Source organism: Pseudomonas iranensis, from assembly GCF_014268585.2.
Taxonomy (GTDB): Bacteria; Pseudomonadota; Gammaproteobacteria; order Pseudomonadales; family Pseudomonadaceae; genus Aquipseudomonas; species Aquipseudomonas iranensis.
Genome location: NZ_CP077092.1, coordinates 286119 through 341124 on the forward strand (window position 1 = coordinate 286119; position 55006 = coordinate 341124).

Annotated in this window: 57 protein-coding genes (2 of these 57 only partly in view); 21 read left to right on the plus strand and 36 right to left on the minus strand. The window is 60.4% G+C overall.

Annotation, left to right across the window (positions count from 1 at the left end; genetic code table 11):
* The 3 genes in view from znuC to HU724_RS01310 are tightly spaced (at most 37 nt apart) and all read left to right on the plus strand, a layout consistent with a single transcriptional unit that may run on beyond the window.
* Positions 1-25: the 3' portion of a zinc ABC transporter ATP-binding protein ZnuC gene (gene znuC, locus HU724_RS01300; RefSeq protein WP_024014991.1), read on the plus strand. The gene continues 761 nt to the left of window position 1, outside the view; the window shows 25 of its 786 coding nt (coding positions 762-786); its start codon lies off the left edge, out of view; it ends in the stop codon at positions 23-25.
* On the plus strand, positions 18-806 hold the full coding sequence (gene znuB, locus HU724_RS01305; protein ID WP_016772340.1) for a zinc ABC transporter permease subunit ZnuB: 789 nt from the start codon (positions 18-20) through the stop codon (positions 804-806). The genes znuC and znuB overlap by 8 nt, the downstream gene beginning before the upstream one ends.
* A gap of 37 nt (positions 807-843) precedes the next feature.
* Positions 844-1557, plus strand: coding sequence for a PA5502 family lipoprotein (locus HU724_RS01310; protein WP_016772339.1), 714 nt, complete (start codon positions 844-846; stop codon positions 1555-1557).
* Between the two features lie 278 nt (positions 1558-1835).
* Here HU724_RS01310 and HU724_RS01315 read toward each other — a convergent pair whose 3' ends face one another.
* Both HU724_RS01315 and katE read right to left on the minus strand, forming a co-directional pair.
* Complete coding sequence (locus tag HU724_RS01315) at positions 1836-2936, minus strand: IS110 family RNA-guided transposase (RefSeq protein ID WP_189691555.1); 1101 nt, start codon at positions 2934-2936, stop codon at positions 1836-1838.
* 137 nt (positions 2937-3073) lie between these two features.
* Positions 3074-5215, minus strand: a complete 2142-nt coding sequence (gene katE / locus HU724_RS01320) for a catalase HPII (RefSeq protein ID WP_024014993.1) — start codon at positions 5213-5215, stop codon at positions 3074-3076.
* A gap of 262 nt (positions 5216-5477) precedes the next feature.
* On the opposite strand from katE, the gene HU724_RS01325 reads away from it, so the two are divergent.
* The 3 genes from HU724_RS01325 (at position 5478) to HU724_RS01335 (ending at position 7994) form a co-directional block, all read left to right on the plus strand.
* Positions 5478-6485 carry a methionine ABC transporter ATP-binding protein gene (locus tag HU724_RS01325; RefSeq protein WP_016772338.1) on the plus strand — a complete coding sequence of 336 codons (1008 nt, stop codon included), beginning with the start codon at positions 5478-5480 and terminating at the stop codon, positions 6483-6485.
* The gene (locus HU724_RS01330; RefSeq protein WP_016772337.1) at positions 6485-7159 is read left to right on the plus strand and encodes a methionine ABC transporter permease; all 675 of its coding nucleotides are present in this window, start codon (positions 6485-6487) and stop codon (positions 7157-7159) included. The genes HU724_RS01325 and HU724_RS01330 overlap by 1 nt, the downstream gene beginning before the upstream one ends.
* Positions 7160-7223: 64 nt before the next feature.
* Positions 7224-7994: a MetQ/NlpA family ABC transporter substrate-binding protein gene (locus tag HU724_RS01335; RefSeq protein WP_016772336.1), complete on the plus strand. Its 771-nt coding sequence runs from the start codon at positions 7224-7226 to the stop codon at positions 7992-7994.
* A 253-nt stretch (positions 7995-8247) separates the two neighbouring features.
* Here the strand turns inward: HU724_RS01335 and HU724_RS01340 are convergent, their stop codons facing one another.
* The 5 genes from HU724_RS01340 to HU724_RS01360 are packed head-to-tail and all read right to left on the minus strand — an operon-like array spanning position 8248 to position 12156.
* Entirely contained in the window at positions 8248-8883 is a 636-nt protein-coding gene (locus tag HU724_RS01340) for an SCO family protein (protein WP_016772335.1), read from the minus strand.
* Positions 8880-9779, minus strand: a complete 900-nt coding sequence (gene cyoE, locus HU724_RS01345; protein ID WP_133335412.1) for a heme o synthase — start codon at positions 9777-9779, stop codon at positions 8880-8882. Before cyoE ends, HU724_RS01340 begins: the two co-directional genes overlap by 4 nt.
* Positions 9767-10846 (minus strand): COX15/CtaA family protein, encoded by a 1080-nt coding sequence (locus tag HU724_RS01350; protein ID WP_186569780.1) that lies wholly within the window; start codon positions 10844-10846, stop codon positions 9767-9769. Before HU724_RS01350 ends, cyoE begins: the two co-directional genes overlap by 13 nt.
* 10 nt (positions 10847-10856) lie before the next feature.
* Positions 10857-11450, minus strand: a complete 594-nt coding sequence (locus HU724_RS01355; RefSeq protein ID WP_056791251.1) for a PA_0111/PP_0108 family redox-active disulfide protein — start codon at positions 11448-11450, stop codon at positions 10857-10859.
* Complete coding sequence (locus tag HU724_RS01360) at positions 11416-12156, minus strand: SURF1 family protein (protein WP_186569781.1); 741 nt, start codon at positions 12154-12156, stop codon at positions 11416-11418. Before HU724_RS01360 ends, HU724_RS01355 begins: the two co-directional genes overlap by 35 nt.
* 70 nt (positions 12157-12226) lie before the next feature.
* Here HU724_RS01360 and HU724_RS01365 point away from each other — a divergent pair, with 70 nt between their 5' ends.
* Positions 12227-12430 carry a twin transmembrane helix small protein gene (locus HU724_RS01365; protein ID WP_024015001.1) on the plus strand — a complete coding sequence of 68 codons (204 nt, stop codon included), beginning with the start codon at positions 12227-12229 and terminating at the stop codon, positions 12428-12430.
* Between the two features lie 83 nt (positions 12431-12513).
* Here HU724_RS01365 and HU724_RS01370 read toward each other — a convergent pair whose 3' ends face one another.
* The 4 genes from HU724_RS01370 to coxB form a co-directional block, all read right to left on the minus strand.
* Complete coding sequence (locus tag HU724_RS01370; protein ID WP_016772329.1) at positions 12514-13401, minus strand: cytochrome c oxidase subunit 3; 888 nt, start codon at positions 13399-13401, stop codon at positions 12514-12516.
* A 25-nt stretch (positions 13402-13426) separates the two neighbouring features.
* Positions 13427-13978 carry a cytochrome c oxidase assembly protein gene (locus tag HU724_RS01375; protein WP_133335402.1) on the minus strand — a complete coding sequence of 184 codons (552 nt, stop codon included), beginning with the start codon at positions 13976-13978 and terminating at the stop codon, positions 13427-13429.
* 126 nt (positions 13979-14104) lie between these two features.
* Positions 14105-15691, minus strand: a complete 1587-nt coding sequence (ctaD, locus tag HU724_RS01380) for a cytochrome c oxidase subunit I (RefSeq protein ID WP_016772327.1) — start codon at positions 15689-15691, stop codon at positions 14105-14107.
* An 82-nt stretch (positions 15692-15773) separates the two neighbouring features.
* Complete coding sequence (gene coxB, locus HU724_RS01385; protein ID WP_133335400.1) at positions 15774-16901, minus strand: cytochrome c oxidase subunit II; 1128 nt, start codon at positions 16899-16901, stop codon at positions 15774-15776.
* A gap of 370 nt (positions 16902-17271) precedes the next feature.
* On the opposite strand from coxB, the gene HU724_RS01390 reads away from it, so the two are divergent.
* Positions 17272-17922, plus strand: a complete 651-nt coding sequence (locus HU724_RS01390) for a hypothetical protein (RefSeq protein WP_133335398.1) — start codon at positions 17272-17274, stop codon at positions 17920-17922.
* Positions 17923-18058: 136 nt separating this feature from the next.
* On the opposite strand, the gene HU724_RS01395 is transcribed toward HU724_RS01390, so the two are convergent.
* From HU724_RS01395 to HU724_RS01405, 3 genes are all read right to left on the minus strand, one after another.
* The gene (locus tag HU724_RS01395; protein WP_071173969.1) at positions 18059-19585 is read right to left on the minus strand and encodes a SulP family inorganic anion transporter; all 1527 of its coding nucleotides are present in this window, start codon (positions 19583-19585) and stop codon (positions 18059-18061) included.
* A 90-nt stretch (positions 19586-19675) separates the two neighbouring features.
* Positions 19676-20404, minus strand: a complete 729-nt coding sequence (locus HU724_RS01400) for a carbonic anhydrase (RefSeq protein WP_016772323.1) — start codon at positions 20402-20404, stop codon at positions 19676-19678.
* Between the two features lie 237 nt (positions 20405-20641).
* Complete coding sequence (locus HU724_RS01405; RefSeq protein WP_186569782.1) at positions 20642-21700, minus strand: PA0069 family radical SAM protein; 1059 nt, start codon at positions 21698-21700, stop codon at positions 20642-20644.
* 235 nt (positions 21701-21935) lie between these two features.
* On the opposite strand from HU724_RS01405, the gene HU724_RS01410 reads away from it, so the two are divergent.
* Entirely contained in the window at positions 21936-22238 is a 303-nt protein-coding gene (locus HU724_RS01410; RefSeq protein WP_133335394.1) for a hypothetical protein, read from the plus strand.
* Between the two features lie 68 nt (positions 22239-22306).
* On the opposite strand, the gene HU724_RS01415 is transcribed toward HU724_RS01410, so the two are convergent.
* Genes HU724_RS01415 through HU724_RS01425 form a run of 3 tightly spaced genes read right to left on the minus strand, consistent with a single transcriptional unit; the run spans position 22307 to position 26154 of the window.
* Positions 22307-23608, minus strand: a complete 1302-nt coding sequence (locus HU724_RS01415; RefSeq protein ID WP_186569783.1) for a c-type cytochrome — start codon at positions 23606-23608, stop codon at positions 22307-22309.
* Between the two features lie 12 nt (positions 23609-23620).
* Positions 23621-25405, minus strand: a complete 1785-nt coding sequence (locus HU724_RS01420; RefSeq protein ID WP_186569784.1) for a GMC family oxidoreductase — start codon at positions 25403-25405, stop codon at positions 23621-23623.
* Between the two features lie 2 nt (positions 25406-25407).
* Complete coding sequence (locus HU724_RS01425; protein ID WP_024015018.1) at positions 25408-26154, minus strand: gluconate 2-dehydrogenase subunit 3 family protein; 747 nt, start codon at positions 26152-26154, stop codon at positions 25408-25410.
* Positions 26155-26434: 280 nt separating this feature from the next.
* On the opposite strand from HU724_RS01425, the gene HU724_RS01430 reads away from it, so the two are divergent.
* Positions 26435-27082 (plus strand): phosphatase domain-containing protein, encoded by a 648-nt coding sequence (locus tag HU724_RS01430; RefSeq protein WP_186569785.1) that lies wholly within the window; start codon positions 26435-26437, stop codon positions 27080-27082.
* Positions 27083-27087: 5 nt separating this feature from the next.
* Here HU724_RS01430 and HU724_RS01435 read toward each other — a convergent pair whose 3' ends face one another.
* The 3 genes from HU724_RS01435 to prlC form a co-directional block, all read right to left on the minus strand.
* Positions 27088-29112, minus strand: coding sequence for a M3 family metallopeptidase (locus HU724_RS01435; protein WP_186569786.1), 2025 nt, complete (start codon positions 29110-29112; stop codon positions 27088-27090).
* A 112-nt stretch (positions 29113-29224) separates the two neighbouring features.
* Positions 29225-29515 carry a YheV family putative zinc ribbon protein gene (locus HU724_RS01440; RefSeq protein ID WP_016772316.1) on the minus strand — a complete coding sequence of 97 codons (291 nt, stop codon included), beginning with the start codon at positions 29513-29515 and terminating at the stop codon, positions 29225-29227.
* Positions 29512-31563, minus strand: a complete 2052-nt coding sequence (prlC, locus tag HU724_RS01445; protein ID WP_225927654.1) for an oligopeptidase A — start codon at positions 31561-31563, stop codon at positions 29512-29514. Before prlC ends, HU724_RS01440 begins: the two co-directional genes overlap by 4 nt.
* Before the next feature lie 89 nt (positions 31564-31652).
* Here prlC and HU724_RS01450 point away from each other — a divergent pair, with 89 nt between their 5' ends.
* Both HU724_RS01450 and HU724_RS01455 read left to right on the plus strand, forming a co-directional pair.
* On the plus strand, positions 31653-32198 hold the full coding sequence (locus tag HU724_RS01450) for a gamma carbonic anhydrase family protein (RefSeq protein ID WP_076564866.1): 546 nt from the start codon (positions 31653-31655) through the stop codon (positions 32196-32198).
* Between the two features lie 28 nt (positions 32199-32226).
* Positions 32227-32877 (plus strand): HAD family hydrolase, encoded by a 651-nt coding sequence (locus tag HU724_RS01455; protein ID WP_024015022.1) that lies wholly within the window; start codon positions 32227-32229, stop codon positions 32875-32877.
* A gap of 99 nt (positions 32878-32976) precedes the next feature.
* Here HU724_RS01455 and HU724_RS01460 read toward each other — a convergent pair whose 3' ends face one another.
* Positions 32977-34053, minus strand: a complete 1077-nt coding sequence (locus tag HU724_RS01460) for an aminopeptidase (RefSeq protein WP_186569788.1) — start codon at positions 34051-34053, stop codon at positions 32977-32979.
* Between the two features lie 58 nt (positions 34054-34111).
* Here HU724_RS01460 and HU724_RS01465 point away from each other — a divergent pair, with 58 nt between their 5' ends.
* Together HU724_RS01465 and HU724_RS01470 are read left to right on the plus strand one after the other, a co-directional pair.
* Positions 34112-34534 (plus strand): PA0061/PA0062 family lipoprotein, encoded by a 423-nt coding sequence (locus tag HU724_RS01465; RefSeq protein ID WP_186569789.1) that lies wholly within the window; start codon positions 34112-34114, stop codon positions 34532-34534.
* 39 nt (positions 34535-34573) lie between these two features.
* Positions 34574-34993, plus strand: coding sequence for a PA0061/PA0062 family lipoprotein (locus HU724_RS01470; RefSeq protein ID WP_186569790.1), 420 nt, complete (start codon positions 34574-34576; stop codon positions 34991-34993).
* 7 nt (positions 34994-35000) lie between these two features.
* Here the strand turns inward: HU724_RS01470 and HU724_RS01475 are convergent, their stop codons facing one another.
* Positions 35001-35240: a DUF1161 domain-containing protein gene (locus HU724_RS01475; RefSeq protein ID WP_133335376.1), complete on the minus strand. Its 240-nt coding sequence runs from the start codon at positions 35238-35240 to the stop codon at positions 35001-35003.
* A gap of 238 nt (positions 35241-35478) precedes the next feature.
* Positions 35479-35910, minus strand: a complete 432-nt coding sequence (locus HU724_RS01480) for an OsmC family protein (protein WP_016772308.1) — start codon at positions 35908-35910, stop codon at positions 35479-35481.
* Between the two features lie 240 nt (positions 35911-36150).
* Between HU724_RS01480 and HU724_RS01485 the strand changes: the two genes are divergently transcribed.
* Positions 36151-37152: an LLM class flavin-dependent oxidoreductase gene (locus HU724_RS01485; protein WP_186569791.1), complete on the plus strand. Its 1002-nt coding sequence runs from the start codon at positions 36151-36153 to the stop codon at positions 37150-37152.
* Between the two features lie 96 nt (positions 37153-37248).
* On the plus strand, positions 37249-38349 hold the full coding sequence (locus HU724_RS01490; RefSeq protein WP_437180367.1) for an IS110 family RNA-guided transposase: 1101 nt from the start codon (positions 37249-37251) through the stop codon (positions 38347-38349).
* A gap of 402 nt (positions 38350-38751) precedes the next feature.
* Here the strand turns inward: HU724_RS01490 and HU724_RS01495 are convergent, their stop codons facing one another.
* Both HU724_RS01495 and HU724_RS01500 read right to left on the minus strand, forming a co-directional pair.
* A complete protein-coding gene (locus HU724_RS01495) occupies positions 38752-38976 on the minus strand; it encodes a DUF1161 domain-containing protein (RefSeq protein ID WP_071173980.1) in 225 nt (74 codons plus the stop codon).
* 129 nt (positions 38977-39105) lie between these two features.
* Positions 39106-39321, minus strand: a complete 216-nt coding sequence (locus HU724_RS01500; RefSeq protein WP_016772305.1) for a dodecin — start codon at positions 39319-39321, stop codon at positions 39106-39108.
* Positions 39322-39487: 166 nt separating this feature from the next.
* Between HU724_RS01500 and HU724_RS01505 the strand changes: the two genes are divergently transcribed.
* Positions 39488-39814, plus strand: a complete 327-nt coding sequence (locus tag HU724_RS01505) for an ElaB/YgaM/YqjD family protein (RefSeq protein WP_039757078.1) — start codon at positions 39488-39490, stop codon at positions 39812-39814.
* On the opposite strand, the gene HU724_RS01510 is transcribed toward HU724_RS01505, so the two are convergent.
* Positions 39787-40704 carry a LysR family transcriptional regulator gene (locus HU724_RS01510; RefSeq protein WP_186569851.1) on the minus strand — a complete coding sequence of 306 codons (918 nt, stop codon included), beginning with the start codon at positions 40702-40704 and terminating at the stop codon, positions 39787-39789. The two genes, HU724_RS01505 and HU724_RS01510, sit on opposite strands and share 28 nt — an antisense overlap.
* Positions 40705-40817: 113 nt before the next feature.
* On the opposite strand from HU724_RS01510, the gene trpB reads away from it, so the two are divergent.
* Complete coding sequence (trpB, locus tag HU724_RS01515) at positions 40818-42050, plus strand: tryptophan synthase subunit beta (protein WP_186569852.1); 1233 nt, start codon at positions 40818-40820, stop codon at positions 42048-42050.
* Positions 42050-42859 (plus strand): tryptophan synthase subunit alpha, encoded by an 810-nt coding sequence (gene trpA, locus HU724_RS01520; protein WP_186569853.1) that lies wholly within the window; start codon positions 42050-42052, stop codon positions 42857-42859. The genes trpB and trpA overlap by 1 nt, the downstream gene beginning before the upstream one ends.
* Positions 42860-42916: 57 nt before the next feature.
* Here trpA and HU724_RS01525 read toward each other — a convergent pair whose 3' ends face one another.
* From HU724_RS01525 to HU724_RS01570, 10 genes are all read right to left on the minus strand, one after another.
* Positions 42917-44878, minus strand: coding sequence for a DUF7844 domain-containing protein (locus tag HU724_RS01525; RefSeq protein ID WP_186569854.1), 1962 nt, complete (start codon positions 44876-44878; stop codon positions 42917-42919).
* Positions 44875-45195: a DUF2388 domain-containing protein gene (locus HU724_RS01530; protein ID WP_041476450.1), complete on the minus strand. Its 321-nt coding sequence runs from the start codon at positions 45193-45195 to the stop codon at positions 44875-44877. The genes HU724_RS01525 and HU724_RS01530 overlap by 4 nt, the downstream gene beginning before the upstream one ends.
* Before the next feature lie 27 nt (positions 45196-45222).
* The gene (locus HU724_RS01535; RefSeq protein WP_095182269.1) at positions 45223-45540 is read right to left on the minus strand and encodes a DUF2388 domain-containing protein; all 318 of its coding nucleotides are present in this window, start codon (positions 45538-45540) and stop codon (positions 45223-45225) included.
* Between the two features lie 108 nt (positions 45541-45648).
* Entirely contained in the window at positions 45649-45966 is a 318-nt protein-coding gene (locus HU724_RS01540) for a DUF2388 domain-containing protein (RefSeq protein ID WP_016772298.1), read from the minus strand.
* Between the two features lie 333 nt (positions 45967-46299).
* Complete coding sequence (locus HU724_RS01545; protein ID WP_007911656.1) at positions 46300-46515, minus strand: DUF1127 domain-containing protein; 216 nt, start codon at positions 46513-46515, stop codon at positions 46300-46302.
* A 323-nt stretch (positions 46516-46838) separates the two neighbouring features.
* Positions 46839-48332 carry a succinyl-CoA:acetate CoA-transferase ScpC gene (gene scpC / locus HU724_RS01550; RefSeq protein WP_186569855.1) on the minus strand — a complete coding sequence of 498 codons (1494 nt, stop codon included), beginning with the start codon at positions 48330-48332 and terminating at the stop codon, positions 46839-46841.
* Positions 48333-48546: 214 nt separating this feature from the next.
* A complete protein-coding gene (locus HU724_RS01555) occupies positions 48547-49980 on the minus strand; it encodes an NAD(P)(+) transhydrogenase (Re/Si-specific) subunit beta (protein WP_122751346.1) in 1434 nt (477 codons plus the stop codon).
* A complete protein-coding gene (locus tag HU724_RS01560; RefSeq protein ID WP_003220416.1) occupies positions 49980-50300 on the minus strand; it encodes an NAD(P) transhydrogenase subunit alpha part 2 in 321 nt (106 codons plus the stop codon). The genes HU724_RS01555 and HU724_RS01560 overlap by 1 nt, the downstream gene beginning before the upstream one ends.
* Before the next feature lie 15 nt (positions 50301-50315).
* Positions 50316-51437, minus strand: a complete 1122-nt coding sequence (locus tag HU724_RS01565; protein WP_186569856.1) for a Re/Si-specific NAD(P)(+) transhydrogenase subunit alpha — start codon at positions 51435-51437, stop codon at positions 50316-50318.
* Positions 51438-51871: 434 nt separating this feature from the next.
* Positions 51872-52771, minus strand: coding sequence for a LysR family transcriptional regulator (locus HU724_RS01570; protein ID WP_133335356.1), 900 nt, complete (start codon positions 52769-52771; stop codon positions 51872-51874).
* Between the two features lie 157 nt (positions 52772-52928).
* Between HU724_RS01570 and HU724_RS01575 the strand changes: the two genes are divergently transcribed.
* Complete coding sequence (locus HU724_RS01575) at positions 52929-54110, plus strand: acyl-CoA dehydrogenase (protein ID WP_186569857.1); 1182 nt, start codon at positions 52929-52931, stop codon at positions 54108-54110.
* Positions 54111-54124: 14 nt separating this feature from the next.
* Positions 54125-55006, plus strand: the 5' portion of a protein-coding gene (locus HU724_RS01580; protein ID WP_133335354.1) for a CaiB/BaiF CoA transferase family protein. Its footprint extends 339 nt past the window's final position; only the first 882 of its 1221 coding nucleotides appear in the window; the start codon lies at positions 54125-54127; its stop codon lies beyond the right edge, outside the window.

Sequence of the window (55006 nt, forward strand, 5' to 3'; positions counted from 1 at the left end):
TGGAGACGGCTGCAAGCATGGCTGATTTTCTTTTGTATGCCCTGCTTGCAGGTCTGGCCCTGGCGCTGGTGGCCGGACCGCTCGGCTCGTTTGTGGTGTGGCGGCGCATGGCCTATTTCGGCGATACGCTGTCCCACGCCGCACTGCTCGGCGTGGCGCTGGGCTTTTTGCTGGATGTCAGCCCGACGGTGGCGGTGACGGTCGGCTGCCTGTTGTTGGCGGTGCTCTTGGTGACGCTGCAACAGCGTCAGCCATTGGCATCCGACACACTGCTGGGAATTCTTGCACCGAGCACGCTCTCTCTCGGCCTGGTGGTACTAAGCTTCATGCATGAAGTGCGGATCGACCTGATGGCCTATCTGTTCGGCGACTTGCTGGCGATCAGTCCGAGCGATCTGGCGTGGATTCTCGGCGGCACCGCGGCGGTGCTGGTGTTACTGGTGACGCTGTGGCGGCCGCTGCTGGCGGTCACCGTGCACGAAGAACTGGCGCGGGTCGAAGGCTTGCCGGTTGCGGGTTTGCGCTTGGCGCTGATGCTGTTGATCGCGGTGGTGATCGCCGTGGCGATGAAAATCGTCGGTGTGCTGCTGATCACTTCGCTGCTGATCATTCCGGCGGCTGCGGCGCAGCGTCACGCCCGTTCGCCGGAACAGATGGCCTTGGGCGCGAGCCTGCTGGGCATGCTCGCGGTGTGCGGCGGGCTGGCGTTGTCGTGGTTCAAGGACACCCCGGCGGGGCCGTCGATCGTGGTGACGGCAGCCGCGCTGTTTCTGTTGAGTTTTGTTCTGCCCCGTCGTGGGGTGTAGACTTGGCCGCTTTTTGCGCAATTAGAGAGTCGCAGGAATGAAGCCGTTCGCCTCCCGTTATCTGCTCCTTGTCGCATTTTCAGTGCTGCTGGGCGCCTGCCAAAGCACGCCGCCGGTGGCTGAAGTCCCGGATGCGCGGGCTACGGCCATCGCACAGCTGGAGCAAAGCCTGGCCAGCAGCGAACTGGCCACCGCCGAAGACCAGTTGGCCGCGTTGCAGGCCGCAACCCCCAATGATCAATCCCTTGAGCAATACCAGCGGCAGCTGGCCGAGGCGTACCTGCGCCGCAGCCAGATCGTCCTGCAAAAAGGCGATGTCAACGCTGCAGCCACTGCATTGAGCCGTGCTCGCGCCCTGATGCCCAAGGCGCCGGCGCTGACCGGCGGCGTCAACGGCGCTATCACCGAAGCGCGCAAGGCCGAGCTGGAAAAGGCTGAGGCGGCACTGCTGGCTGCTGAAGCCAGGCCGAAAGCCAAGGTCATCGACCCGACCGCCGAGAGCACCACAGTTGCGTTGAACATCGGTGATATTCACAAGCTGCAACGACAACTCGATGCGATCGCCGCCGATGTGGTGAATTACGAATGTGCCGTCAGCATTCAGGCGCCACGCACCGCGGATTATCCGTGGCTGGCGACCTTGCTGAGCAAGCGAGTAAAGAAACTCGATCCTGATTTTGATTTGCAGATCGAGAAGCAGATCTTGCGCACAGTGCCGGCGCAGATGGTTTTAAGCCCGCGCAAACCGTAAAAAAGATCGCAGCCTCCGGCAGCTCCTATGTATGGACTCGCCCCACCATTCAACCCGCTTTTGAACACTGCTACCCGGTTGCATCTATGTATAAGGCCTGTTCGAGGAAGCGTTGAGCGGCTTCTGGCCAACATTGGGTTAGCTCGCGGTATGCCGATTACAGTAAGGCCTCAAGGGCCAGTAGGAGCTCAGGCATCAATCCGCGACGGTCTGACCTGGGGTCAATGTTCTTCAGCATGGGTTGGAGCGGTTTACGCCCCGGTGGCAGAACTTTGTTGTCAGTGACTCATCGCAGCCTCCTGGCCATCGCCCGGCCGGCGCCGATAAGTCTGGTCGTTTTGCAGCAGCACCCAGAGGATGCGCAGATTTCGATTGGCTAATCGCACTGCTGCCTGCTTGCGGCCCAGGCGGGAAATCCAGCGCCAAAGACGCCTGTCGTCCGGCTGCTCTGAATCCGGACGTATCTGTCTTAAAACGGCATGAGCGCCCTGAATCGTTAAACTTCGCAGATAAGCGTCACCGTTCTTGCTCATTCCGCCCAATCGGTTTTTCTCGCCAGAGCTGTGCTGGCTGGGCACCAATCCGAAGTAGGCGGCGAACAAACGGGCGTTGGCGAAGCGTTCGGGTTCGGTCTGCTTGGCCAGCAGCGCCGTGGCAATGATCGGACCAACACCGCGCACCGTCATCAGCCGCTTCGCCGTTTCATCCTCATTCGCTGCCGTTTCCAGCCGACCGGTCAGCACGTTGACGCGCTCACCCAGTTGGCCCCACTCACCCAAAAGTTCGGCGATCAGTTCACGCAGCAAATCAGGTAGCGGCTGAGTGGCATCTTCCAGAACTCGAGGCACGAGCTGCCTGATCGCTATCTCACCCTGAGCCATGGCTACCCCATGTTCCAACAGCAAGGCGCGTATCTGATTACCCACCGCAGTGCGGCGCCGCACATAGCCCTGACGAGCCCTGTGCAGGGCCTGCATCGCCAGCGCCGCAGCACTCTTGATCGGTACTGCCGAAATTTTGCAGTCGCGGCCTGCACGCAAGATCGCCAATACATCGTTGCGATCATTTTTTGGGCCGCTACGATGACTGGCAACCAGCTGGGCCGGCAGGATGCGGACGGAATTACCCTGCATCTGGAGCAATCGCGCCCATGCTTGAGCGCCGGGCCCGGTTTCAACTAACACCGTAACGCTCGCGGGAAGCCCACGCAGAAATACCTGAAAGGCTTCTCGCGACTTGATTCGATCTTCGAAAATCACCTGACCGAGGGCATCCTCCCCAGCCACCTGAAAAACCCTCTTGGCAAGATCTATCGCAACTGTGGAGCATGCCGACACGTCGGCTGACAAGGATTGATCAATCGTCGTATGCTTTTTCATGGCCTCGCCCTCGCTGTCGTTGGCTTCTATAAGAATGCCACCGTGGCGCACAGACGCCTCGGCTTGGGCGAGTCCATCCAATTACATGGGATCGAGTACATCCTGTAGGAGCTGCCGAAGGCTGCGATCTTTTGCTTTTACGCTGGAATCGCCTTGGCCTTAGGCTCCCGCGCCCAAACCCGATGCTCGCCAATCGCGGCGAAGAACGGCTTGGTCAAAGCACCCACATCCGCGCCCTGCAACAGCCCCGCATCCGCGTCGAGCTTCAGCAAGTCCTGCAACTGCTTGGCCTCGCCGTGCAGCGCGATCGCCTTCAGGTGCTTGTAGGCCTCCAGCAGATAATGCAGCGCCACGCCGTCGCCGCTCAACGCGGTAATCGACGCCGCGCCACCCGGTACGAACACCGCATCGAACGCAATTGAAGGCATGCCTTCCATCGACGCATCCACCGGCAATGCCTTGCCGTCAGCGGTCTTCACTGGCGCCGAGGTTGGGCCGAGCAGTTTCGCGTGGGCGCCTTCGGCTTCCAGCGCTTTCTTCATCGCATCGATGGCCGCAGCGTCAACACCATTGGCAGCAAGGATTGCCACCTTGCGCGTCTTGATATTGCCGGGTAGCAGGTTGGCCTGGCTCAGCGCTGGCGACTGCTCCAGCGAGGTCTTGCGCACTTCGACCGTGCCTTTGGCTGGCGCCGGCAAGCCGAGGTTTTCCGCCACGCGTTTGGCCAGGGTCAGGTCGATATTGGCAAGGATCTCGTTCACTTCACGGGCACGGATGAACTCACGTTCGACCTTGCCCAGCTCGAAGCTGTAGGCAGCGATGATGTGCTCTTTCTCGTGGTCGCTCATGCTGTTGAAGAACAAGCGGGCCTGAGAGAAGTGATCGCTGAACGACTCGCTGCGTTGACGGATCTTCGCTGCGTCGATGCGCTCCGGGTAGCTCTCGAAACCACCGTCCTGTGCCGCTGGCGGGGTTTCTTTCGGCCAGCCGCCGTCGATCGAGTTTGGCTCGTAAGAAGCGCGGCCCTTGTCGATGGTGGTGCGGTGTTGTGCATCGCGCTGGCCGTTGTGGAACGGCGCCACCGGACGGTTGATCGGCAGCTCATGGAAGTTCGGCCCGCCGAGTCGGCTGATCTGCGTGTCGGTGTAGGAAAACAGCCGACCTTGCAGCAGCGGGTCATTGGAGAAGTCGATGCCTGGCACGATGTGGCCAGGGCAGAAGGCGACCTGCTCGGTTTCGGCGAAGAAGTTGTCCGGGTTGCGGTTCAGGGTCATTTTGCCCAGCGGCGTAATCGGGACGATTTCTTCGGGGATGATCTTGGTCGGGTCGAGAATGTCGAAATCAAAGTCGTGTTCGTTCTCTTCTTCGACGATCTGCACGCCCAGTTCCCACTCCGGGTAGTCGCCCATCTCGATCGCTTCCCACAGGTCGCGACGATGGTAGTCGGTGTCTTTACCGGCGAGCTTCTGCGCCTCGTCCCACACCAGCGAGCAGGTGCCGGCGGTAGGGCGCCAGTGGAATTTGACGAAGCGTGATTTGCCCTCGGCGTTGATCAGGCGGAAGGTGTGCACACCGAAGCCCTGCATGCTGCGCAGGCTTTTCGGGATGGCCCGGTCGGACATCGCCCAGATGACCATGTGCGCCGATTCCGGCACCAGCGAGACGAAGTCCCAGAACGTATCGTGAGCCGAGCCGCCGGTGGGGATTTCGTTGTGCGGCTCGGGCTTCACCGCGTGGACGAAGTCCGGGAACTTGATCGCGTCCTGAATGAAGAACACCGGCATGTTGTTGCCGACCAGATCGAAGTTGCCTTCATCGGTAAAAAATTTCACCGCAAAGCCGCGCACGTCACGCACGGTATCGCCGGAACCCCGTGGCCCCTGCACCGTGGAAAAACGCACGAACACCGGGGTTTTCTTGCCCGGATCCTGCAGGAAACCGGCCTTGGTCAGCGCTGCATGGTTCTCGTAAGTCTGAAAGAAACCGTGCGCGCCGGTACCGCGCGCATGGACGATGCGCTCCGGAATGCGCTCATGGTCAAAGTGCGTGATCTTTTCACGCATGATGAAGTCTTCCAGCAGCGACGGCCCGCGCGGCCCGGCTTTGAGGGTGTTCTGGTTGTCGGCGATCTTTACGCCCTGATTGGTGCGCAGTGCCTGGCCGGTGGCGTCGGAACGGAATTCTTCCAGGCTGTCGAGCTTGGCGTTGGTGTTGGCGCGATCCGGGGTGTCGGTTCCGGCCATCTCGCTTTTATCGGGTGCAGGCTTTTTGATGCTCATCAGACGTAAACTCCTCGTTTGGCCCCGGATGCCTTCCGCAGACCCTTGAGTGATTCCCGGGCACGGCACCCAGGGTTTCAAGTCGCTTACTTAGTGACTGATGAGCGTTTCAGCCGTTCCGTTTATCTGACCTTTGATCGCGTTATTGCCAAATTGAAGGTTAATTGCGAAATAAATGCTAAGAACCTCTATACGGACAGGCTAAAATGCGCGCCCGGCTAACCGCTGATCCTTTTCCAACGCGCCCCACAAGGTTCGCTACGTGATCGAGTTTCAAAACGTCCACAAGACTTACCGCGTCGCCGGTAAGGATATTCCCGCGCTGCACCCGACCAGTCTCGCCATCGAGAACGGCCAGGTGTTCGGCCTGATTGGCCATTCCGGTGCGGGCAAAAGTACCCTGCTGCGGCTGATCAATCGCCTGGAAGATTCCAGTGGCGGCAAGATCATCGTCGACGGCGAAGAAGTCACCGCACTGGACGCCAACGGCCTGCGCCGTTTCCGCCAGCAGGTCGGGATGATCTTCCAGCACTTCAACCTGCTCGCCTCCAAGACTGTCGCCGATAACGTGGCCTTGCCACTGACCCTGGCCGGTGAGCTGTCGAGCAGTGAAATCAACCAACGGGTAGCCGAGTTGCTGGCGCGGGTCGGTTTGTCCGACCACGCGAAAAAGTACCCGGCGCAATTGTCCGGCGGCCAGAAGCAGCGCGTCGGCATCGCCCGTGCGCTGGCGACCAAGCCGAAGATTCTGCTGTGCGACGAGGCCACCAGCGCCCTCGACCCGCAGACCACGGCATCGGTCCTGCAACTGCTGGCAGAAATCAATCGCGAGCTGAAACTGACCATTGTCCTGATCACCCACGAAATGGACGTGATCCGGCGCGTCTGCGATCAGGTCGCGGTGATGGACGCCGGCGTGATCGTCGAGCAGGGTCCGGTGGCCGATGTGTTCCTGCATCCGCAGCACCCGACCACCAAGCGTTTCGTGCAGGAAAGCGAGCAGATCGACGAGAGCGAGCAGCGTGACGACTTCGCCCACGTGCCGGGGCGTATCGTGCGTCTGACCTTCCAGGGCGAGGCGACCTACGCGCCGTTGCTCGGTACCGTCGCCCGGGAAACCGGCGTCGACTACAGCATCCTCGCCGGTCGCATCGACCGCATCAAAGACATTCCGTACGGGCAACTGACCCTCGCTGTCACCGGTGGCGACATGGAGGCGGCGTTCGCCCGCTTCACCGCCGCTGACGTTCACATGGAGGTGTTGCGCTAATGGCTGACCTGATGAGTTTCTTCGCCAATATCGACTGGTACGAAATCTGGCTGGCGACTGGCGACACCATGCTGATGCTTGGCGGTTCGCTGTTGTTCACCGTGCTGCTCGGCCTGCCGCTGGGCGTGCTGCTGTTTCTCTGCAGCCCGCGTCAGTTGCTGGAAAACCGTGGCCTCTACGCCGTGCTGTCGCTGGTGGTGAACATCTTGCGTTCGCTGCCGTTCATTATTCTGCTGATTGTGATGATCCCGTTCACCGTGCTGATCACCGGCACCTCGCTGGGCGTGGCTGGGGCGATCCCGCCGCTGGTGGTGGGCGCCACGCCGTTCTTCGCGCGTCTGGTGGAAACCGCGCTGCGCGAAGTCGATCGCGGCATCATCGAAGCGACCCAGTCGATGGGCGCGACCACGCGGCAGATCATCATGAACGCCTTGCTGCCGGAAGCCCGTCCGGGCATCTTCGCAGCGATTACGGTGACAGCGATTACACTGGTGTCCTACACGGCGATGGCCGGTGTGGTCGGCGCCGGTGGTCTGGGCGACCTGGCGATCCGTTTCGGCTACCAGCGTTTCCAGACCGACGTGATGATCGTCACCGTGGTGCTGCTGTTGATTCTGGTGCAAGTGCTGCAAATGGTTGGCGACCGCCTGGTCGTGCATTTCTCGCGCAAATAAGCGGTTTTTTAATCAAGAGGCGCGGGCCATTCGCTGGCGGGCGCCCTCACAAGGAGTTAGCTGAATGAAAAAACTGATCGCTGCTTTCGCCGCTGTTGCGGCGTTTTCGGCCCACGCCGAGACCCTGACCGTTGCCGCCACCCCGGTGCCGCACGCGGAAATCCTCGAGTTCGTCAAACCGGCCCTGGCCAAGGAAGGCGTGGATCTGAAGGTCAAGGTCTTCACCGACTACATTCAGCCGAACGTCCAGGTCGCGGAAAAGCGCCTCGACGCCAACTTTTTCCAGCACCAGCCGTATCTCGATGAATTCAACAAGGCCAAGGGCACCAGCCTCGTTGCCGTGACCGGCGTGCACCTGGAGCCGCTGGGCGCTTACTCGAGCAAGCTCAAGGATCTGAAAGACCTGCCCGGCGGCGCCAACGTGGTGATCCCGAACGACGCCACCAACGGCGGCCGTGCGCTGTTGCTGCTGGACAAGGCTGGCGTGATCAAGCTCAAGGATTCGAAAAACATCCTGTCGACCGTCAAAGACATCGCCGAGAATCCGAAAGACCTGAAGATCCGTGAACTGGAAGCCGCGACCATCCCGCGCGTGCTGACTCAGGTCGATCTGGCGCTGATCAACACCAACTACGCGCTGGAAGCCAAGCTTGATCCGTCCAAGGATGCGCTGGTGATCGAAGGCAACGACTCGCCGTACGTGAACATCCTCGTGTCCCGCGCGGACAACAAGGACAGCGACGCGATGAAGAAACTGGCGGCTGCGCTGCACAGCCCGGAAGTGAAGCAGTTCATCACCGAGAAGTACAAAGGCGCGGTGTTGCCGGCGTTCTGATTAAGGTTGCTGCAATGAAAAAGGGGACGCCAATGGCGTCCCCTTTTTTGTGTCTGGTGCCTGGCTTGCGACTTGCCTTGAAGCTTCCCCTCACCCCAGCCCTCTCCCGAGGGAGAGGGGGCCGACCTTCAAGCTTTTCGAGCCTGAGATCGACTCATAATTGCAGGTCGGCGCAATTCGAATAAACACCTCGGTCAGTCCCCTCTCCCTCTGGGAGAGGGTTAGGGTGAGGGGCGTTTTAGCTTTTTAACTGTCAATTGCGCTCAAGCATCGCCGGCAACTGCGCCACCAGCTTGGCATTGTTCAACGGCGCGCGAATAAACCCACGCTGTGTGCCGTCCGGCCCGATCACGGCCAGATTGCCGCTGTGATCCACGGTGTAATTCGGCTTGCTGGTATCAGCGGGAATGAACGGAATGCTCACCGCGTTCGCGACCTTCTGCAGCTCCTCGATCGACGTTGGCGTCAGGCCAATGAACTGCGGATCGAAGTAGCCCAGGTACTGCTTCAACTGCTTCGGCGTGTCGCGGTTGGGGTCAACGCTGACCAGTACGATCTGCAACTTGTCCACAGCCTCTTTCGGCAATTCACTCTTGATCTGCCGCAGTTGCGCCAGGGTGGTCGGGCAGATGTCCGGGCAAAAGGTATAGCCGAAGAACAACAGACTCCACTTGCCTTTCAACTCGTCAATCGCCACCGGTTTGCCGTCCTGATCGGTCATGGTCACGTCCGGCAGGTTGCGGCTCTGCGGCAGCAGGATAATGCCGGCGTCGATCAGCGCAGTCGGATCGCCCTGGCCTTTGCCGTTCAGCACTTTATTCACGGTAAGCCCGAGGATCAGCGCGATCACGGCGACGAGGATGAAGACGGTTTTCTGGGTTCGGGTCATAGGTTCAACAGTAAGTAGTGGTCTACGAGCAGGGCGATGAACAACAGGAACAAGTAATAAATAGAGTACTTGAAGGTATTGATCGCCGCGTGCGGCCGAGTGCCACGGTACAGCACCACGGCCCATTGCAGAAACCTCGCGCCGAGGGCGAGGGCGCAGATAAGGTAAAGCATGCCGCTCATGTGAATCACGTACGGCAACAGACTCACCGCCAGCAGCGCGAAGGTGTACAGCAGAATGTGCACTTTGGTGTAGTGCTCCCCGTGCGTCACCGGCAGCATCGGAATGTCGGCCTTGGCGTATTCCTCTTTGCGGTGGATGGCCAGCGCCCAGAAATGCGGCGGCGTCCAGGCGAAGATGATCAGCACCAGCAACAGCGGTTCGGCGCTGACATGGCCGGTGGCGGCGGTCCAGCCCAGCAGCGGTGGCGCGGCACCGGCGAGGCCACCGATGACGATGTTCTGCGGCGTCGCACGCTTGAGAAAGCCGGTGTAGACCACCGCGTAACCGAGCAGCGAGGCGAGAGTCAGCCACGCGGTCAGCTGATTGGTGAAGGTCAGCAGCAGCGTCTGGCCGAGCAATGCCAGCACGAGGGCGAAGGTCAGCGCCGCCGCAGGTGAAACCCGGCCTTCGGCCAGAGGCCTTTTGTGCGTGCGCGCCATCACCGCATCGATGCGCCGGTCGACCACATGATTGACCGCCGCCGCACCGCCGGCGCACAAGGCTATGCCCAGATTGCCAAACACCAGCACCGTCCACGGCACGCCGGCGCGGGTAGCGAGGAACATGCCGACCAGCGAGGTGATCAGCATCAGCACCACGACTTTCGGTTTGGTCAGCTCCAGATAATCGCGCCACAGCGCTTGCGCCGCGCGCTCCCCGATCAGACTCGCCATGGCGTTTCTCCTTTCAATGCGATGGGCGCGACGACAGGTTTGTGCGCACTCAAGCGCCAGCGCACCAGCCCTGGTTGGCTCACCCGCAGCAGGCTGGTGCGCGCGTGATAATTGACCAGCACCAGCGTCAGCAACAACGCCGCGCCGCCAGCGTTATGGGCGACGGCCACTGGTAGCGGTAGATGAAACAGCACGTTGCTGATGCCGAGGGTGATCTGCGCGGCGAGGGCGATCAGCAGCAATCCGGCCAATCGGGTCATGCCTACCGCTTTCAACTGCCAGGCCAGACCGAGCAGTACGACCGTCACCAGCAAAGCGCCGATGCGGTGAGTCAGGTGAATCGCCGTGCGCGCGTCGCTATCGAGTTGTCCGCCGAGATAATTCGGGCCGATGTGCTGGGTCAGGTGGAAACCGTTGGCGAAGTCCGCCGGCGGCAGCCATTGGCCGTGGCAGGTGGGGAAGTCGATGCAGGCCACCGCTGCGTAGTTGGAACTGACCCAGCCGCCCAAGGCGATCTGGCCGATCACCAGCAGCAGGCCCGCCGTCGCCCAGTATTGCAGGCGCTTCGGTACCGTCAGCGCCGGCAGCACGCCGGACAACCTCAGCGTCAGCAGGAACAGCAGACTCAACGTGGCAAAGCCGCCGAGCAAATGCCCGGTGACCACTTGCGGCCAAAGCTTGAGCGTCACCGTCCACATGCCGAACGCTGCCTGAGCGATGACCACCGCCAGCAGAAACAGCGGCAGTTTCACCGGCTGGCCCGGATGGCGCCGGTTGGCCCAGGCGCGCCCCGCCAGCACTGAAATCAGCAAGCCGAGGGTGCCGGCGAAGTAGCGGTGAATCATCTCGTTCCAGCCCTTGTGCGCCTCCACTGGCGCGTCAGGGAAATGCAGTTCGGCATGGGCCAGTTGCGCCTCGCTTTCTGGCACGCTGATAAAGCCGTAGCAGCCTGGCCAGTCCGGGCAGCCGAGGCCGGCGTGGGTCAGGCGCGTATAGGCGCCGAGCAGCACGACAATCAGCGCCAGCAGGGTGGCAAACAGCGCGAGGCGAAATCCAGGTTTGGCCATGACGATGCCCTTATCCGATGTTCGACAGTTTCAGCAGATGCCGCAGGTCGTTAAGCAGATCCTTGCCCTTCACATTCGGCTCGTAACGCAGCACCAGATTGCCGTGCGGGTCGACGATCCACAGCTGCGGCACAGCTTTATCGCCGGTGGTCCTGGCGAACACCCCGGCATCCAGCGGATAGCGCTGCAACTGCGGATATTCGCGGTCGAGTTTGGCGGCGTAATCAGCGCTCAGTGGTTGCGCGGCGGCGAGGGCGTGGCTGGCGCGCCCGGCTTCGCGGCCGAGGCTGATCTGGATCTGCCGCGCCAGATAAACCAGTTGCTGGCAATCGACGGCACAATCCTTCGGCGCTGTGACCAGAATCTGCCAGCGCTGCTCATCGGCCTGTACGCCGAGGTCGGCGCGGGTCTGGCCGTTGCCGATCAGCTCGCCGTGGTAGCTGCGTCCTTCCGGCACCCAGAACTGCAATTTGTACATGCCGGTGGCGAGCAGCATCGGCCCGACCACGCCAAGCACGATCAGCAACAATTGAATGCGCCCGCGCCGGCGGCTGGGAACGGGTTTGGCCTCAGACATGCTGGGTGGATTCATGGCGCTTCCCATGGCGTTTCTCCTTTGCGTTGTGCCAGCCCAAATAGAGGTAGAGCCCGAGCAACGCCGTGGCCATGGCGAACCATTGCACGGCGTAGCCGAGGTGTTTTTCCGGACCCATCGCGACTACCGGCCAATCGGTCTGATAGCTGGCGGGGCCGGGTTCGGCGCGTAATTCGTAGGCGAAGCCGTCGCGCTCCAGGGTTTGCCACAATTTGCCCGGCTCGACGGCGGTAATGGTTTGCGGCCAGACATGGCTGACCGGATCGGCGTGCAACTGGAACGTTGCGCCGGGGGCGACATAGACCCAGGCGTCGAGCGTCAGCGCCTCGGCCGGTGTCGTGAATTGCGGCGGCACGCGCCGATCGGGCCATGGCAGCCAGCCGCGATTGACCAGCAGCCAGAGGCCGCTGCGTTGGTCCTGAAACGGTTGCAGCAATTCGACGCCGACCTTGCCGCCACGCTGGCGGTTGTCCAGCAACAGCGTGTGGGCGGGGTCGAACTGGCCGTGCAGGCGCACGCGGCGGTAAGCCGGGTCGGCGTTGCCGAGCAGTTCACTGCTGGCCAGCGGTTCGGCCACGCGACGTTCGGCATAACTGGCCAGCAGCGCGGTTTTCTCCGCGCCCCGGCCCAGTTGCCAGAAGCCCAGTGCAACCATCAGCGGCAGCAACAGCGCCACCACGACAGTGGGAATCACGCCCGGGCGAAAGCACTTCATGGGCGCGCCATAAAGTCAGTCATCGCGATCGCTATACTCAAGTGCATCGCCTGTCCCCCGGAGTCTTGCCATGTTCAAAGCAGCGATCGTCCTGATGCTGATTGCCACGGTCGTCAGCCTGTTCAGCGGCCTGTTTTTCCTGGTCAAGGACGACAGCAGCTCCAATCGGCTGGTCATCGCCTTGAGTGTTCGGGTGGCACTGGCCGTGGTCACCGTCGGCCTGATGGCCTGGGGTTTCTACAGCGGCCAGTTGGTGTCCCACGTACCGTGGTAGCTGCAAGCTACAAGCGGCAAGCTACAAGTTGGGAGCCATCCCGCTTTGACTTGAAGCTTGCAGCTAGCAACTTGCAGCTGTTTTCAGAGCACATAAACGAAGAAGAACAAACCGATCCACACCACATCGACGAAGTGCCAATACCAGCTCGCCGCCTCGAAACCGAATTGGTGCTCGTTGTCGAAATGGCCTTTCATGATGCGCATCAGCATCACGAACAGGATGATCGTGCCGATGGTAACGTGGGCGCCGTGGAACCCGGTGAGCATGAAGAACGTCGCGCCGTAGATGCCCGAACCGAGGGTCAGGCCCAGCTCTTGGTAGGCGTGGATGTATTCCTCGGCCTGGAAACCGAGGAACGCGATGCCCAGCAGCACGGTGATCGCCAGCCACAGTTTCAGCGCGCCGCGATGGCCTTTCTTCAGTGCGTGGTGGGCGATGGTGATGGTCACGCTGGAGCTGACCAGCAGGATCGTGTTGAGTAGCGGCAGGCCCCACGGGCTGATGACGTCCTTGGGTGGGGGGAACAGTTTCGGGTCGGGGTTGTTCAGCAACGGCCAGACATATTCGAAGTTCGGCCAGAGCATTTCCGACAAGCCCTTGCTGCCTTCGCCGGCCAGCCCCGGTGCCGACACGACGCGGATATAGAACAGCGCGCCGAAGAAGGCGACGAAGAACATCACCTCGGAAAAGATGAACCAGCTCATGCCCCAGCGGAACGAGCGGTCCAGCTGCGGGCTGTACAGCCCCGCGCGACTTTCCTTGATCACCGCACCGAACCAGCCGAACAGCATGTACGCCAGCAGCAGGCCGCCGACGAAAAAGATCAGCGGGCCGTGGGAATCCGGGCGTGCGGCCTTGAGATCGTTGAACCAGGTGGCGAGGCCGTAGACGGTGACGAACATCCCGAGCGTGGCGATGATCGGCCATTTGCTCTGGGCCGGGACGTAATAATGCTCATGAGTTGCCATTTATTGTTCTCCTTATCGGCCACGCTCAGCCGCCAGTGTTAACAGCCACCGGCGGATGTCGGGCGGTGATATCGAACAGCGTGTAGGACAGCGTCAGATGCTTCACTTCCTTGGGCATGTCGCGGTCAACGATGAAACGCACCGGCATTTCGATCTGCTGACCGGGTTGCAGCACCTGCTGGGTAAAACAAAAGCATTCGGTCTTGTGGAAAAACGCTGCGGCGTTGCTCGGCGCGATGCTCGGCACCGCTTGCGCACTCATCGGCTTGTCGGTGGGATTGCGCGCGATGAACACCATTTCGTTGACCGCGCCGGGGTTGGCAGTCAGCTCGTCGTGCTTGGGATAAAAGTCCCATGGCATGTCCGCGGTGTTGGTCGAGAGAAACTGCACGCGCACTTGGCGCGAGGTGTCGACCACTTGCTCGCCCGCATACTGGCCGCCGGTCTTGCCGTTGATGCCGAAGGCTTTGCACATCACGTCATAGATCGGCACCAGGGCAAAACCGAAGACGAACATCGCCACCACCACCAGCAGCAGACGAGTGACGAGTTTCTTCAGCGAGATCGAGTCAGCCATGATTTTCAGCCTCGACATGAACCCCTGTGGGAGCGAGCCTGCTCGCGAAGCAGACGCCGCGGTGCTTCAGACACACCGCGTCAGCGTTCTTCGCGAGCAGGCTCGCTCCCACAAAGGACTCCATGTTCATTTCACTTCCGGCGGCGTGGTGAAGGTGTGGTACGGCGCTGGCGACGGCACGCTCCACTCCAGCCCTTCGGCGCCGTCCCATGGTTTGGCCGGGGCCGGTGCGCCGCCTCGAATGGTCTTGATGACGATGAACAGGAAAAAGATCTGCGTGGCGCCGAACATGAATGCGCCGATCGACGAGACCATGTTGAAATCGGCGAACTGCAGGTTGTAGTCCGGGATCCGTCGCGGCATCCCCGCAAGACCGACGAAGTGCATCGGGAAGAAGGTCAGGTTCATGCCGACGAACGACAGCCAGAAATGCAGCTTGCCGAGGGTCTCGTCGTACATGTGCCCGGTCCACTTCGGCAGCCAGTAATAGGCCGAGGCGAAGATGCCGAAGATCGCCCCCGGCACCAGAACATAGTGGAAGTGCGCGACCACGAAGTAGGTGTCCTGATACTGGAAGTCCGCCGGGGCGATGGCCAGCATCAGCCCGGAGAAACCGCCAATCGAGAACAGAATGACGAATGCCACGGCAAACAGCATTGGCGTCTCGAAGGTCATCGAGCCTTGCCACATGGTGCTCGCCCAGTTGAAGACTTTCACACCCGTCGGCACGGCGATCAGCATGGTCGCGTACATGAAGAACAACTCGCCCACCAGCGGAATGCCGACCACAAACATGTGGTGCGCCCAGACGATGAACGACAGGAACGCGATGCTCGCCGTGGCGTAGACCATCGAGGTGTAGCCGAACAGCGGCTTGCGCGCGAAGGTCGGGATGATCTGGCTGACCGCGCCGAACGCCGGCAGGATCATGATGTACACCTCGGGGTGGCCGAAGAACCAGAACACATGCTGGAACAGCACCGGGTCACCACCGCCGGCAGCACTGAAGAAACTGGTGCCAAAGTGGATGTCCATGAGCATCATCGTCACGCACCCGGCGAGCACCGGCATCACTGCGATCAGCAGAAACGCGGTGATCAGCCAGGTCCAGACGAACAGCGGCATTTTCATCAGGGTCATGCCGGGCGCGCGCAGGTTGAGGATGGTCGCGACCACGTTGATCGCGCCCATGATCGAACTGATGCCCATCAAGTGGATGGCGAAGATGAAGAACGTCACGCTCTCCGGTGCGTAAGTGGTGGACAGCGGCGCGTAGAAGGTCCAGCCGAAATTTGGCCCGCCACCCGGGGTGAACAGTGTCGAGACCAGCAGCAGAAACGCCGCCGGCAACAGCCAGAAGCTGAAGTTGTTCATCCGGGGCAGGGCCATGTCCGGCGCGCCGACCATCAACGGAATCATCCAGTTGGCGAGACCGACGAATGCCGGCATCACCGCACCGAACACCATGACCAGACCGTGCATGGTGGTCATCTGGTTGAAGAATTCCGGCTGCACGATCTGCAGGCCGGGCTGGAACAGCTCGGCGCGAATGACCATGGCGAACGAGCCGCCGAGCAGGAACATGCAGAAGGCAAACCACAGGTACAGCGTGCCGATGTCCTTGTGGTTGGTGGTCAGCACCCAGCGCATCAGGCCTTTGGCGGGGCCGTGGGCGTGGTCGGCGTGACCGTGGTCATCGATGACAGCGCTCATGGCCGGTCTCCTTCACGAAAGTGGACGGGGCAGGCCAGGGCGCGCTGCCCCGACCGGTTCACTGAATACGCAATTGACCGGCTCATTTGCTTTCCGCCTGTTTCAGCTCCAGCACTTCTTTTGGCGTGACCATGTCGCCCTTGTTGTTGCCCCAGGCGTTACGTTCGTAAGTCACGACCGCTGCGATATCGACTTCCGACAGCTGTTTGCCGAACGCCGCCATGGCGGTGCCGGGTTTGCCGTGGTAGACGATGCTCAGGTGATCCTTGATCGGCCCGGTGGCGATTTTCGAGCCCTTGAGTGCCGGGAACATCGGCGGCAGGCCCTGGCCTTCGGCTTGGTGACAGGCCACGCAAGTGGTGTGGTAAACCTTGTCGCCGCGCTCATTGAGCTCGTCGAGGGTCCATTCCTTGCTGGTCAGTTCTTTGAGCTGCGCGGCCTCGGCCTTGCGCTCGGCGAGCCATTTTTCATAGTCGGCCTGTTCCTTGACCTCGACCACGATCGGCATGAAGCCGTGATCCTTGCCGCACAATTCGGCGCACTGGCCACGGTAGAGACCGGGCTTGTCGATGCGCGTCCAGGCTTCGTTGACGAATCCGGGGATCGCATCGCGCTTGACCGCAAACGCCGGCACCCACCAGGAGTGAATGACGTCAGCCGAGGTCACCAGAAAGCGCACCTTGGCGCCGATCGGCAGCACCAGCGGCTTGTCGACTTCGAGCAAGTAATGCTCGCCCTTGGCTTCCTTGTTGTGGATCTGCTCGGCGGGGGTGGCCAGGTTGCTGAAGAACTCGACGTCCTGGCCCAGGTATTTGTAATGCCACTTCCACTGATAACCGGTGATCTGGATATCGATGTCCGGCTCGCTGGTGTCGTACATCTTGATCAGCGTCGCGGTGGCGGGGACGGCCATGGCCACCAGGATCAGCAGCGGCACGATGGTCCACATGATCTCGACGCCGGTGCTTTCGTGGAATTTGGCTGCGACCTGGCCGGTGGAGCGGCGGTGCACCATCATCGACCAGAACATTGCGCCGAAGACGATGATCCCGATCACCACACAGATCCAGAAAATGGTCATGTGCAGGTCGAATACTGCGTGACTGATTTCAGTCGCTCCAGGCGCCATATTCACAGTCCATGCCGCGTTGGCCGGGCTGAAAATCGACCACAACAGGAGGCCCATCCAGACATGTGGATGTCGCATCATTGCGGGTTCCCCTTATCGTTCTTGTTATCCCGCCGGCGTATCGCCTGCGGCAAGGGAGCGGCTGCATCAGACTACGAACTTGAATCGCCGGGCCTTGCTGCGGGTGCAGTCGGGCGTCATCAGCTAACTCCATTCATTGGCGAGTATAGACAGCGCCCGGGAATTGCAACCCGGTCACGTAAATGAGCTGAAACACCCGGCGCTTGCGTTCAAGTGCCCGAATGGAGAAGGATGCAGACGAGTGGTGGCGAATGGATATAACGCAGCTGCATCAAGGATGAAATAATTATGACAAATGCGTCTTAGCGTTTTTTGTAAGCCAGCTAAGTTATGTCTTCCCTATTTCATTGCCTTGTTTCCTGGAGTTTTCATGAACACCGCCGCATTGCGCGAGCAGATCCAAAAAGCCCAACAGCACGAAAAGGACACCGGCCTGCTGACCCGTCAGCTGGAAAGCAAGCTGCCTCACCTGCACCCGGCGATCCAGTTGCCGGAAGCCGACGCCCAGGGCGTGCTGACGCGTTTTGTCGCCGCCTACATCGATGAAGTACCGGACCTGCTGGATGCAGCCAATGAAGTCGCCAGGGAAGCGGGAATCGAATCGCAGATCAAACCGGTGCTGAAAATCGCCGAGCAGTATTTCCTCCAGCCGCTGGCGATCATGGCCGGACACGTCGGCCTGGACAGCCTGCTCGACGAGGCCTATCTGGCACACCGTTTTGTCGAAGAGGTCAACGACCTGTACATCAAGCATTTCGGCCAGCCATTGATTCCCTTGGACATGACGGTCGCCAACCTGATTGCTCACCAATTGATCGGTGAGGAATTCGCCAACCAACTGGACGAAGCGGTGCATCACGCGATCGACGAGATGCTCAACGAAGAGAGTTTTGCTTTGGAGTCGGTAGAAGCCTATCGCGAAAAACTCAGCAGTCCGGACACTGGCGCGGCGTGGAAACGCTGGCCGTGCATGAGCCGCCGGTTGGGTGTGGGGCTTGAGCTCGATCAGCCTGCTGCCTGATTTTCTTGTGTCATAAATCCAGTGTGGGAGCGAGCCTGCTGGCGAATGCGGTCGATCATTCAACATCTCTGTTGGCTGATGTTCCGTTTTCGCGAGCAGGCTCGCTCCCACAGGGTTTGCGTTTTGAGGTCGACTTCTAACCCGCCGCACCAATCCCGGTATTGGTCCGCACCCGGCCTTCCAGCCTGCGCTTCAACCCGCGCGATTCGATCAACAGCTTCGACCCCTTCGCCGCATTCGCCCGGCCCCATTCCTCAAGCAACTCGAGACAGGAATGGTCGATGTAGCTCAGGTTGTTCAGCGGCACATGCACCGTCGTGCCGTGGGGAATGCTGCCCAGCACCTGGGTCAGCGCCGGCACTTTGAGGAACGTCGCCGCGCCGACCAGGCGCAATTCCATTTCGCCGTCCTGCGGCAGGTCGATCAGGCTGATTTTCAGGCGCGAAGCCTTGAATGCCAGTTTCAACATGGTCAGGCCGAAACCGATCAGCACACCGGTGAGCAGATCAGTGAAGATGATCGCCAGCGCCGTCGCAGCGTAGGTGAACATTGGCATCCGCCCGTACCGACCCAGACCACGGAAAGCTTTCAGGTCGACCAGTTTGAAACCGGTATACACCAGCACACCCGCCAGACTCGCCACCGGAATGCTTTGCAACACGCTCGACAGCAACAGCACGAATGCCAGCAGCCACAGGCCATGGAAAATCGTCGAGTAGCGTGTGGTCGCACCGGCCTGAACGTTGGCCGAACTGCGCACGATCACCCCGGTCATCGGCAGCGCGCCGACCAGGCCGCAGAGCATGTTGCCGACACCTTGTGCCGACAGTTCACGGTCGAAGTCCGAACGCACGCCGCTGTGCATGCGATCCACCGCCGCAGCGGACAGCAGGGTTTCGGCACTGGCGATAAACGCCACGGCGAACGCGGCGATCAGCAGCGTCGGGTCGGCCAGGCTCATCAGGTCGGCCGGCTTGAGCCAATCGATCGCCTCGGCCAGATTCGCCGGTACCTCGACGCGCTTGACCTGCAACGCCAGCATCAGGCTCGCCACCGTCGCCAGACCCACACCGAGCAATGCGCCGGGAATGAAGCGCAGCGAATGCGGGCGGAATTTTTCCCACAGCCACATCACCGCAATCGTCGACAAGCCGAGCAGACCCGCCTGCCAGCCAAACGATGGCAAGGCTTGCGCTACGGCCGCCGGAAACGCCGTGAGGTTGTCCAGCCCGGAAGGTTGCGGCTTGGCATCGAGCATCACATGGATTTGCGAGAGCACAATCAACACGCCAATGCCCGCGAGCATGCCGTAGACCACCGCTGGCGCCGTGACCCGAAACCAGCAGCCAAGCTTCAGGCGCCCGGCGACCAGTTGCAGAAAACCTGCGAGCAGCAGGATCGGCCCGAGCATCTCGACGCCATGCTGGCGCACCAGCTCGAAAACCAGCACCGCCAGACCCGCCGCCGGACCACTGACCTGCAACGGCGAGCCCGCCAGCCAACCGACCACCAGACCGCCGATGATGCCGGTGATCAGACCCTTGGCCGGCGGCAGCCCTGAGGCAATCGCGATGCCCATGCACAGCGGCAGGGCGACCAGAAACACAACCACGGAGGCGAGCAGCTCCCGTGGCAACACAGCTTTCAATTGAGCCGCACGCATGGCGATTCTCCCGAAGTTTTCTTCAGGCGTGGCGAGGCCGGGCCGCTGAATCAGCGGCCGGCGTCATACCACACAGATTGTTGGGAAGATTTAGAAGCGCGCTTTGGGCGTCGCCACAGGAATCGGATGGCTGCCGTCGAGAGGCAGGAAACGACCCTGGTCCGCGTCGTAAGCTTTGATTTCGCTGGTTTCGATGTTGTAGACCCAGCCATGGATGAACAGATGACCGTTCGCCATGCGCGAGGCTACCGAAGGATGGGTACGCAAGTGCTGCAGTTGGGCGATGACGTTTTCCTCGGTGAGGATCGGCATGCTGTCTTTTTCGTCGGTGCAGTTGCAGTTGTCGTGCACCATGGTTTTCGCGACTTCAGCGTGGCGCAGCCAGGCTTTGACCGTCGGCATTTTTTCCAGGCTGTCGGGGTTGAGTACCGCGCGCATGGCGCCGCAATCGGAGTGGCCGCAAATGATGATGTGCTGCACGCCCAGCGCCAGTACCGCGTATTCGATCGCGGTAGAGACGCCGCCGTTCATCTGACCGTAGGGCGGCACCACGTTGCCGACGTTACGGGTAACGAACAGATCGCCCGGCGAGCTCTGGGTGATCAGCTCGGGAACGATGCGCGAGTCGGCGCAGGTGATGAACATCGCCTTGGGCGCCTGAGCGGTAGCGAGCTTCTTGAACAGTTCTTCCTGCTGCGGAAAAACGTCATGGTGAAAGCGTAAAAAGCCATCAACGATCTGTCGCAGTGCTGCATCGGCGGATTGTGCTTCAGGGCTTTGCGCCGAGGCAGCCAACGACTGTTTATCCTTGTCACTCATGATTCATCCTCTTGTGCGGATTCAGGGAGTCTTCCCCGGTATTCCGGTATGAAGCCAGTGGCTGTTTAAACCATCCGGGTCATCCCGACCCGTCAGTCACTCGATGAACAAGGTAGCCGCCGAAACTTAACTGAAACTGAATCAAACGCTCTAGAACGTGTGTTCCAGGTCACAAAAAACGTGACTGGCGTGTTTCGGCGGAAGGATTCCAACCCGTCAACCCAAAGCCAATTGTCGCTAAATCAACGACATCTGGCGACCCGGCGGACAGAAGGCCGAGCAGTCGAGGTTATAGCCCTCGCGTTTGTTCAGGCCAAGCTTTTTGATGGCCTTGGCAAATCTTTGTGCGAGCAGGTCGGCAAACGGCCCTTCACCGCGCATCCGCGCGCCGAATCGGCTGTCGTAGAGTTCGCCGCCGCGGCTCTGGCGGATCAGGCTCAGCACATGGGCGGCACGTTGCGGATAGTGCGCCTGCAACCACTCCTCGAACAGCGGCGCGACTTCCAGCGGCAGGCGCAGCATCATGTAGGCAGCGCTTTGCGCACCGGCAGCGTGGGCCTCGGTCAGCAGGCTTTCGATTTCGCTGTCATTGATCATCGGAATCATCGGCGAACACAGCACGCCGACCGGAACGCCTGCTTCGCGCATCACCCGGATCGCGCGCAGGCGTGCCTTGGGCGCAGCGGCGCGCGGTTCGAGGATGCGTTTGAGTTCATCATCAAGCGTGGTCAGGCTGATCATCACCGCCACCAGCCGTTGCTGCGCCAACTCCGTGAGCAAATCGAGATCGCGCAGAATCAGCGAACCTTTGGTGACGATGGTCACCGGGTGGCGATAGCGCAGCAGCACTTCCAGGGTCTGCCGGGTGATTTTGTGTTCGCGCTCGATGGGCTGATACGGGTCGGTATTGGAGCCAAGATTGATCGGCGCGCATTGATAGCCGGGTTTGCTCAGCTGTTCTTCGAGGACCTGGGCGGCATTGGTCTTGGCAATCAGCCGGGTTTCGAAATCCAGGCCCGGCGACATGTCCCAATAGGCGTGGCTGGGCCGTGCGTAGCAATAGATGCAGCCGTGTTCGCAGCCGCGATAGGGATTGAGCGAACGGTCGAAGGGCAGATCCGGCGAGGTGTTGCGGCTGATGATCGATTTGGCCTTCTCGATGATCACTTCGGTGTTTTGCGTCTCTGGCACTTCCTGATACCAGCCATCGTCCTCGGCCACTGAACGACTCGGCGCAAAACGGTTGTGCGGGTTGGTTGCGGTGCCGCGACCGCGGGGCGGAACTGGGATGTTCATCGAACGAACCTCTGCTCTGTATATGCATACAGTATCCGAGGGGGTGCGCTGCGATCCAGTACCGTTCAGCGATGCTTTACCAATAGTGATACCGCACAGAGTTTGACTGAGCAATTGTCATCAGGTCGCGACAAGTCAGGACACAGATGACTAATTGCTGAACTCAGGTCCGCTATATAGGCTCTGGAACTCCCGGCAACAGACTCCGGCCAACTAATTAAAAGGATTTGATTGAATGTCTTACTTGAATCAACGCGGTGTTTTCCTGCAAATGATGCAGCCGAGTATCACCGATTCCAACACTATTGTTTCGCTGCAACTGGCGCGCAAGGAGCTGGGCTGGAACGCGGAGCAAGAGCTGTCGACCGAGACCCTGGTCGATTCTGTCTACGTCGTGGCGGTATCGGCTGACAAGGGCAAAACGTTCACCATTCGCACTGACAAGAAAGATGTCGACGGTGACGGCGATATTGATAGTGATGACAAGGCGAAGTTGATCGCCTTGGCCAAAGCTTATGTGGCCATCATTAATCCGTAAGCAGAAGTAATCGCACAACTTCATAACTGAAACCCCCTGCATGAATACATCATGCAGGGGGTCTATTTCTAGTTATGTTGGGTGACTTGGCCGAGATCATCGCCGGAAGTGTTTTGCATATCCTCGCTGCGCAGATGCGCAACCTCTTTGGCACTGACTGGCGCGCCCTTGTTACCCCAGCTGCCACGGATGAAACTCACCACGTCCGCGACTTCCTGATCCGTCAGGCGCCAGGCGAAACCTGGCATAGTGAAGGCCGATGGCGCTGCGTGCGTCGCCGGCAAGGTTGCGCCTTTGAGCACGATGTGAATCAGCGACGTCGGATCCTCCGTCTGCAGCACCGGATTGCCCGCCAGCGCCGGGAACACCCGGGTGTAGCCATGGCCATCGGTACGGTGGCAGGCCGCGCAGTTGTCGATGTACACCGACGCGCCGCGTTGGCTGTCGTCACCGTTCCACAGCGCTTTGGCTACTTTCTCGTCGTACTGATGCGGCTGATCCGCCGGGTCATTGGCCGGCAGTGATTTGAGATAGCGGGCAATCGCGGTGAGGTCGGCGTCGCTCATGTACTGCATGCTGTGGGTGACCACATCGCTCATGCCGCCGAACACTGCGCTGCGATCACTGCGCCCGGTCTTGAGGAACTGCACCAGTTGTTCTTCGCTCCAGCTGCCGAGGCCATCCTTGTGATCGCCGCGCAGGCTCTTGGCGATCCAGCCTTCAAGCGGAGCACTGCCGGCGAGGAATTCGCTGCCGTCCGCCGCGCTCAGGGATTTTTCCTGCATGGTCAGTGCGCGCGGGGTGTGACAGGCGCCGCAGTGGCCGAGGCCTTCAACCAGGTACGCGCCGCGATCGATCACCGGATCGGCCGACGTGGACTGGTAATCCTCGACCTTCGGTGCGAACAGCCAGCGCCAGCCCATCAGCGGCCAGCGCATGCTCAACGGCCACGGAATGTCGCTGGCCTTGTTCTCCTGCGCCACCGGTTCGACGCCGTGCATGAAGTAGGCGTACAGCGCTTGCATGTCGGCCTGGTTGACCCGCGCGTAGGACGGATAAGGCATCGCCGGGTACAACGTGCTGCCGTTTTTGGCAACGCCATGGCGCACGGCCTGATCGAAGTCTTCGAAGCTGTAATCTCCGAGGCCGGTTTTATCCGGGGTGATGTTGGTCGAGTAGATCGTGCCGATCGGCGTCTCCATCGGCAGCCCGCCGGCGAACGGCTTGCCGCCCTTGGCGGTGTGACAGGCCACGCAGTCACCGGCGCGGGCGAGGTATTCACCTTGCTTGATCAGATTTTGATCAACGTCGGCCGCATAAATTGCAGTGCTGCCGAGCAGGGCGAGGGTGGCGATAACGAAAGTTTTCATGGTCATCGCTCCTTAAGCCTGCACCAGCGGGCCGGGGTTTTTCAGGTACTGCTCGCGGATCGCTTTCGCCGACCAGTAGGTCAACGCCGCGACCAGTCCGGTCGGGTTGTAGCCCAGGCCCTGCGGGAACGCCGAGGCGCCCGGGACGAACACGTTGTGCACGTCCCAGCTCTGCAAATAGCGGTTCAGCGCGCTGGTCTTCGGATCGGTGCCCATGATCGCGCCACCGTTGAGGTGGGTGGTCTGGTACGAGGCGGTGTTGAAGTGGTCGCCGACTTGCTTGCCGATCACCGCGATGGCTTTAGGGCCCATCGCTTCGGCGATCTTGCCCATTTTTTCGACCATGAAGCGGTTCATCTTGATGTCGTTTTCCTGCCAGTCGAAAGTCATGCGCAGCAGCGGCAGACCGTAAGCGTCGCGGTACACCGGATCGAGATCAAGGTAGTTGCCACGGTAGGACTGATGCGCGCCGTGGGCGTCCATCGACACCTGGTGGGTGTAGTAATCGGCAGTGGCGCGTTTCCACGCGCTGCCCCAGGCCGGAGTGCCCGGCGGGTTGGAAGTACCGGCAATCGGGCGGCTGCCAGCCTGATTGACCCACATCGGCGAGCCACCGACGAAGCCGTGTGGGCCGTGGTCGAAGTTGTCGGCGTTGAAATCGTCCACCGCCACGCCGTTGCCGCCGGCGCCGATGAAGTTGTTGGTGTGGGTGTCCTTGTCGAAAAACGCCTTGATGGTGGCCATGTTCTGGTAGGCGAAGTTACGCCCGACCACGCCTTCGCCGCTGATCGGATCGTACGGTTTGCCGATCCCGGACAGCAGCATCAGCCGCACGTTGTGCAACTGGAAGGCGCCGAGGATCACCAGATCCGCCGGCTGCTCGATCTCGCGGCCCTGGCCGTCGATGTAGGTGACGCCGGTGGCTTTGGACTTGCTGCTGTCGAGGTTGACCCGCAGCACATGGGAGTTGGGCCGCAGTTCGAAGTTCGGCAGGGGCTTGAGCGCCGGCAGAATGTTCACGTTCGGCGAAGCCTTGGAATACATGTAGCAGACGTAGCCGCTGCAGAATCCGCAAAAGTTGCACGGCCCCATCTGTGCGCCGTAGGGATTGGTGTACGGCCCAGAGGTATTTGCCGAAGGCAGGTTGTAGGGTTTGTAACCCACCTCTGTAGCCGCTTTGCCGAACAGCTGTGCGGATACGGTGTTTTTCTGCGCTTCAAGCGGAAACGGATTGGAGCGATCCGGCGCGTAGGGGTTGCCGCCCTTGCCCTGACCGACCAGTTGACCTTTCACGGTCCAGGCCTGGCCGGAGGTGCCGAAGACTTTTTCCGCGAAGTCGAAAAACGGTTCCAGCTCTTCATAGCTGACGCCGAAATCCTGGATGGTCATGTACTTGGGGATGAAGCTTTTGCCGTAGCGTTCTTCATAGTGGCTGCGCATGCGCAACTCGATCGGGTCGACGCGAAAGTGCACGCCCGACCAGTGCAGACCGGCGCCGCCGACGCCATTCCCCGGCAGAAACGCGCCCAACTGGCGGTTGGGCAGGGCGATATCATTGACGCTGTGGCGAATGGTCACCGTCTCTTTGGAGATGTCCTGAAAGAGCTTTTTCCGCACGCTGTAGGTGAGTTCATCGATCACCTGTGGATAGTTGCCGTCGGGGTAGGTGTCCTGCATCGGCCCGCGCTCCAGCGCCAGCACGTTCAGACCCGCTTCGGTCAGCTCTTTGGCCATGATGGCGCCCGTCCAGCCGAAACCGACGATGACTGCATCAACCTTCTTCATTACCGTTGCCATGCTTACGCCCTCTCGCCGCGAATCGACACTGCCGGGAAGGGGTATTGCTCGTTGCGTTCCACCCAATCCATGAAATCGGCGCGGGCGCCGGGGAAACCGATCATGGTCCAGCCGACCATGCCTTTATTGCCACCGTGGATCGGGTCGCAGAAGAAACCCTCCTTGGTGTTTTGCAGCAGCAGATTGAAGAAAATCTTCGCCGGCACCGCATCGAACTGCGGCTTGCCGGCTTCGAGTTGCTTGAGCAAATCGTCTCGGGTAGCGCTGTCTTGCTCGGCAAATGTTTTACCGCTGAGACCTTTTACCCACTGATCCGTGGCGGCGATGCCGAGGCGATAGATGTCTTTGGGTACCAGTTTGCTCTGCCAGCCCATCTCCGGCGCAGCGTCGGCATTGAATGGGCCTTGCATGTACCACAGGGCACCGGCGGCGTACGGCGTGTTCATCTGCCGGTCGATGTATTCCGGCACGCCGGCTTCAAGCGCGCCCGGGCCTTGCGCGTCGTTGGGGATCAACTGGGCGACGGCGGCATTGATGAATGCCCATTCTTCAGCGGTGAAAAAGCTCGGCTGATAATCACCGGCGCCAGCCGCGGCCGGTTTTGCTGCGGCAGGCGCCGGTGTGCTTTCAGGTGCGGCTTGCAGCACGCTGCTGCCCAGGCCGGTACCGGCAAGCGTGACCACCGGAATCAGGGTCAGGGATTTGCGCAAGAACTCACGCCGCGGGTTGTCTCGATCTTGATCAGACATGGGGGGCACCTCATCAGGCATAGAAGTCAGCCGCTTCTGCGAGCAGCTCGAGGAATTTTGCGTCGCGATGACGAGGGTCTGTCCCGAAAAAGGGCGCCACGTCTGCAACATCATGTGACAAATGGTAGCAGGCTAAGCATCAAGAAAAACCGTTTGCACGGAAAAAAGCCCGGCGAAGCGACGATTCACGTTTCTTTGACGACCGGCTCACGGCGCGTTGACCGCTCAAAAGCGAAGCTGCAATTCCTTCAATGAAGATTGCCGAAACGGTCAGCCCAGCATGTCTCGAGTGCGCTTTTTCCCCGCGTTATGTTTTTCGCTTGTTGCCCTGTTGCATGGCATTGCCGCCCGGGCGGCCGACGCCACGCCATCTCGCCCGGCCGAGTGGGCACAGCCGGTTGAGGCGCAGTTCAACCTGTTCCGCATGTCACCGACGCTGTATCGCAGCGCCTTGCCCAGCCGCAGTGCGGTGCCGCTGTTGAACGATCTGCATGTCGTCACCGTAATCAACTTCCTGCCTGACGCTGATAGCGACTGGCTCTCCGCGCCGGGCATCAAGCAAGTGCAGCTGCCGTATCGCACCAACCACGTCGACGACAGCGATGTGCTCAAGGCTCTGCGCTCGATTCAGTCCGCCGAAGCCGACGGCCCGGTGCTCATGCACTGCAAGCACGGTTCTGACCGCACGGGTCTGATGGCGGCGATGTACCGCGTGGTGGTGCAGGGCTGGAGCAAGGAGCAGGCGCTCAAGGAAATGACCGAGGGCGGTTTTGGTGGCAGTCAGCATTTCCACGACAGCGTGCGCTACGTGATGCAGGCCGATGTCGATCGGTTGCACGAAGCCTTGATCAATGGCGAATGCAGCACCAGTGCATTCGCCATGTGTTCGATGAAGAGCTGGTTCGACTCGGCGCACGTCGAGCGTTGATCAGCTCAATCGGCTGGCGCAGGAAACAGCGCGCTGTCGATCGGTTTACCCAAGAACGCTTGCAGCGCGGCGGGGAGTGACTGTCTGTCACCCGAGAGCAGGTGTTCGCGCATGTCCCGGCCCGTCTGTTCGTTGAACAGGCCTTCACGTTCGAAGCGTTTGAATGCCTCGCTCGCCAGCACACCCGACCATTTGTAGGCGTACAGCGAAGCCTCGTAACCGGTCACCAGATAATCGCAGCTGTTGGCGAAGCGGCAGTAGGCTGGAATATGCAGGCCCGGGAATGCGCTTTGCACATCCGCCATCACTTGTTGAACAGTGCGACCGTCGCCGTGACTGCGATGCAGTTCGAAGTCGAACAGCGCGCTCAGCAGCAGCATCGCCGTCTCTCGGCTGCGCTGGATGTCGGTGGTGGAAAACGCGGCGTCGGCCTGCGTTTCCGACAGGCGCTCACCGCTCTGATGATGCGTACCCAGCCAGCGCAGGAATTGCCCGGATAGCGCCCATTTCTCGAACAGCTGCCCGACAAACTCGGCAGCGTCGCGGCTCAGTTGTGAAATGCCGGAACGATTGTAGTGCGGCGAACGTGTCAGCACGTGATGCAGGCAATGGCCGAATTCGTGCAGCAGCACGCGCAGATCCTGATGTGCCAGCAGATTCAGCCCGTCGGCGGCGGCCGTGTAATTGCATTGAAGCGAGGCTATCGGCAGTGATGGCCGGCCTTCCGCATTGATCCGTCGGTTGCGCAGTACACCTGTCCAGGCGTAGTCGGCGCCAGCGGCGCGGTGGAACGGGTCGATGTAGATGAAGCCGACCGTTTGCTCATGCTCGCTGACTTCGAACAGGCGCACGTTTTCGTTGAAAGTCTCCAGGCGAATATTTTCGCTGATCCTGATGCCGAACATGTGCTCACTGAAGCGGCACAGGCTCTGCAGTATGGCGTCCAGCGGAAAAAACAGGCGCAGGTCCTGCACCTCGCCGCCCAACTGCTTCAGGCGCAATTGCTCGGCGAGGAAGTCGTGATCCCACGCTTCTATCTGATCAATACCGTACTGGCGTGCAGAGGCTTGCAGGTCATCGGTTTCGCGCGCAAGCGCCGCTGCATTGAGGGCGATCTGCTGCTGCAGAAAACGGCGGACCTGGTCAGTATCCACGGCCATGCGGTCGAGCAGTCGCAGTTGAGCGAAATTGTCGAAACCCAACAGCCGGGCTTTGGCATGACGCGCCGCCAGCAGCTTGTGCAGCACCGGTCCGTTGTCGAAGCGGCCGGCGTATGGCCCCTGATCCGAAGCGCGGGTGCACCAGGCTTTGAAACACTCTTCACGTAAACCGCGGTGCCGCGCCCGCTTCATGACCTGATCGCAAGTGTTCTGATCGAGTGTCAGCCGCCACCCGGACAGGCCGGCCTTGTTGGCATTGGTGGCCAGATGCGCCCGCGTTTCGGCCGGCAGTCCCGCCAACAGCGCTGCATCATCGATGTCCTTGCTCCATGCCGCGTTGACCGATTTGAGGTTGCTCATGAAGCGCTTTTCCAGCAAATCGATTTCGCCGTTCAATCGCGTCAGATCCTTGCGCTGCGCACTCGACAATTGGCTTCCCGCCAAGTGAAACCGGCGCAGGATTTTTGCCAGCGAGGCTTTGCGTGCATCACTGAAGCTGGCGGCTATGGAGCTCTGTGCCAATCGTTGATAAACCTGGAGCAACTGTCGATTGCCGGCCTTCGCAGCCTTGTAATGCTGCGCAGCGTGGGTGCTGAGCGCTTCCTGCGCCAACCACTCGGGATCATCGGCATGCCTGACCGAGAGGAATTCGATAATCGCCATGGTTTCATCCAGGCGTGCATCGGCTTCATCAATGGCAATGACCACGTCGTCCCAGTTGGGATGCTCAACCTGAGTGGCGATGACGTTTTCGATGATCAGCAGATTGTCGGCAACGATGCGCTCGACTGCCGGCAGCAGATGTTCGGCGCGTATCGCCGACCAGGGCGGCAACTGCCATTGTTGCAGGAGTGGGTTGGTGTCAGGCATGGCGTCTTCCGTGAGAGAGGGCTGGATCGGCCAGCCTAATCAGGAAGCGCAGGGCAAGGTGGTGGATAGATACCGCCACTTGCCGACGATCATCGGCAGGTGGCGGTAGTTGTCACTGTTGCTCGTCGGGCTTTTTCTTCAACTTCGGGTTGGGGAAGAACTGCACGGCCTGGACCTTTTTGTCGGCGGCAGGCTTCAGCGCACTGGTATTGACCCGCGTGCCCAGTTCTTTGGGTACCGACAGCCCCTGCTCGTTGAGGGTGTCGGAGTATCCGCAAGCCACGCATTCGCGGTGCGGCACGCCGTCTTCGTTCCACATCATCAACTTGTCCGGCTCGCTGCACGCCGGGCAGACCGCCCCGGCGATAAAGCGCTTCTTGGTGATCACAGGGCCGTCGCTCATGCTGCCGCGTCCTCACTCAGGCCGCTGTGGCGCAACAGCGCGTCGATCGACGGCTCACGGCCACGGAAGTCGACGAACAGCACCATCGGTGCCTGCGAGCCGCCGCGCGCCAGAATCGCCTCGCGGAACGCCCGACCGGTTTCAGCGTTAAGCACGCCGTCTTCCTCGAATTTCGAAAAGGCATCGGCGGACAGCACTTCAGCCCACTTGTAGCTGTAGTAACCCGCTGCGTAACCGCCGGCGAAAATGTGCGCGAAGCTGTTGGGGAAGCGGTTGTAAGCCGGTGGACGCATCACCGACACTTCGTCACGCACGCCCTCGAGCACCTGCGCCACGCTGCGGCCATCGCCGTGGGTGGCGTGCAGTTCGAAATCGAACAGCGAAAACTCCAGCTGACGCACCATCATCAGGCCGGACTGGAAGTTCTTCGCCGCGAGCATTTTTTCCAGCAGGTCCTGCGGCAGTGGCTCGCCAGTCTCGTAGTGGCCGGAAATCAGCGCCAGGCCTTCCGGCTCCCAGCACCAGTTTTCCATGAACTGACTTGGCAGCTCGACCGCGTCCCAGGCCACGCCATTGATGCCGGATACGCCAGCGTGTTCGACGCGGGTCAGCAGGTGATGCAGGCCGTGGCCGAACTCGTGGAACAGGGTGGTCACTTCATCATGGGTCAGCAGCGCAGGCTTGCCGCTGTCGGCCGGGGTGAAGTTGCACACCAGATTGGCCACCGGGCTTTGCAGCACTCCGTCGACGGTGCGGCGACGGTCGCGGGCGCCATCCATCCACGCGCCGCCACGCTTGTTGGCGCGGGCATACAGGTCGAAGAAGAAGCGGCCGACGTGCTGGCCGTTTTCCTTGATCTCGAACAGGCGTACGTCCGGGTGCCAGGTGTCGAAGCCTTTCTGCTCGGCGATCTCGATGCCGTACAGACGCTGGACGATGGCGAACAGGCCGCTGAGGACTTTATCGATCGGGAAGTAGGCGCGCAGGGTTTCCTGAGCGACGCTGTAGCGTTGCTCGCGAAGTTTTTCACCGTAGAAACCGCTGTCCCAGCTTTGCAGGTCGGCGCAGCCCTGTTCGGCGGCGTAAGCGCGCAGCTGTTGCAGATCCTGCGCGGCGAACGGCTTGCTGCGCTGGGCCAGATCGCGCAGGAAGCTCAGCACCTGATCGCTGGATTCGGCCATTTTCGTCGCCAGGCTCAGCTCGGCGAAACTGGCGAAGCCCAGCAGCCGGGCCAGTTCCTGACGCAGGTCGAGGATATCTTCCATCACCGGGCCGTTGTCGTTCTGCCCGGCATTCGGGCCTTGGTCCGAGGCGCGGGTGCAGTACGCGGCGTAGACTTCTTCGCGCAGTGCGCGGTCCTGCGCATAGGTCATCACGGCGTAGTAGCTGGGGAATTCCAGGGTGATCAGCCAGCCGTCGAGGCCTTTGGCCTGGGCTGCGGCAGCCATCTGCGCCTTGGCCGAATCGGTCAGACCGGCGAGGGCGGCTTCGTCGGTAATGTGCTTGGTCCACGCCTGGGTGGCGTCGAGCAGTTGGTTGGAGAAGCGGCTGCCCAGCTCGGACAATTTGCTCTGCACTTCGGCGTAACGTTTCTGCTCGGCTTCCGGCAGATCGATACCCGACAGACGGAAATCGCGCAGGGCGTGTTCCAGAATGGTCTTTTGCGCGACGTCGAAACTGGCAGCTTCCGGACTGTTGGCCAACGCTTCATACGCCTGGAACAGTTCGCGGTTCTGGCCCATCTCGGTGGAGTAGGCGCTCAGGGCCGGCAGGCACGACTCGTAGGCTTCACGCAGTTCGGCGCTGTTGCACACGGCGTTAAGATGGCTGACCGGGCTCCATGCCGCACCGAGACGATCGTTGAGTTCGTCCATCGCCAGCACCAGACCGGCCCAGGTCGGGTTCTTGCCCTGGGTCTTGAGAATTTCGGCGATGGCGGCGCGGTTGTCCGCGAGGATGGTTTCGATGGCGGGCAGGACGTGTTCGGCACGGATCGTGGAGAACGGCGGCAGGTCGTAGCACTGCAAAAGAGGGTTGTTCACGCTCACGGTTGGCACCTTGGCTGGAAGAAACATGCGCCCATCTTAATTACAATCGACACTCACCGCAGCTATCGGCGACAGAGAGAGAACTAATCGTGTCCCTTCGCAAATACCAGAATCACACCCCCCGCCTGAGCAACGGCGCATTCGTCGACGGTTCGGCGGTGGTGATCGGCGACGTCGAAATTGGCGCAGACAGCTCGGTCTGGCCGCTGACGGTGATCCGTGGCGACATGCACCGCATCCGCATCGGTGCGCGCACCAGCGTGCAGGACGGCTGCGTGCTGCACATCACCCACGCCGGCCCATTCAACCCGGACGGCTTTCCCTTGCTGATCGGCGATGACGTGACCATCGCCCACAAGGTCATGCTGCACGGCTGCACCGTTGGCAGCCGCGTATTGATCGGCATGGGCAGCATCGTCATGGACGGCGCCGTGGTCGAGGACGACGTGATCATCGGCGCTGGCAGTCTGGTGCCGCCGGGCAAACGCCTGCAAAGCGGCTTTCTGTATGTCGGCAGCCCGGTCAAGCAAGTGCGCCCGCTGACCGACAAGGAAAACGCCTTCTTCACGTACAGCGCGGCGAATTACGTCAAGCTCAAGGACCTGCATCTGGCCGAAGGCTACGACCAGTTCTGAATTGCCCTACACCTGCTCGGGAATTTCCATGCATTACCAGACTGTACTGTTCGACCTCGATGGCACCCTGACCGACCCGCGTGAGGGCATCACCCGCTCAATTCAATTTGCCTTGGCCAATCTCGGCATCGACGAGCCGGACCTGAGCAAACTGGAACACTTCATCGGCCCGCCGCTGCTGCAAGCGTTCATGCAGTTCTACGACTTCGACGAGGCCAAGGCCTGGGAAGCGGTGAATTTCTATCGCGAGCGCTTCAAGGTCACCGGCCTCTACGAAAATCGAGTGTTCGACGGGGTGACGCCGTTGCTGGAGACCTTGAGCGGGCAGGGGCGGCAGTTGTACATCGCCACCTCCAAACCGTGGGTGTTCGCCCGCGAGATCGCCCGGCACTTCGACTTCGCCCGCCACTTCAAGGTGATCTACGGCAGCGAGCTGGATGGCACGCGAACCAACAAGGTTGAGCTGATTGCGCATCTGCTCGAGGAAGAACGCCTGGACCCCGCGCAGACCCTGATGATCGGCGATCGCAAGCACGACCTGATCGGCGCGCGCAGCAATGGCCTGGATGCAGCGGCGGTGGGCTATGGGTTTGGCAGTTTCGAGGAGTTGAATGCCGAGGCGCCGGCTTATCACTTTGAAACCTTGGACGAGTTGCATCAGGCGTTTTTGCAGCGCTGATGAAATAGCCTTCGCGAGCAGGCTCGCTCCCACAGAGGCACCGCGATCCAATGTGGGAGCGAGCCTGCTCGCGAAAGGGCCGTTATGCCCCCGAGTTCCTTAGGACTGGGCCAGCGCTTTCAGCTTCGCCTTACGCTCATCAACCGGCAACCGTCCCAACCGCTCAACCTCGGCATAAAACCTCATCCAATCCCCATCTACTTGGCGGAACACCGCCGCAAACGCCGGCACCCACTGGTCATACAGCCCGAACGGCAACAGTCGCGCGTTGTTCAGCGGCGCATTGACCCAGGCGTCATAGCGATTGTCCCCGGCCCACTGACTGTCGCGCATGACCCGATACTCACGGCGCAAGCGCTCGAATTCAGCTGCTTTGCGCTCACGCATCTGCTCAACCGACAGCGGCTGCGCATACAGCGTCTCCAGTCGTGAGCGCGTGACGAGTACCAGCGCGATGAACTGGTCACGCTGCTTGAGCCTCGCATCCGACTCCGCCGGCAGCCCGCGAAACGCGCGCCATTGCCGCGTGCCTTCCTGCTCGACGAAGGTGGCGAATGACTCGTTGAACTCAGTGTCGTCCTTCACGTAGAAACGCTGATGCGCCAGTTCATGAAAAATCAGCGTGGCCAGTCGTTCGTCGCCCCATCCCATCATCGAATTGAGGATCGGGTCATTGAACCAGCCGAGCGTCGAGTACGCCTCGACCCCGCCGATCGACACGTCCATGCCCTGCAAGCGTTGAATCGCCGCCTCGCCACGGGCGGCGCTCTGGCTGTAGTAGCCGCGATAGGCCACGCAGCCGGCAATCGGAAAGCAGTGATTCTGCGAGGTGAGGGAAAACTCTGCGGTGGCGAACACGTTCCACACCACGAACGGCCGGCCAACGTCGGCGTAGAGACGATAGCTCTGGTTGTCCGGCAAGTGCAGATGCTCGCTGGCGAACGTGCGGGCCTTTTGTGATTGAGCCAGATGCGCGCGCAATCTGGCATCGCGGCTGGGGTCGGCAATGACTTTTTCGACCGGCTCCCGTGCGCGCAGCAATTGCAGTTGGCCGCTGGCCAACTGGCTGTAATAGCTGACGCTGGTGCAACCGTTGAGCAACAAAAACAACACACCCGGAAACAAAATCGGAAAAACGCGATCAAGTAACCCAAGGCTGGAAAACGGCCTGATCAAAATAAGAAATTCCCCGGAAAGTCTGCCCCAAGACTATCCCGCCTCAAGGAGCACCGCTATGCGCATGTTGATGCTGACAGGAGGCCTGCTGACGTTGGCCGGTTGTGCCGGATTCGGAATGCCCGACCCCGACCCTTCGCAAGCCTGGATCGATCTTGACGCTCGCCAACACGACACGGCGCTGCAAGCCGTACAAGTCGACGCCACACAGGCTGTCGACAAACGTTATTTCGAAGTGCAGCCCGGCAGCCATGAGCTGAAGGTGCGCTACCAATTCCCGGTCGAAGCCACCAACATCGGCCCGACTGCCGAACCGCTGTGGCGCGATTGCCAGTTGAGCGTGAAATTCAAGGATTTCAACGCCGGCCACCGCTATCAGCTGCAGGCGGGCAGCATCGGCTTCCGGCCTTGGGCCAAGCTTTATGACGAACAGCGCAAGGTTGTCGGCCAGGGCACACCGGCGGGCTGTCAGAGCAGTTGATCGGCGCTATGCTGCAAATCCCGTCAAAGGATATCGATCATGCGCAAGTTGACGACATTGCTGGCCGCCAGTGTGCTCGCCGGTTGTCAGAGCCCGTTGCCGGCGGCCGATCCAGACAAAGCCTGGGTCGACTTCGCCATGCCTACCCCCGGCGGCAAAGTGCTGATGGCCGAGCGCCTGGATAAACAGCGCTTGCGCGACGGACGCTTTTTTCAAGTGACGCCCGGTAGTCATGAGCTCACCGTGCGCTTTGACTTCGAAGTATTCGGGGGTGGTCAGGGCATGGATTCCGATCCGCAAGAGCGGCTGTGTTACATGACCGTGCCCTATGAACACTTCGAGGCCGGGCAGCGTTACCGCCTTGAGGCCCGATCGCTGGCCTTCACGCCAAGTGCACGCTTGATCAATCGTCAGGGGCAGATCGTTGCCAACGAGCGGCAGATCAATTGCGTGCCGTGAAAGGCAATCAGCTATCGTTTCTCTGATAGATGATCCGCTTGGTACCGTTCTCGCAAGAACCGACGATCATGGCCGAGTCGTGCTGCTTCGCCTCTTCCGCCGTGATGATTTCCAGGGTGTACGAGGGAATGGCCTTCGCCTGAATCTTGATCTCGATTTCCTTTCTGAGCTCTTCGCAGTTCTTGGGGGCTGCGAAAGCGGACGTGGCCAGTGCACTGCAAAGAATCGCCAAGCCAATACGTTTCATCGATGAAGCTCCTTGAGGCAGCGCGCACGGGTGTGCGCTGAAGCTGCTGTCGATTATTCGACCACAATTCTGCGGAGCGGGTTCTGACTTTGCTCACACCTTGTATTAATTGCCGGCTGCTGAGCAGGTTTCGAGACTGCCTTCGCGAGCAAGCTCGCACACACTGGATCTGCGACGTGCACAAATCCCCTGTGGGAGCGGGCCTGCTCGCGAAGGCGTCAGCCCGGCAAACGCCGAATCAGCTGACCAGCGAAGCCTCAAGGGTGATCTTCGCATTCAGCACCTTGGAAACCGGGCACCCTTCCTTGGCCTTGTTGCTCAGCTCTTCAAACTGTTGCTGAGTCGCGCCCGGGATCTTCGCCTTGAGAATCAGCTTCACCGCAGTGATCGCGAAGCCGCCGTCAACCTGATCGAGGGTGACTTCGGCGTTGGTGTCGATGCTGTCTGCCTTCAGGCCGGCATCGCCGAGAATCATCGAAAACGCCATGGAGAAGCAGCCGGCGTGGGCCGCGCCGATCAGTTCTTCCGGGTTGGTGCCTTTGCCGCCTTCAAAGCGCGCCTTGAAGCCGTAAGGTGCTTCGCGCAGTACGCCGGTTTCGGTGGAGATCGAGCCGAGACCGGTTTTCAGATCGCCTTCCCAATGCGCCGATGCCTTTTTCACGATAGCCATGTCTGCCTCCTCAAATATGGCGCGGAACGCCGCGCCGTCGCGGTTTTTACTAGCAAGGCTTCTGAGGATAGACGGCGGAACAAAGTTCAGCCTGGCTGAATCGTTGACTTTTTTAGTAGGAAATTTCGTCGCTGCTATTGAATCTCGGGTATATGCCCTCATTCCATAAAACACGCTTATGGATTTGGCAGGTTTTCGCTCGCAAGAAAAACCTGCCTCCCCACCCGGAGATGCAGGTTCATGAAAAAACTGTCCGACGTTAAATTTTCCACCCTCGACCTGGTGCCGGTGCGCGAAAACGGCAGCGCGGCGCAATCGCTGCGCAACTCGCTGGACCTGGCGCAGCATGCCGAGAAGTTTGGCTACACGCGCTTCTGGGTCGCCGAACATCACAACATGGACGGCATCGCCAGTTCGGCCACTTCGGTGTTGCTCGGCTATCTGGCCGGAGGCACGTCGACGATCCGCGTCGGTTCCGGCGGGGTGATGCTGCCCAACCATGCGCCGCTGGTGATCGCCGAGCAGTTCGGCACCCTCGAGAGCCTGTACCCGGGACGGATCGACCTGGGTCTGGGCCGCGCGCCCGGCTCTGACCAGATGACCGCCCGCGCGTTGCGCCGTGAGCGCTCGGGCAGCGCTGACGACTTCCCTGAAGACGTTGCCGAACTGATGCGCTACCTCGGCCCGCGCAGCCCAGAGCAACGGGTGATCGCCATGCCCGGCACCGGCACCAACGTGCCGATCTGGCTGCTCGGCTCAAGCCTGTTCAGTGCGCAATTGGCGGGTGAGCGCGGCTTGCCTTACGCCTTCGCCTCGCACTTCGCGCCGCGCTTCATGCACGAGGCGATCCGCATCTACCGCAATCACTTCAAACCGTCGGCGGTGCTCGACAAGCCTTACGTGATGCTCGGCGTGCCGCTGGTGGCAGCGGATACCGATGAGCAAGCCGATTACCTGGCGACGTCGGTGTACCAGCGCATTCTTGCGTTGATGCGTGGCCAGAGTCTGGTGCAGCGTCCGCCGGTGAAAACCATGGACGGTCTGTGGCTGCCCCATGAACGTGAGGCGGTGGGCGATTTCCTCGGCCTCGCCATGGTCGGCGGCCCGCAGAAGATCCGCGCCAAGCTTGAGGTGTTGATCGAGCAGACCCAGGCGGACGAGCTGATTTTCACCTCGGACTTGTACGAGCATGCCGATCGCGTGCATTCCTACGAGCTGCTGGCCCAAGTCATGAAGGGATAAAGCGAACCCCTGTAATTGGATGGACTCGCCCAAGCCGAGGCGTCTGTGCGCCACGGTGGCATTCTTATAGAAGCCAACGACAGCGAGGGCGAGGCCATGAAAAAGCATACGACGATTGATCAATCCTTGTCAGCCGACGTGTCGGCATGCTCCACAGTTGCGATAGATCTTGCCAAGAGGGTTTCTCAGGTGGCTGGGGAGGATGCCCTCGGTCAGGTGATTTTCGAAGATCGAATCAAGTCGCGAGAAGCCTTTCAGGTATTTCTGCGTGGGCTTCCCGCGAGCGTTACGGTGTTAGTTGAAACCGGGCCCGGCGCTCAAGCATGGGCGCGATTGCTCCAGATGCAGGGTAATTCCGTCCGCATCCTGCCGGCCCAGCTGGTTGCCAGTCATCGTAGCGGCCCAAAAAATGATCGCAACGATGTATTGGCGATCTTGCGTGCAGGCCGCGACTGCAAAATTTCGGCAGTACCGATCAAGAGTGCTGCGGCGCTGGCGATGCAGGCCCTGCACAGGGCTCGTCAGGGCTATGTGCGGCGCCGCACTGCGGTGGGTAATCAGATACGCGCCTTGCTGTTGGAACATGGGGTAGCCATGGCTCAGGGTGAGATAGCGATCAGGCAGCTCGTGCCTCGAGTTCTGGAAGATGCCACTCAGCCGCTACCTGATTTGCTGCGTGAACTGATCGCCGAACTTTTGGGTGAGTGGGGCCAACTGGGTGAGCGCGTCAACGTGCTGACCGGTCGGCTGGAAACGGCAGCGAATGAGGATGAAACGGCGAAGCGGCTGATGACGGTGCGCGGTGTTGGTCCGATCATTGCCACGGCGCTGCTGGCCAAGCAGACCGAACCCGAACGCTTCGCCAACGCCCGTTTGTTCGCCGCCTACTTCGGATTGGTGCCCAGCCAGCACAGCTCTGGCGAGAAAAACCGATTGGGCGGAATGAGCAAGAACGGTGACGCTTATCTGCGAAGTTTAACGATTCAGGGCGCTCATGCCGTTTTAAGACAGATACGTCCGGATTCAGAGCAGCCGGACGACAGGCGTCTTTGGCGCTGGATTTCCCGCCTGGGCCGCAAGCAGGCAGCAGTGCGATTAGCCAATCGAAATCTGCGCATCCTCTGGGTGCTGCTGCAAAACGACCAGACTTATCGGCGCCGGCCGGGCGATGGCCAGGAGGCTGCGATGAGTCACTGACAACAAAGTTCTGCCACCGGGGCGTAAACCGCTCCAACCCATGCTGAAGAACATTGACCCCAGGTCAGACCGTCGCGGATTGATGCCTGAGCTCCTACTGGCCCTTGAGGCCTTACTGTAATCGGCATACCGCGAGCTAACCCAATGTTGGCCAGAAGCCGCTCAACGCTTCCTCGAACAGGCCTTATACATAGATGCAACCGGGTAGCAGTGTTCAAAAGCGGGTTGAATGGTGGGGCGAGTCCATACATAGGAGCTGTCGAGTGCAACGAGGCTGCGATCTTTTGATTGCGATTTGAAATCAAGAACAAAAGATCGCAACGTTCCGCAGCTCCTTCCCGGAAAATCATCGTCCACAAAAAAGCCGACGCATCCACGTCGGCTTTTGTATTTCAGGCGCAATCAACCGCGCTTGTAGACGATGTCCTTGCTGCCGCCTTCGCAACTGCCGACGACGTCGCCATCAGCCGCCGCACCCTTGTCGACAACTTCCAGCGAATAACCGGATACGCCTTTGGCATCGAGCTTCGCGGCGATTTCGCTTTTCAGCTCTTCACATGGCTTGCCGGCTGCAAACGCACCACCGGCAAGGCTCAACAAACCTACTGCCAACATGAACTTCTTCATCGGTCGCACTCCCTGGTCGGATTGAAAGAGGCGGGCATCGAGTCATCCACCCGATGCGCTCACCTTGTAGCGCTTTGCCATTCCCTATGGCACTCGGCCAGCGCGCAAGTTCAGAAGACTAGCTCAAACTCAGCTGGCGGCAATCTTGAAGCCGACTTTAAGCGTGACCTGAAAGTGCGCTACCTGGCCGTTTTCAATGTGGCCACGGGTTTCGGTCACTTCAAACCATTCCAGATTGCGCAGGGTCTTGTTGGCTTCGGCCAATGCGTTGTTGATGGCGTCTTCGATGCTGGTGGTGGACGAGCCGACCAGCTCGACTTTCTTGTAGGTGTGATGGTCACTCATGGCGTTCTCCTTGGGTTGGAATGGCGTGTGAAATTGAGCCTAGCAGGCAATTGCACTGATGATTTCGGCGCCGCTGCGCTGGCGAAGTTCAGAATTTCTGCACTTTCTCGACATGCTGAAGTCCCAACCAACACACGCCACTCATCACCAATGCAGGAGAGCCACCATGGCCAACACCTCTTTACGTAAAGCCTCGTTGCAAAGCATGGAAGCCGAGATCGAGAGTCTGCTCAAATCGTTGGAAAGCTTGAAAGACGATGCTTCGGACGAGTCGCGCAAGACCCTCAAGGCGCTGAAAAGCAACGCCGAAAGTGCGCTGAAACATTCCCGTCATCTGCTCAGCGACGCGTACGAAGAAGTCAAAGTGAAAACCCGCGAGACCGGCATTGCCACTCGTGATTACGCGCAGGAACACCCATGGACCACAGCCGGCGTGGCTGTCGGTGCAATCGGTCTGCTCGCCGCCTACTTTTTGTTCAAGCGCGGTGAGTGATCAGTCTGGCGCAGCTCGTTCTTGAGCCACTGCGCCAGTTGCCGGGCGCGCCCGTCCGCGGCGCGCTTGGGTAGCCACAACGCCAGTTGCGCCGGGGTTTCGCAAAAGCCCCACGGCGCAACCAGGCGACCCGCCTTCAGATCTTCGATTACCAGCGGCTCCGGCGCGATTGCCACGCCGAGACCTGCAACAGCCGCCTCCAGCAAATAATACAAATGCTCAAAACCTTGCCCGAGCTTCAACGCCTTGGGATCGAGGTGGTTTTGCTGCGCCCAGCTGGGCCAGGCTTGTGGGCGAGAGGTGGTGTGCAGCAAGGGCTCATCAAAAAGATCTGCGGCCACAGCGGTGTGCAGCTTCTGATAACCGCTATACAACGGGCTCATTACGGGGCCGATGCGTTCCGCCGCCAGTTCATAGACCTGCATATCGGCCGGCCACGGTGGTTCGGCGAACAGCAACAGTGCATCGAGGCCCGGGCGCCGAGGATCGAGATCGCCTTCACCGGCCGACAGGTGCAGACGCAGATCCGGCAGATCAGCGTTCAGCCGCCCCAGACGCGGAATAAACCAGCGCGCCAGCAGACTCCCCGAACAACCCAGCACGAACGGCGCATCCGCTGTGCTTTGCGTAAGTTCGGCGCAAACACTGCGCAACCGATCGAACGCCTCAGCGCTGGCATCGCGCAGACGCGCTCCGGCATCTGTGAGTTTCAAGCCGCGTCCGTCCTTGACGAACAGGCTCACCCCTAGATGCTCTTCAAGCACCTTGAGCTGGCGGCTGACCGCGCCGTGGGTGACGTGCAGCTGTTCGGCAGCCTGACTCACACTGTTCAGACGAGCGGTGGCCTCGAAGGCGCGCAAGGCATTGAGCGGGGGAAGGTCGTGGCTCATGGTATCTGTGAGTTTTCCTGACAGGTTGTGGCGATCTTATCGGTTTTCAGCCTGGAAAGTCAGGGGTAGAGTGATCGTCATTGTCTTCTGACCGAATTCACCTGGAGCGACCCATGACCCAGACTTCGAACACCTCTGATCTGCGTAACGGCCCTGACGCCAACGGCCTGTTCGGTGCGTTCGGTGGCCGTTATGTAGCGGAAACCCTGATGCCGTTGATCCTCGACCTGGCCCGCGAATACGAAGCGGCCAAGGAAGATCCGGCGTTCAAAGAAGAATTGGCCTACTTCCAGCGTGATTACGTCGGACGTCCGAGCCCCCTGTATTTCGCCGAACGCCTGACCGAGTTCTGCGGCGGCGCCAAGATCTACCTCAAGCGCGAAGAGCTGAATCACACCGGCGCGCACAAGATCAACAACTGCATCGGCCAGATTCTGTTGGCGCGGCGCATGGGCAAGAAGCGCATCATTGCCGAAACCGGCGCGGGCATGCACGGCGTGGCCACGGCCACCGTTGCTGCGCGTTTCGGTCTCGATTGCGTGATCTACATGGGCACCACCGACATCGAACGTCAGCAGGCCAACGTCTTTCGCATGAGGCTGCTCGGCGCTGAAGTCATTCCGGTCGTGGCTGGCACCGGCACCCTCAAAGACGCGATGAACGAAGCCCTGCGTGACTGGGTGACCAACGTCGACAACACTTTCTATCTGATCGGCACTGTGGCCGGCCCACACCCTTATCCAGCAATGGTCCGCGACTTCCAGGCCGTCATCGGCAAGGAAACCCGCGATCAACTGCAGGCTCAGGAGGGTCGTCTGCCGGACAGCCTGGTGGCGTGCATCGGTGGCGGTTCCAACGCCATGGGCCTGTTCCACCCGTTCCTCGATGACAAGAGCGTGGAGATCATCGGCGTCGAAGCCGCCGGTTACGGCATCGAAACCGGCAAGCACGCGGCCAGCCTCAACGGCGGGGTGCCGGGCGTGCTGCACGGTAACCGCACCTTCCTGCTGCAGGACGACGATGGCCAGATCATCGACGCCCACTCGATTTCCGCTGGCCTCGATTACCCGGGCATCGGCCCTGAACACGCCTGGTTGCACGACATCGGCCGCGTTCAGTACACCTCCGTGACCGACGACGAAGCCCTTGAAGCGTTCCACAAATGCTGCCGTCTGGAAGGGATCATTCCTGCCCTGGAAAGTGCCCACGCCCTGGCCGAAGTGTTCAAACGCGCACCGAAGCTGCCGAAGGATCACCTGATGGTGGTCAACCTCTCGGGCCGTGGCGACAAGGACATGCAAACCGTGATGCACCATATGCAACAGTCGCAGCAGGAGAAACACTGATGAGCCGCCTGCAAGCCCGCTTTGCCGACCTCAAGCAACAGAACCGCGCGGCGCTGGTGACCTTTGTCACTGCCGGTGATCCTGACTACGACACTTCGCTGGCGATCCTCAAAGGCCTGCCCGCCGCAGGTGCCGATGTGATCGAGCTGGGCATGCCGTTCACCGATCCGATGGCCGATGGCCCGGCAATCCAGTTGGCCAACATTCGCGCCCTGGGCGCCAAACAGAATCTGGCGAAAACCCTGCAAATGGTTCGCGAATTCCGTGAAGGCAACAGCGACACACCGCTGGTGTTGATGGGCTACTTCAACCCGATTCACAAATTCGGCGTCGAGCGTTTCATCGCCGAAGCCAAAGAGGCTGGCGTTGACGGCCTGATCGTGGTGGATATGCCACCAGAGCACAACGAAGAACTGTGCGACCCGGCGCAGGCTGCTGGCCTGGACTTCATCCGCCTGACCACGCCGACCACCGACGACGCGCGTCTGCCGCGTGTGCTCAACGGCAGTTCCGGTTTTGTCTACTACGTGTCGGTGGCCGGTGTCACCGGTGCCGGTGCAGCGACTCTGGAACATGTGGAAGAGGCGGTTGCACGTCTGCGTCGGCATACCGATCTGCCGATCAGCATTGGCTTCGGTATCCGTACACCGGAGCAGGCTGCGGCCATCGCGCGTCTGGCTGACGGTGTGGTGGTGGGCTCGGCGCTGATTGATCACATCGCCAGTGCCGATACGCCTGAGCAGGCCATCGATGGCGTGTTGAGTCTGTGTTCGGCGCTGTCCCAAGGCGTGCGCAAGGCTCGCGTCTAAAGCCGCAGGGGAAAACAAAAAGGCTTCAGAACAGGCGTTCTGAAGCCTTTTTTGTGCTCAGGGTAATTGCAGTCCGCCCGAGGCCTTGTGCAGTTTGCGCAAATGCTCGCCAATCTGCTTGACGTTGGCCTCGCTGGCGGCAATCTCGGCGGCGCGCTTGGGTTCGAGCAGCTTGCGCACTTCGGTATCAAGGTCGCCGGACAATGCCAGCAGCTTCTTCTGCCGCTGGCTGCTTTCCTCTTCCAGTCGGCCAAACTCGCTCGGCTGGGGCAGTCCGTAACCCTTGGAGTCGAGCAGTTCCGCCGGGCGGCTGAGGAAACCACTGTTGGCGAGGATTTCCTGCAAGGTCGCGTTAGCCTTGTCCATGCCGCCGTTTTCCAGCTCGCGGGCGCCGAGGTAGCGTTGCTTGACCTCATCCTGCGCCAGTAACAACTGCCGGCGGAAACTGGCCTGCTCGAGCAGCAACAGCGCGGCACTGGTGCGCAGGTCGGCGCGGTCGAACCATTCGCGACGTTGCTCAGCGCTGAGTGACAGCCAGTCTTCGACAGTGGTCTGCTTGATCGGCAGCTGCTTCTTCAATACATCGAACATCGCTTGATAGCGATCGCGGAACGAGTCGAAGCGGTAACCCAGACGCAGCGCTTCTTTCGGATCGTCGAGCACACTGGTGTCGGCCAGACCACGGCCCTTGAGCACTTCGAGCAAGCCGTTGGGCATGATGCTGTCGAGGCCGACCAGTTGGCTGTTATTGCTGCCGCTGCGCAACAGTTTCAAACCTTCTACCGCGCAGTTGTTGGACAGGAAGAAGTAGTTGCCGTCGTAACTCCAGTGCATCTCGGCGGCATGTTCGACCACGCCTTCGATTTCCTCGCGAGACAGGTTCAGCGGCACCGAAGCGAGGCTGCGCAGCTCTGTCTTGGTGTATTCGTCGATCACTTGCGCCAGCGGCAACACGAACAGCCGTGACGGGTATTTGCCGACCAGTCCGTCCCAGCTCGACAGCTGCACATCGCCAACGAAGGCGCGATAGGACAGCACCAGGTGTTGATCGAGGTCGAGGCGGCAATCCGGGCCGCGCGGACGACCGGGGGCGCAGATCACCAGGCGCAACATGCTGTGGCCCCAGCGGCTGACCCAGTTCTGATTGGCCTCGGCCAGCAGGTAATCGACGGCATACACCCGTTCCGGATCGACCTGCCCCAAGGGTTGCTTGGCGAAGTCATTGCCCGCATTGAGAAAGGCGAAGCTCTTGCTGCAGGTGTCCTGCGCTGGCGGCGCCCAGCCGAAATGTTCCTTGTAGTAGCGATACAGCGCCGGGCGGCGGCAGGCGTAGCTCGGGTCGAGGAGGAAGTACTCCATGTTGACCGCGACGAATTCCTTGGGACTGGAAATCTCGTAAAGATCCGGGCTGCGGGCGATCTGGCGGTTGTGTTGTTCACGCTCGCCACGGCGGCCGACGTACTGTTGCCAACCGGCCAGATCGAGCAGGCGCGGGTCGTCGCTGATGGTGAAGCGGCGACCGTTCTGCCCGCGACACTCATCGGGAATGCCGATCAGCCCGGCGCTGTTGAAGCGTCGGGTGCAGCGTTGGATCAACGTGCGCTCGGCGCTCGGCCATAACCGCGCGCGGTCGTAGATATGCGTGATTTCGTGCAGCACCGTGGCCAGCAGTTCCTGCCGCACAGTGCCGTGGGGGCGATTGGTTTTCTCTTTCGCCGCGCTGCCATCGGTGAGGCCGGCGAGCAGCTTGCGATTCAGATCGAGTTCGGCAACCAGCGTTGCCTGCCCGTAAGCGTTGGCAGGCATGTCGTCGGTCCAGCCGACGTCGATGCGCCGATCCAGCCGCTCGATGAAGCTCGGCGGCAGTTTCGCCATGGCCTCATCGATCAGCGCCTGACTGGCCTGTTGTTGAGCCGGGCTCAGACCCTCGGTCTTGAGCCGCAATTGCAGGCCGGCGTGGGCGCTGTTGCCAAGCAGCAACAACGCCCCGGCCAGCAGCCAGGCGCCAATGGATCTCACAGTGCGAGGATGGCTTCGGCGAGTACCTGATCACTGGCGTCGCGCGCTTCCGGCACGCGAGTGCGCAAGGTGTTGAGGGCGGCTTCTAGGTGCGCGCCACGGATGTCGCCGTTGCTGGCGACGAAACTGGCGGCGTCGTCGTGGGCTTCGCGGATGATTTTCGAATCGCGAATCGACGTGGTGGTATCGGAAGTGAAATCGATGCTGCGCTGGGAGGCACGAACGATGATGTTACTGGTGGCTACCAGGGTGTGCGCCTGGGCCACATCGGCCAACACAAACAGGCCAAGGGCGGCAGCAATCAGCGGGCTACGCATGGAACGACTCCGGAAGGACAAGGATAACTATTGGACGAGAATTGCCTCTGCCAGTTCAAGGTCGCTGGCATGAAGTTTCGGCCGGGTTTTGCGCAGGTAATGCAGCGCGGATTCCAGCCGTGCGCCTCGCCATTCACCGTCACTGGCAACAAAGGCGGCCGCATCATCATGGGCGGCGAGCAGCAGTTTACGGTCGAACGGCGCAGAAGACACCATGCTGGTCGCGTAACCGCTGACCACCGTGCCTTGGGTCGACGCATTGAAAGCATCGAAGGCGTTGGCGGACATCGCCCAGCAGGCCGTGAATAAAGTAGAAGAGATGAGCAGAGTTGGAAGAAAGCGCATGGGACTCGACAACTGTTAACGAGCCTGAAGGCTAGCGCAAATGCCTGGGCCAGAGCCAGCGTTGAAACATCGGGACACGGCTGGCGTGTCCCGCAATTCCGCAAACGATCAGAGGGTCAGAATGGCCTGAGCCAATTGGGCATCGGTGGCATTGAGTTGTGGCGCCTGATGGCGGATGTGATCGAGCGCACTTTCCAGTTTCACCCCGCGGATATCGCCTTCGCTGGCCACGAAGCTGGCGGCATCGTCGCGGGCGGCGAGGACGATCTTGTCGTCACGGAACGAGGAGGTCACATCGGAAGTGGCGTCGGAAGTGGCTTTCAGCGCGCCGACGATCGAGTCGGTGGTCACGATGAAACTGGTAGCACTGGCGTTGGCAGCCACGGCCAGCAGGGCGGCGGCACTGAGCAGGCGAAGACGGGTCATGATGGAACTCCTTTGGATAAACCGTAGTGAGAGGTGGCTCGGTATCTGAGGAGTCAGACGCCTGTTGCGCAACGTTCGCCACGTTCTGCATGGATATTAGGCTGCCGAATCCGGTTCGCCCAGTGGTGGCCAGTGATACTCCGAAGGTTCTCCATAACTGTACTGGTGTTATTTGAGGCGTTCGTAAATTGTACCTGTGCTCGTTCAGTTATGCGTTTTAGAGCATTCAAGGCCCTGAAACGACAAAACCCGTCGTGGTTGCCCACGACGGGTTTTGCTTGTGCAATTCGGGTTGCTGGCGGTGGGTCTGACGACCAGAGCCAGCGACGCTGCTTAGCGCCAGAACGGCTTGCTCAGCTCTTCGTAGCGTTGTGCTTCGCTGATACCGGCGTCGGCCAGCAGACGCGAATCCAGACGGGCCAGTTGGTGGCGGCTGGAGATGCGGCGCTGCCACAACATCAGGTTGGCAATAACGCGCAGAGGCAGGGAAGCCTGGGTGTTTACAGCTTTGTCTTCGAAGAACAGTTCGGAACTGAGTGTACGTTCCATGGTTGACATCCTTCCGCTTGTGGCGGGATCAGGTAGTGGTTTGACTGGTGCCCATGATCCTCTCGTTTGGATAGTCTCTGTAGATACAGTTCATTTGTATTGTGAGTGAGCAGTTAACTGTTTATGCATGGTGTACGGGTCGAAATTGGGCAAACTGTACCTGTCCGCACTTGATTGGTGCATTTCGGCTCGTATCAGGGGATTGAGTAGGGCTTTGATGTAGGAAATGACCGGTACAGCAGTACAGTTTTTTTGCGATCCTGCTTCTCGCGCGCATCCACCGACGCAAAACTGTGTTTGCGTCGGCGGTTTATCTGTGTGAATCACACCGCCAGCATGCGCCCGGTTTCTTCCAGGTTCATATGCCAGCTCAGTGCTTCGCGCAGAATGTGCGGGGTGTGACCGCCGATTGCACAGGCAGCGCTGAAGTAGTCATTCAGTGCCTGGCGAAAATCCGGGTGCACGCAGTTGTCGATGATCACTCGTGCACGCTCCCGTGGCGCCAGGCCACGCAGGTCGGCGAGGCCGACTTCGGTCACCAGGATGTCGACGTCATGCTCGGTATGGTCGACGTGGCTGACCATCGGCACCACGCTGGAAATCGCGCCATTCTTGGCGATCGACTTGGTCACGAATACCGCCAGATGCGCATTGCGCGCGAAGTCGCCGGAGCCGCCGATGCCGTTCATCATCCGCGTGCCGCAGACATGGGTGGAGTTGACGTTGCCGTAGATATCGAACTCCAGCGCGGTGTTGATGCCGATGATGCCCAGACGGCGCACCACTTCCGGGTGATTGGAGATCTCCTGCGGCCGCAGAATCAGTTTGTCCTTGTACTTCTCCAGGTTGCTGAACACGTCGCTGTTGCGCCGCTCGGACAGGGTGATCGAACTGCCCGAGGCGAAGCTCAGCTTCCCGGCATCGATCAGGTCGAAAGTCGAATCCTGCAGCACTTCCGAGTACATGGTGAGGTCTTCGAACGGCGAGTCGATCAAGCCGCACATCACCGCGTTGGCGATGTTGCCAATGCCAGCCTGCAGCGGGCCGAGCTTGTTGGTCATGCGCCCGGCCGCAACTTCCTGCTTGAAGAACGTGATCAGGTGTTCAGCGATGGCATTGGTATCAACGTCCGGTACCGACACTGTGGACGGCGAGTCCGACTGCTGAGTGATGACAATCGCAACGATCTTCTCCGGCGGAATCGGAATTGCAGTGCTGCCGATGCGATCGTCGACTTTCACCAGCGGGATTGGCGTGCGCGTCGGGCGGTACGTCGGGATATAGATGTCGTGCAGGCCTTCGAGGTTGGCGTTGTGGGCCAGGTTGATCTCGACGATCACTTGTTTGGCGAAGATCGCGAAGCTGGCCGAGTTGCCCACCGAAGTGGTCGGCACGATATGGCCTTGTTCGGTGATGGCGACTGCCTCGATGACGGCAATGTCCGGCAGCTTCAACTGTTGGTTGCGCAGTTGCTCTACGGTTTCCGAGAGATGCTGGTCAATGAACATCACTTCGCCGGCGTTGATTGCCCTGCGCAACGTGCTGTCGACCTGAAACGGCATGCGCCGCGACAGCACGCCGGCCTCGGTCAGTTGCTTGTCGAGGTCGTTGCCAAGGCTGGCGCCGGTCATCAGGCTGATCTTCAGCGGCGTGACCTTGGCGCGCTCGGCCAGTGCGTGGGGAACGGCCTTGGCTTCGCCGGCGCGGGTGAAACCGCTCATGCCGACGGTCATGCCGTCCTCAATCAGAGCAGCGGCGTCGGCAGCGCTCATCACTTTGTCCAACAACGAAGGCAGGCGAATACGGTCACGGTACATGGATTATTATCTCGGGCAACGAGTAGCAGGATGCGCAGTCTAGTGAATTTGGCCGGCGCCTGTCCCGCTACCAAGGTCGCAAACGAGGCCTCTATTTCGCGGGTTTGCAGTAAAACACCGTTACCGGATTCGCAACAACGCGGCAAATTGTCCAGCGTCTGGCGCAAACAAAAACGCCCCGACAAGTCGGGGCGTTCGCTATTGCAGCGGTGAATTACTCGACCGCTTTGACCATGTCTTCGATGACTTTTTTCGCATCGCCGAAAACCATCATGGTCTTGTCCAGATAGAACAGTTCGTTGTCCAGACCGGCGTAGCCGCTGGCCATCGAGCGCTTGTTGACGATGATGGTCTTGGCCTTGAACGCTTCGAGAATCGGCATACCGGCAATTGGCGACTTCGGATCGTTCTTCGCGGCCGGGTTGACCACGTCGTTCGCGCCGAGCACCAGCACCACGTCGGCCTGACCGAACTCGGAGTTGATGTCTTCCATCTCGAACACCTGGTCGTAAGGCACTTCGGCCTCGGCGAGCAGGACGTTCATGTGCCCAGGCATGCGACCGGCCACCGGGTGGATCGCGTACTTCACGGTCACGCCGCGATGGGTCAGCTTCTCGGTCAGTTCCTTCAGTGCGTGTTGGGCACGGGCCACTGCCAGGCCGTAACCCGGGACGATGATCACGGTGTCGGCGTTGGTCAGCAGGAAGGTTGCGTCATCAGCCGAGCCGGATTTCACCGGACGGGCTTCCTGCGCACCGGCAGGGCCTGCATCTGCCGTATTGCCGAAACCGCCGAGCAGTACATTAAAGAAGGAGCGATTCATCGCCTTGCACATGATGTACGAGAGGATCGCACCGCTCGAACCCACCAGCGAGCCGGCAATGATCAGCATCGAGTTGTTCAGCGAGAAACCGATGCCCGCCGCCGCCCAGCCGGAATAGCTGTTGAGCATCGACACCACCACCGGCATGTCGGCGCCGCCGATGGGGATGATGATCAGCACGCCCATCACGAACGCCAGCGCCAGCATCAGTGCGAACGCCGTAAGGTTGCCGGTGAACATGAAGGTCAGGCCGAGAACCAGCGTAGCCAGACCCAGAACCGCATTGAGCTTGTGCTGACCGGCGAACTGTACCGGCGCGCCCTGGAACAGGCGGAACTTGTATTTGCCCGAGAGCTTGCCGAAGGCGATCACCGAACCCGAGAAGGTGATCGCACCGATGGCGGCACCTAGGAACAGCTCCAGTCGGTTGCCCGCCGGAATCGCATCGCCCAGTTGTTTAACGATACCCAGCGATTGCGGCTCGACCACCGCCGCGATGGCAATGAACACCGCCGCGAGGCCAATCATGCTGTGCATGAACGCTACCAGTTCCGGCATCTTGGTCATTTCAACGCGCTTGGCCATGATCGAGCCGGCGGTACCGCCGATCAGCAGGCCGACGATCACGTAACCGATACCGGCAGTGGCCAGCTCGGCGCCCAACTTATAGATGAGGCCAACGGTGGTGAGGATCGCCAACGCCATGCCGAGCATGCCGAACAGGTTGCCGCGCCGCGAAGTGGTCGGGTGCGACAGGCCTTTGAGGGCCTGGATAAAGCAGATCGACGCGATCAGGTAGAGCGTCGTGACGAGATTCATGCTCATTACTTCGGCGCCTCTTCTTTTGCTTTCGGGGCTTTCTTCTTGAACATCTCAAGCATGCGGCGGGTGACCAGGAAGCCACCGAACACATTGACCGCTGCCAGTGCCACAGCCAGCGTGCCCATGGTCTTGCCCAGCGGCGTGACGGTCAGCGCAGCGGCGAGCATGGCACCGACGATCACGATCGCGGAAATGGCATTGGTCACCGCCATCAACGGCGTGTGCAGCGCAGGCGTAACGTTCCAGACCACGTGGTAACCGACATAAATCGCCAGCACGAAGATGATCAGGTTGTAGATACCGGGGGAGATAAGCTCTTCCATCGTCTGAATCCCTGCTTAGGCGTTTTTGCGGATGACTTGGCCGTCGCGGCACATCAGGCACGCGGCGACGATGTCGTCTTCGAGGTTGACGTCGAACTGGCCTTCCTTGGTGAACACCAGCTTGAGGAAGTCCAGCAGGTTGCGTGCGTACAGCGCCGAAGCATCGGCAGCGACTTCACCGGCGAGGTTGGTCGGTCCGACGATGGTCACACCGTTTTCCACAACGACCTGATCGGCGACGGTCAGTGGGCAGTTGCCACCCTGGGCGGCGGCGAGGTCGATGACCACCGAGCCCGGTTTCATCTGTGCCACTGTCTCGGCGCTGAGCAGCGTCGGCGCCTTGCGGCCCGGAATCAGCGCGGTGGTGATGACAATATCGGCCTGCTTGGCGCGCTCGTGCACAGCCTGCGCCTGACGCTGCATCCAGCTCGCCGGCATCGGCCGCGCGTAACCGCCGACACCGACGGCGCATTCGCGCTCTTCATCGGTCTCGTAAGGCACGTCGACGAACTTGGCGCCGAGGGATTCGATCTGTTCCTTCACCGCAGGGCGCACGTCGGACGCTTCGATCACCGCACCCAGACGTTTCGCCGTGGCAATCGCCTGCAATCCGGCCACGCCTGCGCCAAGAATCAGCACCCGCGCCGCTTTCACGGTCCCCGCAGCAGTCATCAGCATCGGCATGAAGCGTGGGTAATAGTGAGCCGCGAGCAACACCGCTTTGTAGCCGGCGATATTCGCCTGCGACGACAACACATCAAGACTCTGCGCCCGCGAGGTGCGCGGTGCCGCCTCGAGGGCGAACGCGGTAATGCCGCATTCGGCCATCTTCGCGATGGTTTCGTTGTTGAATGGGTTGAGCATGCCCACCAGCACCGCACCGCGCTTGATCAGCGTCAGTTCGACATCGCTTGGCGCGACCACTTTGAGAATCAGCTCGGCGCCAAACGCGTCATTGGCGCTGCCAATGCTTGCGCCGGCCGCTTCATAGGCACTGTCGACGACACTGGCTTTGACGCCAGCGCCGCTTTGCACAGTGACCTTATGGCCTTGGCTGATCAGCTTCTTGATGGTTTCCGGGGTTGCAGCAACCCGTGTTTCACCGGTCTGGGTTTCGAGAGGGACACCAATGTGCACGTCAAATCTCCTGCGTGATCTTATTGAGTAAACCCATGCACTACGGATGGTGCGACTGGGGCGGCCGATCAGCACGATCCCGCCGAATCAGGGCGGGGCGCGGCATTTTGCAGGCGAACTTTATGCCCTTCAAGGGATTATGACGGGTGACGGAAAATTAACTACAAGTCATGCCGTGACCGAATGTCGCAGATGGCTAGTTGAAACCCTCGCAGGCCGCGCCCTGCAAGGATTCTGGCTGAATTTGAAAAAAATTCGCATCGGTGGCGTGAATAGGCAGCAATGAGTCGCCATTAGAGGCTGAAAGCCACGTGTTTGGCAGCTTGTGGGACGTCTGTACGACTTTCGGATACAGTCTGCGCAAAAGCGACAAATAGTTATATCTGTAGGGCTTCGGTTTTTCTGACTACGTGGTTAAGTATTGCGCAAGGCCTTTATTCTTCTAGGCTGTAGCTCTGCGCTTGATTTACCAGCCAGTCGCGAAATGCCTTAAGCGATGCCGATTCGACCTTTCGCTCCGGAATCATCAGGTAATAGGCCTTGATGCTGGAGAGCGCTTGAGGGTTGGCAACCACCAGACGTTTCTCTGCCAGCTCGCGCTGAATCAGAAACGGCGGAATCAGCGCGACGCCCATATCGTGCATGGCTGCCTGGGCAAGCATTGAGAATAGCTCGTAGCGGGGACCTGTCATGTCGCGAGGGATATTCAACTGCTGCGAATTGAACCACTGGCGCCAGGCGTAAGGTCGGGTGGTCTGCTGCAGCAGCGGTAGTTCGGCGATGGCTGCGGCTGTCAGCTGTTTGCGATTGCCGAGTAGGGCGGGGCTGCACACCGGCATCGGATTTTCGCCCATCAACCTGTGGGATTCGGTACCCGACCAGTCGGCGTCGCCGAAGTAAATCGCGGCATCGAATTCGGTGTCGGCAAACAGGAATGGCCGAGTGCGGTTGGTCAGGTTGACGGTCACTTCCGGGTGCTGGAGCTGGAAATCCTTGAGCCTTGGCAGCAGCCATTGCGTGCCGAAAGTCGGCACCACGGCGAGCTCGATGACGTTGGTGCCTTGCTGGCCCATCACGGAGAGGGTGTCGCGCTCCACCGCATCGAGCTGAGTCGCAACCCGACGACTGTAGGAAAGACCTGCCTCGGTCAGTTTCACTCCACGCCGCGAGCGTCGGAACAATTCCACGCTGAGGAACTCCTCAAGGCTGGCGATCTGTCGGCAAATGGCACCCTGTGTGAGCGACAGCTCTTCAGCGGCCCGGGTAAAGCTCTCATGGCGGGCGGCAGCTTCGAAGCTGATCAGTGCGGCGGTGCTGGGGATCTTCCTGCGCATGTACGTCAACCTCACTAATGCGCCGCGTAAAAGGCAATTCGCGACGTTTCGGAGTGAGAAATTAGCACAACAGGATGCGAAATCCTCGTTTGCCGCGATGGCGAACCGCGCCTAGGATCAATGCCACGTTAATTCACCCGATTGCGAGGGCTCACTCATGGGCGGTAAAGCTAGTTTCAACTGGATCGATCCCCTGCTGCTGGATCAACAGCTCACCGAAGAAGAGCGGATGATCCGCGACACCGCCGCCCAGTTCGCTCAACAGAGCCTGGCGCCGCGTGTGCTTGAAGCTTTCCGGCATGAAAAGACCGATCCGGCAATCTTCCGCGAGATGGGTGAAGTCGGCCTGCTCGGCGCCACCATTCCCGAGCAATACGGTGGCAGCGGTCTGAATTACGTCAGTTATGGCTTGATCGCGCGTGAAGTCGAGCGAGTCGACTCCGGTTATCGCTCGATGATGAGTGTGCAGTCCTCGCTGGTAATGGTGCCGATCAACGAATTCGGTACCGAAGCACAGAAACAGAAGTATCTGCCGAAGCTGGCTTCCGGCGAATGGATCGGTTGCTTTGGTCTGACCGAGCCGAACCACGGTTCCGATCCGGGCGCGATGATCAGCCGGGCGCGTAAGGTCGATGGCGGCTACAGCCTGACCGGTGCGAAAATGTGGATCACCAACAGCCCGATCGCTGACGTATTCGTGGTATGGGCCAAGGACGATGGCGGCGATATCCGTGGCTTCGTTCTGGAGAAAGGCTGGAAAGGTCTGAGCGCTCCGGCGATTCACGGCAAGGTCGGCCTGCGCGCTTCGATCACCGGTGAGATCGTCATGGACAATGTGTTCGTGCCGGAAGAGAACATCTTCCCGGACGTCCGTGGCCTGAAAGGTCCTTTCACCTGCCTCAACTCCGCACGCTACGGCATTTCCTGGGGCGCGCTGGGCGCCGCCGAATTCTGCTGGCACACCGCGCGCCAATACACTCTGGATCGTCAGCAGTTCGGTCGTCCGTTGGCCGCAACTCAGCTGGTACAGAAGAAACTCGCCGACATGCAGACCGAAATCACTCTGGCACTGCAAGGCTGCCTGCGCTTGGGCCGGATGAAGGATGAAGGTACCGCCGCCGTTGAAATCACTTCGATCATGAAGCGCAACTCCTGCGGCAAGTCGCTGGATATCGCGCGGATGGCGCGAGACATGCTCGGTGGTAACGGCATCTCCGATGAGTTCGGTGTGGCTCGTCATCTGGTCAATCTGGAAGTGGTGAATACCTATGAAGGTACCCACGACGTTCACGCGCTGATCCTCGGGCGTGCCCAAACCGGTCTGCAAGCGTTCTATTAACAGGAGGGCGGACCATGGGCGCGCTGTCGCATCTACGGGTACTGGATTTATCGCGAGTACTGGCCGGGCCTTGGGCCGGACAGATCCTCGCCGACCTTGGCGCTGAAGTGATCAAGGTCGAGCGCCCGGGCAATGGTGATGACACCCGCGCCTGGGGCCCGCCCTTCCTTAAAGACGCTTACGGCGAGAACACGTCGGAAGCGGCTTATTACCTTTCGGCAAACCGCAACAAGCAATCGGTCACCATCGACTTCACCCGACCTGAAGGGCAGAAGCTGGTGCGCGACCTGGCGGCAAAGTCGGACATTCTGATTGAGAATTTCAAAGTAGGCGGTCTGGCGGCCTATGGTCTGGACTATGAGTCGCTGAAGGCGCTCAACCCGAATCTGATCTATTGCTCCATCACCGGCTTCGGCCAGACCGGGCCTTATGCCAAGCGCGCGGGCTATGACTTCATGATCCAGGGGCTCGGAGGCTTGATGAGTCTGACTGGCCGACCCGAAGGAGACGAGGGTGCCGGTCCGGTCAAGGTGGGCGTGGCGCTGACGGATATTCTTACCGGGCTGTATTCGACGGTGGCGATCCTCGCGGCATTGGCTCATCGCGATCATGACGGTGGCGGGCAACACATTGATATGGCGTTGCTGGATGTTCAGGTCGCATGTCTGGCAAACCAGGCGATGAACTACCTGACCACCGGCAATGCGCCAAAGCGTCTGGGCAATGCCCATCCCAACATCGTGCCTTATCAGGACTTTCCTACGGCGGATGGCGACTTCATCCTCACCGTGGGCAATGACGGGCAGTTCCGCAAGTTCGCCGAAGTCGCGGGGCAACCGCAGTGGGCGGATGATCCGCGCTTCGCGACCAACAAGCTACGGGTAGCGAACCGCGCG

Excerpts from the sequence above, each read along its gene's own strand:
- znuB (WP_016772340.1), top strand. The coding sequence starts at position 18 with ATGGCTGATTTTCTTTTGTATGCCCTGCTTGCAGGTCTGGCCCTGGCG.
- HU724_RS01310 (WP_016772339.1), top strand. The coding sequence starts at position 844 with ATGAAGCCGTTCGCCTCCCGTTATCTGCTCCTTGTCGCATTTTCAGTG.
- HU724_RS01315 (WP_189691555.1), bottom strand. The coding sequence starts at position 2,936 with ATGAAAAAGCATACGACGATTGATCAATCCTTGTCAGCCGACGTGTCG.
- katE (WP_024014993.1), bottom strand. The coding sequence starts at position 5,215 with ATGAGCATCAAAAAGCCTGCACCCGATAAAAGCGAGATGGCCGGAACC.
- HU724_RS01330 (WP_016772337.1), top strand. The coding sequence starts at position 6,485 with ATGGCTGACCTGATGAGTTTCTTCGCCAATATCGACTGGTACGAAATC.
- HU724_RS01335 (WP_016772336.1), top strand. The coding sequence starts at position 7,224 with ATGAAAAAACTGATCGCTGCTTTCGCCGCTGTTGCGGCGTTTTCGGCC.
- HU724_RS01340 (WP_016772335.1), bottom strand. The coding sequence starts at position 8,883 with ATGACCCGAACCCAGAAAACCGTCTTCATCCTCGTCGCCGTGATCGCG.
- cyoE (WP_133335412.1), bottom strand. The coding sequence starts at position 9,779 with ATGGCGAGTCTGATCGGGGAGCGCGCGGCGCAAGCGCTGTGGCGCGAT.
- HU724_RS01350 (WP_186569780.1), bottom strand. The coding sequence starts at position 10,846 with ATGGCCAAACCTGGATTTCGCCTCGCGCTGTTTGCCACCCTGCTGGCG.
- HU724_RS01355 (WP_056791251.1), bottom strand. The coding sequence starts at position 11,450 with ATGGGAAGCGCCATGAATCCACCCAGCATGTCTGAGGCCAAACCCGTT.
- HU724_RS01360 (WP_186569781.1), bottom strand. The coding sequence starts at position 12,156 with ATGAAGTGCTTTCGCCCGGGCGTGATTCCCACTGTCGTGGTGGCGCTG.
- HU724_RS01365 (WP_024015001.1), top strand. The coding sequence starts at position 12,227 with ATGTTCAAAGCAGCGATCGTCCTGATGCTGATTGCCACGGTCGTCAGC.
- HU724_RS01370 (WP_016772329.1), bottom strand. The coding sequence starts at position 13,401 with ATGGCAACTCATGAGCATTATTACGTCCCGGCCCAGAGCAAATGGCCG.
- HU724_RS01375 (WP_133335402.1), bottom strand. The coding sequence starts at position 13,978 with ATGGCTGACTCGATCTCGCTGAAGAAACTCGTCACTCGTCTGCTGCTG.
- ctaD (WP_016772327.1), bottom strand. The coding sequence starts at position 15,691 with ATGAGCGCTGTCATCGATGACCACGGTCACGCCGACCACGCCCACGGC.
- coxB (WP_133335400.1), bottom strand. The coding sequence starts at position 16,901 with ATGATGCGACATCCACATGTCTGGATGGGCCTCCTGTTGTGGTCGATT.
- HU724_RS01390 (WP_133335398.1), top strand. The coding sequence starts at position 17,272 with ATGAACACCGCCGCATTGCGCGAGCAGATCCAAAAAGCCCAACAGCAC.
- HU724_RS01395 (WP_071173969.1), bottom strand. The coding sequence starts at position 19,585 with ATGCGTGCGGCTCAATTGAAAGCTGTGTTGCCACGGGAGCTGCTCGCC.
- HU724_RS01400 (WP_016772323.1), bottom strand. The coding sequence starts at position 20,404 with ATGAGTGACAAGGATAAACAGTCGTTGGCTGCCTCGGCGCAAAGCCCT.
- HU724_RS01405 (WP_186569782.1), bottom strand. The coding sequence starts at position 21,700 with ATGAACATCCCAGTTCCGCCCCGCGGTCGCGGCACCGCAACCAACCCG.
- HU724_RS01410 (WP_133335394.1), top strand. The coding sequence starts at position 21,936 with ATGTCTTACTTGAATCAACGCGGTGTTTTCCTGCAAATGATGCAGCCG.
- HU724_RS01415 (WP_186569783.1), bottom strand. The coding sequence starts at position 23,608 with ATGAAAACTTTCGTTATCGCCACCCTCGCCCTGCTCGGCAGCACTGCA.
- HU724_RS01420 (WP_186569784.1), bottom strand. The coding sequence starts at position 25,405 with ATGGCAACGGTAATGAAGAAGGTTGATGCAGTCATCGTCGGTTTCGGC.
- HU724_RS01425 (WP_024015018.1), bottom strand. The coding sequence starts at position 26,154 with ATGTCTGATCAAGATCGAGACAACCCGCGGCGTGAGTTCTTGCGCAAA.
- HU724_RS01430 (WP_186569785.1), top strand. The coding sequence starts at position 26,435 with ATGTCTCGAGTGCGCTTTTTCCCCGCGTTATGTTTTTCGCTTGTTGCC.
- HU724_RS01435 (WP_186569786.1), bottom strand. The coding sequence starts at position 29,112 with ATGCCTGACACCAACCCACTCCTGCAACAATGGCAGTTGCCGCCCTGG.
- HU724_RS01440 (WP_016772316.1), bottom strand. The coding sequence starts at position 29,515 with ATGAGCGACGGCCCTGTGATCACCAAGAAGCGCTTTATCGCCGGGGCG.
- HU724_RS01455 (WP_024015022.1), top strand. The coding sequence starts at position 32,227 with ATGCATTACCAGACTGTACTGTTCGACCTCGATGGCACCCTGACCGAC.
- HU724_RS01465 (WP_186569789.1), top strand. The coding sequence starts at position 34,112 with ATGCGCATGTTGATGCTGACAGGAGGCCTGCTGACGTTGGCCGGTTGT.
- HU724_RS01470 (WP_186569790.1), top strand. The coding sequence starts at position 34,574 with ATGCGCAAGTTGACGACATTGCTGGCCGCCAGTGTGCTCGCCGGTTGT.
- HU724_RS01475 (WP_133335376.1), bottom strand. The coding sequence starts at position 35,240 with ATGAAACGTATTGGCTTGGCGATTCTTTGCAGTGCACTGGCCACGTCC.
- HU724_RS01480 (WP_016772308.1), bottom strand. The coding sequence starts at position 35,910 with ATGGCTATCGTGAAAAAGGCATCGGCGCATTGGGAAGGCGATCTGAAA.
- HU724_RS01485 (WP_186569791.1), top strand. The coding sequence starts at position 36,151 with ATGAAAAAACTGTCCGACGTTAAATTTTCCACCCTCGACCTGGTGCCG.
- HU724_RS01490 (WP_437180367.1), top strand. The coding sequence starts at position 37,249 with ATGAAAAAGCATACGACGATTGATCAATCCTTGTCAGCCGACGTGTCG.
- HU724_RS01495 (WP_071173980.1), bottom strand. The coding sequence starts at position 38,976 with ATGAAGAAGTTCATGTTGGCAGTAGGTTTGTTGAGCCTTGCCGGTGGT.
- HU724_RS01500 (WP_016772305.1), bottom strand. The coding sequence starts at position 39,321 with ATGAGTGACCATCACACCTACAAGAAAGTCGAGCTGGTCGGCTCGTCC.
- HU724_RS01505 (WP_039757078.1), top strand. The coding sequence starts at position 39,488 with ATGGCCAACACCTCTTTACGTAAAGCCTCGTTGCAAAGCATGGAAGCC.
- HU724_RS01510 (WP_186569851.1), bottom strand. The coding sequence starts at position 40,704 with ATGAGCCACGACCTTCCCCCGCTCAATGCCTTGCGCGCCTTCGAGGCC.
- trpB (WP_186569852.1), top strand. The coding sequence starts at position 40,818 with ATGACCCAGACTTCGAACACCTCTGATCTGCGTAACGGCCCTGACGCC.
- trpA (WP_186569853.1), top strand. The coding sequence starts at position 42,050 with ATGAGCCGCCTGCAAGCCCGCTTTGCCGACCTCAAGCAACAGAACCGC.
- HU724_RS01530 (WP_041476450.1), bottom strand. The coding sequence starts at position 45,195 with ATGCGTAGCCCGCTGATTGCTGCCGCCCTTGGCCTGTTTGTGTTGGCC.
- HU724_RS01535 (WP_095182269.1), bottom strand. The coding sequence starts at position 45,540 with ATGCGCTTTCTTCCAACTCTGCTCATCTCTTCTACTTTATTCACGGCC.
- HU724_RS01540 (WP_016772298.1), bottom strand. The coding sequence starts at position 45,966 with ATGACCCGTCTTCGCCTGCTCAGTGCCGCCGCCCTGCTGGCCGTGGCT.
- HU724_RS01545 (WP_007911656.1), bottom strand. The coding sequence starts at position 46,515 with ATGGAACGTACACTCAGTTCCGAACTGTTCTTCGAAGACAAAGCTGTA.
- scpC (WP_186569855.1), bottom strand. The coding sequence starts at position 48,332 with ATGTACCGTGACCGTATTCGCCTGCCTTCGTTGTTGGACAAAGTGATG.
- HU724_RS01555 (WP_122751346.1), bottom strand. The coding sequence starts at position 49,980 with ATGAGCATGAATCTCGTCACGACGCTCTACCTGATCGCGTCGATCTGC.
- HU724_RS01560 (WP_003220416.1), bottom strand. The coding sequence starts at position 50,300 with ATGGAAGAGCTTATCTCCCCCGGTATCTACAACCTGATCATCTTCGTG.
- HU724_RS01570 (WP_133335356.1), bottom strand. The coding sequence starts at position 52,771 with ATGCGCAGGAAGATCCCCAGCACCGCCGCACTGATCAGCTTCGAAGCT.
- HU724_RS01575 (WP_186569857.1), top strand. The coding sequence starts at position 52,929 with ATGGGCGGTAAAGCTAGTTTCAACTGGATCGATCCCCTGCTGCTGGAT.